This window comes from Streptomyces sp. ATCC 21386 (genome assembly GCF_018728545.1).
GTDB lineage: Bacteria > Actinomycetota > Actinomycetes > Streptomycetales > Streptomycetaceae > Streptomyces.
The window spans coordinates 5,603,614-5,659,097 of record NZ_JAAVVL010000001.1; the positions used below are offsets into that span (position 1 = coordinate 5,603,614).

Annotated in this window: 56 protein-coding genes and 2 pseudogenes (2 of these 58 only partly in view); 24 read left to right on the top strand and 34 right to left on the bottom strand. The window is 70.0% G+C overall.

What is annotated here, in order from left to right:
• On the bottom strand, nt 1–989 hold the 5' end (the start) of the coding sequence (locus GWK25_RS23945; RefSeq protein ID WP_215452834.1) for a HAMP domain-containing sensor histidine kinase. The gene continues 1,471 nt to the left of window position 1, outside the view; only the first 989 of its 2,460 coding nucleotides appear in the window; its start codon is at nt 987–989; the stop codon falls past the left edge of the window.
• A 368-nt stretch (nt 990–1,357) separates the two neighbouring features.
• Here GWK25_RS23945 and GWK25_RS23950 point away from each other — a divergent pair, with 368 nt between their 5' ends.
• The 3 genes from GWK25_RS23950 to pntB all read left to right on the top strand — a co-directional run bounded on the left by GWK25_RS23950 (nt 1,358) and on the right by pntB (nt 5,632).
• Nucleotides 1,358–2,497, top strand: a complete 1,140-nt coding sequence (locus GWK25_RS23950; RefSeq protein ID WP_215452835.1) for a substrate-binding domain-containing protein — start codon at nt 1,358–1,360, stop codon at nt 2,495–2,497.
• Nucleotides 2,498–2,644: 147 nt separating this feature from the next.
• The gene (locus tag GWK25_RS23955; protein WP_215452838.1) at nt 2,645–4,195 is read left to right on the top strand and encodes a Re/Si-specific NAD(P)(+) transhydrogenase subunit alpha; all 1,551 of its coding nucleotides are present in this window, start codon (nt 2,645–2,647) and stop codon (nt 4,193–4,195) included.
• 6 nt (nt 4,196–4,201) lie between these two features.
• Entirely contained in the window at nt 4,202–5,632 is a 1,431-nt protein-coding gene (gene pntB, locus GWK25_RS23960) for a Re/Si-specific NAD(P)(+) transhydrogenase subunit beta (RefSeq protein ID WP_215452840.1), read from the top strand.
• Between the two features lie 68 nt (nt 5,633–5,700).
• On the opposite strand, the gene GWK25_RS23965 is transcribed toward pntB, so the two are convergent.
• Nucleotides 5,701–6,573: a hypothetical protein gene (locus tag GWK25_RS23965; RefSeq protein WP_215452842.1), complete on the bottom strand. Its 873-nt coding sequence runs from the start codon at nt 6,571–6,573 to the stop codon at nt 5,701–5,703.
• A 251-nt stretch (nt 6,574–6,824) separates the two neighbouring features.
• Here GWK25_RS23965 and GWK25_RS23970 point away from each other — a divergent pair, with 251 nt between their 5' ends.
• The gene (locus tag GWK25_RS23970) at nt 6,825–7,217 is read left to right on the top strand and encodes a VOC family protein (protein WP_215452845.1); all 393 of its coding nucleotides are present in this window, start codon (nt 6,825–6,827) and stop codon (nt 7,215–7,217) included.
• A gap of 79 nt (nt 7,218–7,296) precedes the next feature.
• Here GWK25_RS23970 and katG read toward each other — a convergent pair whose 3' ends face one another.
• From katG to GWK25_RS24000, 6 genes are all read right to left on the bottom strand, one after another.
• Nucleotides 7,297–9,486, bottom strand: coding sequence for a catalase/peroxidase HPI (gene katG / locus GWK25_RS23975; RefSeq protein WP_215452847.1), 2,190 nt, complete (start codon nt 9,484–9,486; stop codon nt 7,297–7,299).
• Between the two features lie 185 nt (nt 9,487–9,671).
• On the bottom strand, nt 9,672–10,316 hold the full coding sequence (locus tag GWK25_RS23980; RefSeq protein ID WP_215452849.1) for a CoA transferase subunit B: 645 nt from the start codon (nt 10,314–10,316) through the stop codon (nt 9,672–9,674).
• A complete protein-coding gene (locus GWK25_RS23985; RefSeq protein ID WP_215452851.1) occupies nt 10,313–11,068 on the bottom strand; it encodes a CoA transferase subunit A in 756 nt (251 codons plus the stop codon). The genes GWK25_RS23980 and GWK25_RS23985 overlap by 4 nt, the downstream gene beginning before the upstream one ends.
• Nucleotides 11,068–12,264 (bottom strand): fumarylacetoacetase, encoded by a 1,197-nt coding sequence (gene fahA, locus GWK25_RS23990; protein WP_215452852.1) that lies wholly within the window; start codon nt 12,262–12,264, stop codon nt 11,068–11,070. The genes GWK25_RS23985 and fahA overlap by 1 nt, the downstream gene beginning before the upstream one ends.
• Nucleotides 12,261–13,139: a hypothetical protein gene (locus GWK25_RS23995; RefSeq protein ID WP_215452854.1), complete on the bottom strand. Its 879-nt coding sequence runs from the start codon at nt 13,137–13,139 to the stop codon at nt 12,261–12,263. Before GWK25_RS23995 ends, fahA begins: the two co-directional genes overlap by 4 nt.
• Nucleotides 13,136–14,317, bottom strand: coding sequence for a homogentisate 1,2-dioxygenase (locus GWK25_RS24000; RefSeq protein ID WP_215452856.1), 1,182 nt, complete (start codon nt 14,315–14,317; stop codon nt 13,136–13,138). Before GWK25_RS24000 ends, GWK25_RS23995 begins: the two co-directional genes overlap by 4 nt.
• Nucleotides 14,318–14,494: 177 nt before the next feature.
• Between GWK25_RS24000 and GWK25_RS24005 the strand changes: the two genes are divergently transcribed.
• From GWK25_RS24005 to GWK25_RS24015, 3 genes are all read left to right on the top strand, one after another.
• Nucleotides 14,495–15,166: an IclR family transcriptional regulator gene (locus GWK25_RS24005; protein ID WP_215452858.1), complete on the top strand. Its 672-nt coding sequence runs from the start codon at nt 14,495–14,497 to the stop codon at nt 15,164–15,166.
• A gap of 165 nt (nt 15,167–15,331) precedes the next feature.
• Nucleotides 15,332–16,537, top strand: a complete 1,206-nt coding sequence (hppD, locus tag GWK25_RS24010) for a 4-hydroxyphenylpyruvate dioxygenase (protein ID WP_251829008.1) — start codon at nt 15,332–15,334, stop codon at nt 16,535–16,537.
• A gap of 116 nt (nt 16,538–16,653) precedes the next feature.
• Complete coding sequence (locus GWK25_RS24015; RefSeq protein ID WP_215452860.1) at nt 16,654–17,121, top strand: MarR family winged helix-turn-helix transcriptional regulator; 468 nt, start codon at nt 16,654–16,656, stop codon at nt 17,119–17,121.
• Nucleotides 17,122–17,205: 84 nt separating this feature from the next.
• Here the strand turns inward: GWK25_RS24015 and GWK25_RS24020 are convergent, their stop codons facing one another.
• Nucleotides 17,206–17,706: a carboxymuconolactone decarboxylase family protein gene (locus tag GWK25_RS24020; RefSeq protein WP_308404299.1), complete on the bottom strand. Its 501-nt coding sequence runs from the start codon at nt 17,704–17,706 to the stop codon at nt 17,206–17,208.
• A 116-nt stretch (nt 17,707–17,822) separates the two neighbouring features.
• Here GWK25_RS24020 and GWK25_RS24025 point away from each other — a divergent pair, with 116 nt between their 5' ends.
• The 5 genes from GWK25_RS24025 (at nt 17,823) to GWK25_RS24045 (ending at nt 22,773) form a co-directional block, all read left to right on the top strand.
• Nucleotides 17,823–18,809 carry a pirin family protein gene (locus tag GWK25_RS24025; protein WP_215452862.1) on the top strand — a complete coding sequence of 329 codons (987 nt, stop codon included), beginning with the start codon at nt 17,823–17,825 and terminating at the stop codon, nt 18,807–18,809.
• 312 nt (nt 18,810–19,121) lie between these two features.
• The gene (locus tag GWK25_RS24030; RefSeq protein WP_215452863.1) at nt 19,122–19,553 is read left to right on the top strand and encodes a M48 family metallopeptidase; all 432 of its coding nucleotides are present in this window, start codon (nt 19,122–19,124) and stop codon (nt 19,551–19,553) included.
• A gap of 495 nt (nt 19,554–20,048) precedes the next feature.
• On the top strand, nt 20,049–21,035 hold the full coding sequence (locus GWK25_RS24035; RefSeq protein WP_215452864.1) for a peptidase: 987 nt from the start codon (nt 20,049–20,051) through the stop codon (nt 21,033–21,035).
• Between the two features lie 465 nt (nt 21,036–21,500).
• On the top strand, nt 21,501–22,106 hold the full coding sequence (locus GWK25_RS24040; protein WP_215457541.1) for a lytic polysaccharide monooxygenase: 606 nt from the start codon (nt 21,501–21,503) through the stop codon (nt 22,104–22,106).
• 301 nt (nt 22,107–22,407) lie between these two features.
• Nucleotides 22,408–22,773, top strand: coding sequence for a hypothetical protein (locus GWK25_RS24045; RefSeq protein ID WP_215452865.1), 366 nt, complete (start codon nt 22,408–22,410; stop codon nt 22,771–22,773).
• A 203-nt stretch (nt 22,774–22,976) separates the two neighbouring features.
• On the opposite strand, the gene GWK25_RS24050 is transcribed toward GWK25_RS24045, so the two are convergent.
• A complete protein-coding gene (locus tag GWK25_RS24050) occupies nt 22,977–23,657 on the bottom strand; it encodes a bifunctional 2-polyprenyl-6-hydroxyphenol methylase/3-demethylubiquinol 3-O-methyltransferase UbiG (protein ID WP_215452866.1) in 681 nt (226 codons plus the stop codon).
• Nucleotides 23,658–24,193: 536 nt separating this feature from the next.
• On the opposite strand from GWK25_RS24050, the gene GWK25_RS24055 reads away from it, so the two are divergent.
• Nucleotides 24,194–24,682: an N-acetyltransferase gene (locus tag GWK25_RS24055; RefSeq protein WP_215452867.1), complete on the top strand. Its 489-nt coding sequence runs from the start codon at nt 24,194–24,196 to the stop codon at nt 24,680–24,682.
• On the opposite strand, the gene GWK25_RS24060 is transcribed toward GWK25_RS24055, so the two are convergent.
• A complete protein-coding gene (locus GWK25_RS24060) occupies nt 24,640–24,894 on the bottom strand; it encodes a hypothetical protein (RefSeq protein WP_215452869.1) in 255 nt (84 codons plus the stop codon). The two genes, GWK25_RS24055 and GWK25_RS24060, sit on opposite strands and share 43 nt — an antisense overlap.
• Before the next feature lie 177 nt (nt 24,895–25,071).
• Between GWK25_RS24060 and GWK25_RS24065 the strand changes: the two genes are divergently transcribed.
• Complete coding sequence (locus tag GWK25_RS24065) at nt 25,072–26,532, top strand: RICIN domain-containing protein (RefSeq protein WP_215452871.1); 1,461 nt, start codon at nt 25,072–25,074, stop codon at nt 26,530–26,532.
• 109 nt (nt 26,533–26,641) lie between these two features.
• On the top strand, nt 26,642–27,397 hold the full coding sequence (locus GWK25_RS24070; RefSeq protein WP_215452873.1) for a class I SAM-dependent methyltransferase: 756 nt from the start codon (nt 26,642–26,644) through the stop codon (nt 27,395–27,397).
• Here the strand turns inward: GWK25_RS24070 and GWK25_RS24075 are convergent.
• The 12 genes from GWK25_RS24075 to GWK25_RS24130 form a co-directional block, all read right to left on the bottom strand.
• Nucleotides 27,387–28,436 carry a sugar kinase gene (locus tag GWK25_RS24075; RefSeq protein ID WP_308404300.1) on the bottom strand — a complete coding sequence of 350 codons (1,050 nt, stop codon included), beginning with the start codon at nt 28,434–28,436 and terminating at the stop codon, nt 27,387–27,389. The genes GWK25_RS24070 and GWK25_RS24075 overlap by 11 nt on opposite strands.
• Nucleotides 28,433–29,062: a bifunctional 4-hydroxy-2-oxoglutarate aldolase/2-dehydro-3-deoxy-phosphogluconate aldolase gene (gene eda, locus GWK25_RS24080; RefSeq protein ID WP_308404301.1), complete on the bottom strand. Its 630-nt coding sequence runs from the start codon at nt 29,060–29,062 to the stop codon at nt 28,433–28,435. The genes GWK25_RS24075 and eda overlap by 4 nt, the downstream gene beginning before the upstream one ends.
• Nucleotides 29,059–29,820, bottom strand: a complete 762-nt coding sequence (locus tag GWK25_RS24085; protein WP_215452878.1) for an SDR family oxidoreductase — start codon at nt 29,818–29,820, stop codon at nt 29,059–29,061. The genes eda and GWK25_RS24085 overlap by 4 nt, the downstream gene beginning before the upstream one ends.
• On the bottom strand, nt 29,817–30,869 hold the full coding sequence (locus GWK25_RS24090; RefSeq protein ID WP_215452880.1) for a zinc-binding dehydrogenase: 1,053 nt from the start codon (nt 30,867–30,869) through the stop codon (nt 29,817–29,819). Before GWK25_RS24090 ends, GWK25_RS24085 begins: the two co-directional genes overlap by 4 nt.
• Complete coding sequence (locus GWK25_RS24095; protein ID WP_215452882.1) at nt 30,866–31,303, bottom strand: RbsD/FucU family protein; 438 nt, start codon at nt 31,301–31,303, stop codon at nt 30,866–30,868. Before GWK25_RS24095 ends, GWK25_RS24090 begins: the two co-directional genes overlap by 4 nt.
• On the bottom strand, nt 31,294–32,196 hold the full coding sequence (locus tag GWK25_RS24100) for an amidohydrolase (protein ID WP_215452883.1): 903 nt from the start codon (nt 32,194–32,196) through the stop codon (nt 31,294–31,296). Before GWK25_RS24100 ends, GWK25_RS24095 begins: the two co-directional genes overlap by 10 nt.
• Nucleotides 32,189–33,514 (bottom strand): L-fuconate dehydratase, encoded by a 1,326-nt coding sequence (locus tag GWK25_RS24105; protein ID WP_215452884.1) that lies wholly within the window; start codon nt 33,512–33,514, stop codon nt 32,189–32,191. Before GWK25_RS24105 ends, GWK25_RS24100 begins: the two co-directional genes overlap by 8 nt.
• A 107-nt stretch (nt 33,515–33,621) precedes the next feature.
• Complete coding sequence (locus tag GWK25_RS24110; RefSeq protein WP_215452885.1) at nt 33,622–34,665, bottom strand: ABC transporter permease; 1,044 nt, start codon at nt 34,663–34,665, stop codon at nt 33,622–33,624.
• Nucleotides 34,658–36,223 (bottom strand): sugar ABC transporter ATP-binding protein, encoded by a 1,566-nt coding sequence (locus GWK25_RS24115; RefSeq protein ID WP_215452886.1) that lies wholly within the window; start codon nt 36,221–36,223, stop codon nt 34,658–34,660. The genes GWK25_RS24110 and GWK25_RS24115 overlap by 8 nt, the downstream gene beginning before the upstream one ends.
• Before the next feature lie 46 nt (nt 36,224–36,269).
• On the bottom strand, nt 36,270–37,334 hold the full coding sequence (locus GWK25_RS24120) for a sugar ABC transporter substrate-binding protein (protein ID WP_215452887.1): 1,065 nt from the start codon (nt 37,332–37,334) through the stop codon (nt 36,270–36,272).
• Between the two features lie 613 nt (nt 37,335–37,947).
• The gene (locus tag GWK25_RS24125; RefSeq protein ID WP_215452889.1) at nt 37,948–38,319 is read right to left on the bottom strand and encodes a hypothetical protein; all 372 of its coding nucleotides are present in this window, start codon (nt 38,317–38,319) and stop codon (nt 37,948–37,950) included.
• 320 nt (nt 38,320–38,639) lie between these two features.
• Entirely contained in the window at nt 38,640–39,020 is a 381-nt protein-coding gene (locus tag GWK25_RS24130; protein WP_251829009.1) for a hypothetical protein, read from the bottom strand.
• A gap of 118 nt (nt 39,021–39,138) precedes the next feature.
• Between GWK25_RS24130 and GWK25_RS24135 the strand changes: the two genes are divergently transcribed.
• Together GWK25_RS24135 and GWK25_RS24140 are read left to right on the top strand one after the other, a co-directional pair.
• The gene (locus GWK25_RS24135) at nt 39,139–39,534 is read left to right on the top strand and encodes a GNAT family N-acetyltransferase (RefSeq protein ID WP_215452890.1); all 396 of its coding nucleotides are present in this window, start codon (nt 39,139–39,141) and stop codon (nt 39,532–39,534) included.
• A gap of 562 nt (nt 39,535–40,096) precedes the next feature.
• Nucleotides 40,097–41,134, top strand: a complete 1,038-nt coding sequence (locus tag GWK25_RS24140) for a LacI family DNA-binding transcriptional regulator (RefSeq protein ID WP_374200636.1) — start codon at nt 40,097–40,099, stop codon at nt 41,132–41,134.
• Nucleotides 41,135–41,149: 15 nt separating this feature from the next.
• Here the strand turns inward: GWK25_RS24140 and GWK25_RS24145 are convergent, their stop codons facing one another.
• Nucleotides 41,150–41,578: a hypothetical protein gene (locus tag GWK25_RS24145; protein ID WP_308010737.1), complete on the bottom strand. Its 429-nt coding sequence runs from the start codon at nt 41,576–41,578 to the stop codon at nt 41,150–41,152.
• A gap of 287 nt (nt 41,579–41,865) precedes the next feature.
• On the opposite strand from GWK25_RS24145, the gene GWK25_RS24150 reads away from it, so the two are divergent.
• Nucleotides 41,866–43,065, top strand: a complete 1,200-nt coding sequence (locus GWK25_RS24150) for a serine hydrolase domain-containing protein (protein WP_308404302.1) — start codon at nt 41,866–41,868, stop codon at nt 43,063–43,065.
• Nucleotides 43,066–43,197: 132 nt separating this feature from the next.
• Here the strand turns inward: GWK25_RS24150 and GWK25_RS24155 are convergent, their stop codons facing one another.
• From GWK25_RS24155 to GWK25_RS24165, 4 genes are read right to left on the bottom strand one after another with little or no spacing between them, the layout of a single operon-like run.
• Nucleotides 43,198–43,995: an FAD-binding oxidoreductase gene (locus tag GWK25_RS24155; RefSeq protein ID WP_251830139.1), complete on the bottom strand. Its 798-nt coding sequence runs from the start codon at nt 43,993–43,995 to the stop codon at nt 43,198–43,200.
• Between the two features lie 5 nt (nt 43,996–44,000).
• Nucleotides 44,001–44,237 (bottom strand): hypothetical protein, encoded by a 237-nt coding sequence (locus GWK25_RS43655; RefSeq protein WP_251829010.1) that lies wholly within the window; start codon nt 44,235–44,237, stop codon nt 44,001–44,003.
• A 60-nt stretch (nt 44,238–44,297) separates the two neighbouring features.
• A complete protein-coding gene (locus GWK25_RS24160; protein WP_215452892.1) occupies nt 44,298–45,152 on the bottom strand; it encodes an alpha/beta hydrolase in 855 nt (284 codons plus the stop codon).
• Nucleotides 45,149–46,375: an amidohydrolase family protein gene (locus GWK25_RS24165; RefSeq protein ID WP_215452893.1), complete on the bottom strand. Its 1,227-nt coding sequence runs from the start codon at nt 46,373–46,375 to the stop codon at nt 45,149–45,151. Before GWK25_RS24165 ends, GWK25_RS24160 begins: the two co-directional genes overlap by 4 nt.
• A 51-nt stretch (nt 46,376–46,426) precedes the next feature.
• Between GWK25_RS24165 and GWK25_RS24170 the strand changes: the two genes are divergently transcribed.
• Together GWK25_RS24170 and GWK25_RS24175 are read left to right on the top strand one after the other, a co-directional pair.
• On the top strand, nt 46,427–47,023 hold the full coding sequence (locus GWK25_RS24170) for a TetR/AcrR family transcriptional regulator (protein ID WP_215452894.1): 597 nt from the start codon (nt 46,427–46,429) through the stop codon (nt 47,021–47,023).
• Between the two features lie 194 nt (nt 47,024–47,217).
• The gene (locus GWK25_RS24175; protein WP_215452895.1) at nt 47,218–48,528 is read left to right on the top strand and encodes an FAD-binding oxidoreductase; all 1,311 of its coding nucleotides are present in this window, start codon (nt 47,218–47,220) and stop codon (nt 48,526–48,528) included.
• 130 nt (nt 48,529–48,658) lie between these two features.
• On the opposite strand, the gene GWK25_RS24180 is transcribed toward GWK25_RS24175, so the two are convergent.
• Nucleotides 48,659–49,210: a GNAT family N-acetyltransferase gene (locus GWK25_RS24180; RefSeq protein WP_215452896.1), complete on the bottom strand. Its 552-nt coding sequence runs from the start codon at nt 49,208–49,210 to the stop codon at nt 48,659–48,661.
• Nucleotides 49,211–49,349: 139 nt separating this feature from the next.
• On the opposite strand from GWK25_RS24180, the gene GWK25_RS24185 reads away from it, so the two are divergent.
• Both GWK25_RS24185 and GWK25_RS24190 read left to right on the top strand, forming a co-directional pair.
• The gene (locus GWK25_RS24185) at nt 49,350–49,541 is read left to right on the top strand and encodes a hypothetical protein (protein ID WP_215452897.1); all 192 of its coding nucleotides are present in this window, start codon (nt 49,350–49,352) and stop codon (nt 49,539–49,541) included.
• Between the two features lie 369 nt (nt 49,542–49,910).
• Entirely contained in the window at nt 49,911–50,555 is a 645-nt protein-coding gene (locus GWK25_RS24190; protein ID WP_215452899.1) for a dihydrofolate reductase family protein, read from the top strand.
• Between the two features lie 78 nt (nt 50,556–50,633).
• On the opposite strand, the gene GWK25_RS24195 is transcribed toward GWK25_RS24190, so the two are convergent.
• From GWK25_RS24195 to GWK25_RS43665, 3 genes and pseudogenes are all read right to left on the bottom strand, one after another.
• Nucleotides 50,634–51,680 carry a PP2C family protein-serine/threonine phosphatase gene (locus tag GWK25_RS24195; protein ID WP_215452901.1) on the bottom strand — a complete coding sequence of 349 codons (1,047 nt, stop codon included), beginning with the start codon at nt 51,678–51,680 and terminating at the stop codon, nt 50,634–50,636.
• Between the two features lie 275 nt (nt 51,681–51,955).
• A pseudogene (locus tag GWK25_RS43660) lies at nt 51,956–52,258 on the bottom strand (fic family toxin-antitoxin system, toxin component); the annotation flags it as partial.
• Between the two features lie 25 nt (nt 52,259–52,283).
• Nucleotides 52,284–52,411, bottom strand: a pseudogene (locus tag GWK25_RS43665) (DUF1778 domain-containing protein); the annotation flags it as partial.
• 169 nt (nt 52,412–52,580) lie between these two features.
• Here GWK25_RS43665 and GWK25_RS44805 point away from each other — a divergent pair.
• On the top strand, nt 52,581–52,850 hold the full coding sequence (locus tag GWK25_RS44805; RefSeq protein WP_374200637.1) for a hypothetical protein: 270 nt from the start codon (nt 52,581–52,583) through the stop codon (nt 52,848–52,850).
• Nucleotides 52,851–53,094: 244 nt separating this feature from the next.
• Entirely contained in the window at nt 53,095–54,060 is a 966-nt protein-coding gene (locus GWK25_RS24200) for an ankyrin repeat domain-containing protein (RefSeq protein ID WP_308404303.1), read from the top strand.
• 81 nt (nt 54,061–54,141) lie between these two features.
• On the opposite strand, the gene GWK25_RS24205 is transcribed toward GWK25_RS24200, so the two are convergent.
• Nucleotides 54,142–54,807, bottom strand: coding sequence for a response regulator transcription factor (locus GWK25_RS24205; protein ID WP_215452904.1), 666 nt, complete (start codon nt 54,805–54,807; stop codon nt 54,142–54,144).
• A protein-coding gene (locus GWK25_RS24210; RefSeq protein WP_215452906.1) for a sensor histidine kinase crosses the window boundary here: on the bottom strand, nt 54,804–55,484 show its 3' portion. 447 nt of this gene lie beyond the right edge of the window; the window shows 681 of its 1,128 coding nt (coding positions 448–1,128); the start codon falls outside the window, past its right edge; the stop codon is at nt 54,804–54,806. Before GWK25_RS24210 ends, GWK25_RS24205 begins: the two co-directional genes overlap by 4 nt.

Genomic DNA, 55,484 nt, shown 5'->3' on the forward strand with positions numbered 1-55,484 from the left:
CGGGCGCTCGCCGCGGCGGAGTCGGCCCGTGCGGCGGTCTGCTCGATCAGCGTCCGGGTGATGCCGAGGCGGGTTGCGGCCTGCCGTTCGCCGGTGGTGATCTTCTCGCGCAGTTCCCGCGTGGTCTGCGTCTGCAGCGCGCTCGGTTCGATCTGGAGTTCCGCGAACTGGGAGGTGATGTTGTTCTGTTCGGCGCTGCGTTCGATGCCGGCCATGCTCAGGACCTGCGACGGCGCGGCGATCCGGCTGAAGCGGTCCGCCTGGTGGGTGTACAGCTCGTGGGCGCCGGCCGCGCGGGTGTACTCGGTGAGGGCGTTCGCGTCGGGTGTCTGGGCGGAGAACACCGCGCTCTCGAACGCCGCGTGGGCGGCGTCGGCGCGCAGGATCGCGTCCAGCAGATTGGTGACCGGGGACGTAGAGGTCGTGGAGAAGCGGTCGAGCCCGATGCCGTCGATCAGGTAGCCGACGGCTGCCGCGTAGGCGGGGTCGATGTTGGCGGCGGGCACGTAGTCCCGCCCCAGCTTCTCGCGCAGGACGTCCAGACCGGTGATGTATTCGAGCGCCTGCTTCTCCTCGTCCGGCAGGCTCGTCCCGAACGCGGTCCGTACGGAGGCGACTTGGGCGTCCGTGGCCTGCTGCGCCTCGCGGTAGGCGGTGGTGGACGGCCGGGCGGCCCCGGGGCCGGTCGCCTCGTACTGCACGGACAGCAGCAGTGCCAGCCGGTGTTCGGCCTGTACGTCGTTGATGAGCGTGGCGACCTGTTCGCTGTCGCGGACGAGTTCGGCGACCCGGTCGGCGTCGCGGGCCTGCTCGACCTGGTCGGCGACGCCGACGGCGAGCAGCGCGCCGACGACGGCGATGGGCGCGACGACGAGGACGTTGAGTTTCCGCCGAAACGGCCACCGGACGAGAAACGCTCCCGCCTTCCTGCGCGACGGAGGAGTCGGGTCCCGGCGGCCGGGCGGCGGCTCCACTGCGTTCGCGGGCACGCTGGCCTCCTTCGGTGTTCGGGTGGGTGACGTCCGCGGTGTGCTGCCGGAGGCCGGCGACACCGGGCGGGAGCCCGACGCTCGCACGGTGTCGCCGGGCTCGAGCGATCAGGCAGGTGGCATGAACGACGGGATCACGTCATGTGTCCGGATCAGGTCGGTCGGAGACTATCGTCTGCGTGATCGCTGTGAGCCTGTGTGTAATCAAGAATTGATTACGAATTGTTCGCTCGCGCCTACTGAGCGGTATCGCCGCCATGGAAGGCTCGGTGGGGAGGCCTGCTACATTCCCACCGCGCCGGCCGTCTGCCGGATCGTTCTCCTCCCCCCACGCCACCCTTGCCCTCATGCCCAGTTGAGGAGACCCCGTGCTTTCCACCCGCAAAGCGACTGTCGCAGTCGTGACGTTCCTGGTCGCGGCCGCTGCCGCCGGCTGTACCAGCGGCTCGGCCACCGAAGCGTCCACCGTCGGTGCGCGGGAGCCTGGTTGCCCGGCCGTCCTCGCCGAGGCACAGCAGGCCGTCAAGGCCGCCGAGGACATCAACGCCCCCTGGAGCGGCCCCACCAGAGGACCCGACGCCGTCCCCGGCAAGACCATCGCCTATGTCGCCCAGACCATGACCAACCCCGGTGTCTCCGGCGTCGCCAAGGGCGTCCAGGAAGCGGCCGAGGTCATCGGCTGGGACGTCCGCACCTTCGACGGGGAGGGCACACCCGCGGGGATCAGGAGCGCCTTCGCCGAGGCGCTCGCTCTCAAGCCCTCCGGCATCGTCATCGGCGGATTCGACCCCGCCGCGGCGGCCGGTCAGGCGGAACGGGCGGGCGCGGCGGGCATCCCCCTCATCGGCTGGCACGCCACGCCGGCCCCCGGCCCCAGCACGGACCCGGAGCTCTTCACCAACGTCACCACCAGGGTCGAGGAGGTCGCGGAGATCAGCGCCGACTGGATCATCGCCCGCTCGGAAGGCCACGCCGGCGTGGTGCTGTTCACCGACGCGTCCATACCGTTCGCGAAGCGAAAGTCCGATCTGATCAGGAAGAGACTCGCCGCCTGCTCCGATGTGGAACTGCTGAGTCTCCAGGACATCCCCATCCCGGAGGCCAACACCCGCACCGTCGACGAGGTCACCTCCCTGCAGTCCCGCCTCGGCGACAGATGGACCTACTCCGCCGCCATCAACGACCTCTACTTCGGCCACGCGGCACCGGCCCTGCGCGCCGCCGGTCACAAGGGAGACGGCGCCCCGTTCAACATCGGTGCCGGAGACGGTGACCCGTCGGCCTTCGAGCGGATCAACGGCAAGCGGTACCAGGCCGCCACCGTCCCTGAACCCCTGTCCGAACAGGGCTGGCAGATCGTCGACGAGTTCAACCGAGCCTTCGCGGGCGAGCCGGCCAGCGGCTATGTCGCCCCCGTCCACATCACCACCGCGGACAACAGCGGCGGCGCCCTGTCCTGGGACTCGGAGGGCTACCGCCAGGCCTATCGCAAGATCTGGGACAGATGAGCCGACGGCGCGGCCCGACCGGCGGCAACCTCGGCCACTCGTCCGGCGATTGAGTGCACCGTCCCCGTATCCACCTCGTACTCATGGGGCATGGGTCAACAAGCGGGTCAACCAGGGAACAGGCAGCACACGGAGGAGAGACAGAGGATGGTCCAAGCGGAACCCGAACCCCAGAGCATCGGCGTCCCGGCCGAGTCCACCGCGGGAGAGACCAGGGTGGCGGCCACGCCGGTCACCGTGGGCAGACTCGTCGCGCTCGGGTACGACGTGGTGGTCGAACCGGGGGCGGGGGCGCCGTCCCGCTTCTCCGACGCGGCCTACGAGGAGGCCGGCGCCCGGCTCGGTGACCCGTGGGCGGCGCAGATCGTGTTCAAGGTGAACGGCCCCTCGACCGAGGAGATCGGCCGGCTGCGCGACGGGGCGACACTGATCGCGCTCATCGGCCCGGCGCACAACCCGGACCTGGTCGACGAACTGGCCCGGCGACCCGTCACCGTCCTCGCCATGGACGCCGTGCCCCGCATCTCCAGGGCCCAGTCGCTGGACGTCCTCAGCTCGATGGCGAACATCGCCGGATACCGCGCCGTCGTCGAGGCCGCGCACGCCTTCGGTCGCTTCTTCACCGGTCAGGTGACCGCCGCCGGCAAGGTGCCACCCGCGAAGGTCCTGGTGGCCGGCGCCGGGGTCGCCGGACTCGCGGCGATCGGCGCGGCGCGCAGCCTCGGCGCCGTCGTCCGCGCCACCGACCCCCGGCCCGAGGTCGCCGAGCAGGTCCGCTCCCTGGGCGGCGAGTTCCTCACCGTCGCCGCCGCGCAGGACGTCAGCACCGACGGCTACGCCAAGGCGACCTCGGACGACTACAACCGGCTCGCCGAGCGGCTGTACGCCGAGCAGACGGCCGACGTGGACATCATCATCACCACCGCGCTCATCCCCGGCCGTCCGGCACCGAGGCTCATCAGCGCCGCCGACGTCGCGCGCATGAAGCCCGGCAGCGTCATCGTCGACATGGCCGCCGCCCAGGGCGGCAACGTCGAGGGCACGGTCGCCGGCAAGGCCGTCGTCACCGACAACGACGTCACGATCATCGGCTACACCGACCTGCCCGGCCGACTCCCCGCCCAGGCCTCACAGCTCTACGGCACCAACCTCGTCAACCTGATGAAGCTGCTCACCCCCGGCAAGGACGGCCGGCTCGTCCTCGACCTCGACGACGTCGTGCAGCGCTCCATGACCGTGGTCCGCGACGGAGAGAAGACCTGGCCCCCGCCCCCGGTGCAGGTGTCCGCCACGCCGGCCCCGGAACCCGCGACTCCGGCCGCCACAGGCACAGCGGCGAAGCCCGCACGCCCGGCGGCCCGCTCCGCCTACGCCCTCGTCGGCGCCGGAGCACTCGCCCTGTTCCTGGTGACCGCCTTCTCGCCGAGCGAACTCATCGGCCACTTCACGGTGTTCGTGCTGGCCATCGTCATCGGCTTCTACGTCATCGGCCAGGTGCACCACGCGCTGCACACCCCGCTGATGTCGGTCACCAACGCCATCTCCGGGATCGTCGTGGTCGGCGCGCTGCTGCAGATCGGGCAGGGGAACACCGCCGTCACCGTGCTGTCGTTCGCCGCGATCCTGCTGGCGAGCATCAACATCTTCGGCGGATTCGCCGTCACCCGCCGCATGCTCGGCATGTTCTCGAAGGGCTGATCAGGGATGACCACCGTCACGGCCGCAGAGGCCGCCTACGTCGTCGCCGCGCTGCTGTTCATCCTCAGCCTCGCGGGGCTCTCCCAGCACCGGACGTCCCGCTCGGGAGTCGTCTGGGGCATCGCGGGCATGGTCATCGCCCTGGCAGCCACCGTGGGGCTCGCCTCCCGCAGCATCACGGCCACCGGTCTCGTACTGATCGCCGTCGCCACGGCCCTCGGCGCCGGCATCGGTCTGTGGCGCGCCCGGGTCGTCGAGATGACCGGCATGCCCGAACTGATCGCCATCATGCACAGCCTCGTCGGTCTCGCCGCCGCGTTCGTCGGCTGGAACGGCTACCTCGACGTCGACGCCGAACTCACCGGTTCGCTGCTCGGCATCCACCACGCCGAGGTGTTCATCGGCGTGTTCATCGGCGCCGTCACCTTCACCGGCTCCGTCGTCGCGTACCTGAAGCTCTCGGCACGCATCGACTCCCGCCCCCTCACACTGCCCGGCAAGCACATCCTCAACGTCAGCGCCCTCGTCGCCTTCGTCGTGCTCACCGTCGCCTTCGTGGCGCGCCCCGGCATGGGACTGCTCATCGCCGTCACCGTGATCGCGCTCGCCCTCGGCGCGCACCTGGTCGCCTCCATCGGCGGCGGAGACATGCCGGTGGTCGTCTCCATGCTCAACAGCTACTCCGGCTGGGCCGCGGCGGCCTCCGGCTTCCTCCTCGCCAACAACCTGCTCATCGTCACCGGCGCGCTCGTCGGCTCCTCCGGCGCCTACCTCTCGTACATCATGTGCAAGGCGATGAACCGCTCCTTCCTCTCCGTGATCGCGGGCGGCTTCGGCACCCCGGCGGCGGACGACGACGGCGAGCAGGGCGAACACCGGGAGATCGACGCCGAGGAGACCGCACAACTGCTGCGCGACGCGTCCTCGGTGATCATCGCGCCCGGCTACGGCATGGCCGTCGCCCAGGCCCAGTACCCGGTGGCCGAACTGGCGCGCAAGCTGCGCGAGCGGGGCGTGGAGGTGCGCTTCGGCATCCACCCCGTCGCCGGGCGGCTGCCCGGACACATGAACGTGCTGCTCGCCGAGGCCAACGTCCCCTACGACATCGTCCTGGAGATGGACGAGATCAACGACGACTTCCCCGCGACCTCGGTCGTCCTCGTCATCGGCGCCAACGACACCGTCAACCCGGCCGCCATCGACAACCCGGCCAGCCCCATCGCCGGGATGCCCGTGCTGCACGTGTGGGAGGCGGCCCATGTGGTGGTCTTCAAGCGGTCCATGGCCGTCGGCTACGCGGGCGTGCAGAACCCGCTGTTCTTCCGCGAGAACACCCAGATGCTCTTCGGGGACGCCAAGCAGCGGGTGGAGGACATCCTGCGCGGCCTCGACGCCCTCGACGCGCCGGTCCCGGAGATGGCCGGCACGTCACGCTGAACCCACGGAGTGCGACACGTGTCCCGGACGGTACGCCGTCCGGGACACGGCCGGGTCCACCGCACCACTCAGTCGTCCCGGCCCGCCGACTTGCTCGGCAGGCAGACCTGGCGGGCCCAGAGACCGAGGAGTGCCATCCCGCCGACCCACAGCGGCACCGGGTCGACGGCCGCCGGCGCCAGGGCGTAACCCAGCGCCGAGACCGTGCAGACGGTCAGGGGGATGAACGCCGCGGCTCCCTCCATCCCCGATCGGAGCATCGGCCGACCGGCGCCCAGGACGCTGGCCCCGCCGGGCACCCAGGGGCCGACGGCGACGATCAGCAGCCCCACGGTTCCGCAGACGTCTGCCACGTGCGAGGACATCGCCTCGTGGCCCGCCGCGCCCACCCGCGACAGCCGCAGGGTGTCGCCGACCAGCATGAGGAAGACCCCGACGATCGCCGTCCACAAGGTGGCCTGCCGGTCGCCCTGTACGAGGCGTCGCAGGGCGAGCAGAAAACCGAAGAACACCACTTCCGACGTCCACAGGACGCCGAGCATCCCCGTCTCCGGCCGCCAGCCGTCACCGGTCCTGCCCAGGAGCACCCATCCCGCCATGAAGACGGCCCCGGCCATGACCGCCCCGTCGAGCAGGCGCCGCAGCCACGCCCGCCACCCCGTACCGGCGTCGGCCGCGACCACCAGACCGGCCAGCCCCAGCCCGACCGTGACCGTCACTCCGGCGACCACCGCCAGACCGGCCCACCCCGCCGCATCCGGTGCCGGCCGCGGGTCACTCGACAGCGCGACGAGGGAGGCCCGATAGACGGCGCCCGCGGTGGCGGACCCCGCCACCAGGAGCAACCGGGTACGCACCCGTCCCCGTGTGCCCCCCGCACGGAGCAGGAGCGAGAGCGTCAGCACCAAGCAGCCGACGGCCGGTCCGAGGGACAGCGTCATCCACCCTCCCCACAGCCGCCGGATCCCGACACAGACCGTACGGAACGCACTGCGGCACCGAGCGGTGAAGTCGGCTGATTCACTCGTGTTGCGTAAGCGGAGCCGGTGGCCTTGTGCGGTCGGCCGTCGCGTCGTGCGGGTGAAGGCAGGCGACCATCCGGACGTCGACCGCGTGGCGTGCCGTCGGCCGTGGCGCGCGTGGTGTGCCCTGACGGTCTCGGGACGACCTACGCGTGAAGGAGACAGACGGCATGTTCGGACAGTCACAGGCGTTCAGCGGCTTCGCGGTGGACGACCTCGGCGAGGCCCGCCGGTTCTACGGCGAGACCCTCGGGCTGCGGGTGGAGGAGTCCGGGCAGGGGGACATGCGGATGCTGACCCTCACACTCGGCAGCGGCGCGCGGGTCTTCGTCTACCCGAAGGAGACGCACACCCCCGCGACGTTCACGCTGCTCAACTTCCCCGTGGACGACATCGAGGCCGCCGTCGACGAACTGGGGCGGCGCGGCGTGACGTTCGAGCGCTATCCCGAGTTCGACCACGACGACAAGGGCATCGTCCGGACCGGCGACGGCGGCCCCGCGGCGATCGCCTGGTTCACCGACCCCGCCGGGAACGTCCTCTCCGTCCTCCAGGAGAACTGACGACGGCTCCGGTCGGGGCGGGTCTGTGCTTCCCGGCGGGCCCGCGTGCCGTGTCCACGGCACGCGGGCCCGCCGCCGTTCAGACCAGGTCGAACCGGTCGAGGTTCATCACCTTGTCCCACGCGGCCACGAAGTCACGCACGAACTTGTGCCCCGCGTCCCGCGCCGCGTAGACCTCCGACACGGCTCGGAGCTGGGAGTGCGACCCGAAGACCAGGTCGACCGCGGTGGCGGTCCACTTGAGCTCGCCCGTGGCGCTGTCCCGGCCCTCGAACACGTTCTCGTCCGAGGCCGAGGCCTTCCACTCCGTGCCCATGTCCAGCAGGTTGACGAAGAAGTCGTTGGTCAGTGCCTCCGGCCGGTCCGTGAAGGCCCCGTGCCGGGAGCCCCCGAAGCCGGTGTCGAGCATCCGCATACCGCCGACGAGCACCGTCATCTCGGGAGCCGTGAGCGTGAGCAGGTTTGCGCGGTCCAGCAGCAGGGTCTCCGGCGACAGCTTCTCTCCCGCCCGGAGGTAGTTCCGGAAGCCGTCGGCCCGGGGTTCGAGCACGGCGAACGGCTCCACGTCGGTCTGTTCCTGCGAGGCGTCCGTGCGCCCCGGTGCGAACGGGACGGTGATGTCGTGACCGGCGTTCCTCGCGGCCTGCTCGACGGCCGCGCAGCCGCCGAGGACGATCAGGTCCGCGAGCGAGATCCTGGTGCCGTCGGACCGTGAGCCGGCGAAGTCCTCGCGGACCCGCTCCAGCCGTTGCAGCGTCTCGGCCACCTCGGGCAGTCGGTTGACCTCCCAGTCCCGTTGCGGCGCGAGCCGGATCCGCGCTCCGTTGGCCCCGCCCCGCTTGTCGGTGCCGCGGAAGCTCGCCGCGGACGCCCAGGCGGTGGTGACGAGCTGGGAGAGGGACAGTCCCGAGGCGAGGATCGTGCTCTTCAGAGCGGCGATGTCCGCGTCCGCGACCAGTGCGTGGTCGACCTCGGGGACGGGGTCCTGCCACAGCTGCGGTTCGGGGACCCACGGGCCGAGGTAGCGCGTCGCGGGCCCCATGTCACGGTGCAGCAGCTTGTACCACGCCCTGGCGAAGGCGTCGGCGAGCCTGTCCGGGTTCTCGTGGAAGCCCTTCGCGATCGGGCCGTAGACCGGATCAAGCCGCAGCGCGAGGTCCGTCGTCAGCATCATGGGGGCGTGACTCCTCGACGGATCATGGGCGTCGGGGACCGTGCCCCGGGCCGCGGGATCCGTGGGTGTCCACTGCTTGGCGCCGGCCGGGCTCGTCGTCAGCTCCCATTCGTAGCCGAACAGGTTGTCCAGGTACCCGTTGTCCCACCGGGTCGGCGCGGAGGTCCAGGCGCCTTCGAGTCCACTGGTGAGCGCGTCGGCGCCCTTGCCGCTGCCGTACCGGTTGTGCCAGCCGAGTCCCTGCTGCTCGACGGGTGCCGCCTCGGGCTCGGGGCCGATGTGCTCGGGATCGACAGCGCCATGACACTTGCCGAACGTGTGGCCGCCGACGATGAGCGCGACCGTCTCCTCGTCGTTCATCGCCATGCGCCCGAACGTCTCGCGAATGTCCCGGGCGGCGGCCAGCGGATCCGGATTGCCGTTCGGCCCCTCCGGATTGACGTAGATCAAGCCCATCTGCACGGCGCCGAAGGGAGCGGCGAGTTCCCGGTCGCCGCTGTAGCGCTCGTCCCCGAGCCAGATGTCCTCGGGTCCCCAGAAAATCTCCTCGGGTTCCCAGATGTCCTCTCGCCCGAATCCGAATCCGAACGTCTTGAATCCCATCGATTCCATGGCACAGTTACCGGCGAAAACCAGAAGGTCGGCCCAGGAGATTTTCTGTCCGTACTTCTGCTTCACCGGCCACAACAGTCGGCGCGCCTTGTCGAGACTCGCGTTGTCCGGCCAGCTGTTGAGGGGAGCGAAGCGCTGGGCGCCGCTGCCGCCGCCGCCCCGGCCGTCGGCGATCCGGTACGTGCCCGCCGCGTGCCAGCTCATCCGGATGAAGAGCGGCCCGTAGTGGCCGTAGTCGGCGGGCCACCAGTCCTGCGAGGCCGTCATCACGTCGAAGACGTCCCGCTTCAGCGCGTCGACGTCGAGGGTCGCGAACTCGGCCGCGTAGTCGAAGTCCTCGTCCAGGGGGTTCGAGCGGGGCGAGTGCTGGTGGAGGACTTGAAGGTCCAGCTGATTCGGCCACCAGTCCCGGTTCGTCCTGGGCCGAGTCGGCGTGGGGGTGGGGGAGGCGATTGCCGGGTTTTCGCTTTCGCTGCCGGACACGTCGTCCTTCTTTCTGTCTCGGTGTTTCCGCGCGCCATGCCGAGGAATGTGATGTCGGCGTCCGTATGGTCGCGCACCGCAGACGGCACCGCCACGAAACACGCAGGGCGCACTCGCCTGACAAACGTGCGACGAATTCCCCCGTTTTCGCGCACGCTCGCGAGAAGGTCGTGCCGTGATCCGAGTCAGCTCCTGACCGGAGTTCCTGTCTTCTCGCGCACCTCCTCGAAGGTGACACCGGGGGCGAGTTCGACGAGCCGGCACCCCTCGTCCGTGATGTCCAGCACGGCGAGGTCGGTGATGATCCGCTGGACCACTCCCTGCCCGGTGAGCGGCAGGGTGCACTCCGCGACGATCTTGTGGGCGCCGTCCTTGGCGACGTGCTCCATGAGGACGATCACCCGCTTGGCGCCGTGGACCAGGTCCATCGCGCCGCCCATGCCCTTGACCATCTTGCCGGGCACCATCCAGTTGGCCAGGTCGCCCGAGGCGGAGACCTGCATGCCCCCGAGCACGGCGGTGTCGATGTGGCCGCCGCGAATCATCCCGAAGCTCTGGGCGGAATCGAAGAACGACGCCCCCGCGCCAACCGTGACGGTCTCCTTGCCGGCGTTGATCAGGTCGGCGTCGACCTCGGTCTCGGCCGGGTACGGGCCCGTCCCGAGGATGCCGTTCTCGCTGTGCAGCGTGACCCGGACGCCCTCCGGGAGGAAGTTCGGGATGAGCGTCGGCAGGCCGATGCCGAGGTTGACGTACTCGCCGTCACGAAGCTCGCGTGCGGCGCGCGCCGCCATCTCCGGCCGGGTCCAGCCGGTCCGCTGCCCGCTCATGCCGCGCCCTCCCGGACGGTCCGCTTCTCGATGTGCTTGGTCTGCGGGCCGGTGTGGACGATCCGCTGGACGTAGATGCCGGGCAGGTGCACCTCGGCGGGGTCGATCGCGCCGGGCTCCACGAGTTCCTCGACCTGGGCGACGCACGTCCCTCCCGCCATCGCGGCGAGCGGGTTGAAGTTCATCGTCGCCTTGTTGAAGACGAGGTTGCCGTCGGTGTCGCCGAGCCTCGCGTGGACGAGCGAGAAGTCGGCCACGATGCCCTCCTCCAGGACGTACCGGCGGCCACGGAACTCGCGGACCTCCTTGGGAGGGGAGGCGACCAGGACGTCCCCCGCCCGGCCGTACCTCCAGGGCAGACCGCCCCGGGCGACCGGCGTACCCACGCCCGCCGGGGTGTAGAACGCGGGGATGCCGCAGCCGCCCGCCCGCAGCCGTTCGGCCAGCGTGCCCTGCGGGGTGAGTTCCACCTCCAGTTCTCCGGCGAGGTACTGGCGGGCGAACTCCTTGTTCTCCCCGACGTAGGACGCCGTGACCCGGCGGATCCGGCCGAGGTCGAGGAGGATGCCGAGTCCGATGCCGTCCACGCCGCAGTTGTTGGAGAAGACCTCCAGGTCGTCGGCCCCCTGCTCGGCCAGTGCCTGGATCAGCCGGTCCGGTATCCCGGAGAGCCCGAACCCGCCCACGGCCAGCGAGCTGCCCGAGGAGATGTCGGCGACCGCCTCGGCGGCCGACGCGACGGTCTTGCCCATCACGCCTCCCGTCGCTTGCCGGCGGTGATCCGGCCGCGGGCCTCACCGAAGCCGATCCGGGTCCCGTCGGCGCCCGGCGCCGTGGCGGTGAGGACGACCTCGTCGCCGTCCTCCAGGAACGTGCGCGGTCGGCCGTTGACCGTGACGGGCTCCTTGCCGCCCCAGGTCAGCTCGATGAAGGCACCCCGCTGCTCCTTCTCCGGGCCCGATACCGTGCCGGACGCGAACAGGTCACCGGTGCGCGAGGGAGCGCCGTTGACGGTCTGGTGCGCCAGCATCTGGGCGGGCGACCAGTACATCGCGGAGTACGGCGGCCGGGAGACGACCTGACCGTTCCAGGCGACCGTCAGGTCGACGTCCAGGCCCCACGGCCGGGCCATCCGCAGATACGGCAGTACGGCCGGCTCCTGCGGCGGGACCGGGACCCGGGCGGCGTCCAGGGCCGGCAGCGGCACCACCCAGGGCGAGATCGTCGAGGCGAACGACTTGCCCAGGTTGGGGCCGAGGGGGACGTACTCCCAGGCCTGGATGTCGCGCGCGGACCAGTCGTTGAAGAGCACCACCCCGAAGATGTGCCGCTCGGCGTCCTCGGCGGCGATGGAATCGCCCATGGCGCTGCCGGTCCCGACGACGAAGCCGAGCTCGGCCTCGATGTCGAGTCGCGTCGAGGGCCCGAAGACGGGCGCCGGGTCCTGGGGACCTTTGCGCTGCCCGGAGGGCCGGACGATGTCGGTGCCCGAGACGACGACGGACCCCGCCCGGCCGTGGTACCCGACGGGCAGGTGTTTCCAGTTCGGCAGCAGCGGGTCCGGGTTGTCGGGCCGGAAGAGCCGACCCAGATTCGCGGCGTGGTGCTCGGAGGCGTAGAAGTCGACGTAGTCGGCGACCTCGAACGGCAGGTGCAGGGTGACCGTGCCCAGGTCGTGGACCGCCTCCTCGGGGACGGCACCACGGAGCCGCTCGGTGATCCCGGCCCGGACCTCGACCCAGCGGTCGTGGCCCTGCGCCATGAAGGCGTTGAGGCTCGGCCGGGCGAAGACGTCGTCGTCGAGCAGCACGGCCAGATCGATGACGTGGTCGCCGTAGCGGGTCGCCACGCGCGGTGCCCGGCCGGGCACCGAGTAGACGCCGTACGGCAGGTTGGTCAGGCCGAACAGCGAGTCGGCCGGGACGGTCGACAGGGTCGTGCCGGTCATGGGGACACCTCGGTCAGGTCGGCGACGGTCGTGGCGGGCAGCAGCCCCAACCCGGCCGTCTCGAGGGCGGGTTCGGCTACGGAGCAGGTGCCGAACGAGCGGAACAGGTCACGGACCTGGGGCGACAGGACGCGCACCCGCTCGGCGACCCGGCCGCCGTCGCGGTCGGCCAGCAGCTCGACCAGCGTCGCCTCCTCGGCGCCCCGCAGAGCGGCGTCGGTCGCCAGGAGCAGGTTGAGGAACCCGTGCTGCTCGAATCCGGTCTCCGGGTCGGTGTTGCGCAGCGCGTGGTGCAGCCCCGCGGTCGCCTTGAACGCCACCCCGGCCCGCGCCGCGGCCAGGACGGCAGCCGCGAGTTCGCGCTCGTCGGGGTAGAGGTCGGCGCGTACGCCTCCGGTCCGGAACTTGGCCAGGCAGGGCGTGCCGGCGAGGGCGGCGAGCAGTGCCTCGCGCCGGGCGTCGCGCGGCACCTCGACGTAGACGGTGGGAGTCGTGTCGTCGTCGATCGCCTCGGTCAGGGCGGGAACGACCCGGTCGGCGGCTACTCCGTCCGGGACGGCGACCTCCAGCCCGACCAGCCGGACGGCCGGGATCCGGTGCGCGGCGGCGAGCGCCTCGCGGACACCCGGCAGGGGCACGGTCACCGACAGGTCGAACGACCCCGCGGCGAGTTCCCGGGTCGGCTCGGCGAGCCTGTCGATGTCCTTGGCGGCCAGCACGAACGCCCCGACCAGTCCCGCGTGGGCGCCACGGGTGTGCGCCACGTGGGCGGGCACGGCCTCCTCGACGGGCAGGCCGCCGGGCGGGAAGACCGCCGCGTCGTCGAACAGACCGGCGAGCACCGGGGGGATCCCCGGTGCCGGCGAGGCGCTCATCGGTTCTGCTCCCAGGAGTAGACGTAGGTCCCGTCGTCCGTCGCGCGGGCGGCCTCACCGAGCTGAAGGGGACGGAAGGTGTCGACCATGACGGCGAGCTCGTCGAAGAACTCCGCCCCGATCGACCGTTCCGTCGCGCCCGGCTGGGGGCCGTGGGGATGGCCGCCGGGATGCAGGGAGATCGAGCCCTGTCCGATCCCGGAGCCCTTGCGGGCCTCGTAGTCCCCGCCGCAGTAGAACATCACCTCGTCGGAGTCGACGTTGGAGTGGTAGTACGGCACCGGGACGGACAGCGGGTGGTAGTCCACCTTGCGCGGTACGAAGTTGCAGATCACGAAGTTGTGGCCCTCGAAGACCTGGTGGGCCGGCGGCGGTTGGTGAACCCGTCCGGTGAGGGGCTCGAAGTCACGGATGTTGAACACGTACGGGTAGAGACAGCCGTCCCAGCCGACGACGTCGAAGGGGTGGTTCGGCAGCGTGTGGACGGTCCCCACGACTCCGCCCGGCCCCCGGTGCTTGATGTACACCTCGACGTTCTCGCCCTCGACGGACTTCGGGCCGTCCGGGAGACGGAAGTCCCGCTCGCAGTAGGGCGCGTGTTCGAGGAGCTGGCCGTGCTTGGACAGATAACGCCGGGCCGGTCCCAGGTGCGAGTTGGCCTCGATCACGTAGATCCGTACGACCCCGTCCGGGACGATCCGGTACGTCGTCGCCCGCGGGACGATCACATAGTCCCCGTCGCCGACCTCCAGGTCACCGAAGACCGTCTCCACGCGTGCGCGCCCGTCCTCGACGTAGAGGCACTCGTCGCCGATCGCGTTGCGGTAGTACGGGCTGACCGTGTCGGCCACGACGTACGCCAGCCGCACGTCCTCGTTGCCCAGCAGCAGTCTGCGGCCGGTCACCGCGTCGACGGCGGGTCCGCCGTCGGTGAACAGCTTGTGCGTGGAGAGATGGCGGGGCACCAGGGGGTGGTTGGGGGTCAGGGACTGGTCGCCGAGGTCCCACACCCGGAACTCCCGCACTGCCGACGGGATGTGCCGGTGGTAGAGCAGCGAGGAGTCCGAGGAGAACCCCTCCTCGCCCATCAGCTCCTCGTAGTAGAGGTTCCCGTCCGGGTCCCGGTGCTGGGTGTGACGCTTCGGCGGAACCGCGCCCGCCCGGTGGTAGTACGGCACGTCTCTCTCCCTTGCGCGCTCAGCGCACATTTTTGTGCGTTGGAAGCGACGAGCCGACGTTAGGTCTGGGGTGACGGCCCAGTCAAGGTGCCGCTCGGAGCCTGGGCACCGCTCGTCCGACTGGCGTGCCCTAACGTGGCGCCCGAACAAGCGCTGTCGGTTTTCTCGGAGGTGTTGATGGCCACCCTGCAAGGTCTGGACCGTGGGCTTCGGGCTCTGGAGCTGGTCTCCCTGACGTCCGAGGGTCTGACCGTGGCGGACCTGGCGGCGCGGCTGGAGATCGACCGGGCCATCGCGTACCGGATCGTGCGGACGCTGGAGGAGCACGGCCTGGTCTCCCGGCAGGGCAAGCGGGTGCGGCTCGGGGCAGGTGCGGCGACGCTGGCGGGACGGTTCCAGCATCAGCTGGTCCTGGCGGCCCAGCCCGTGCTGCAGCAACTCGCCGACGTCACCGGGACCTCCGCCTTCCTGACGGTGGCGCACGGCGCGCGGGAATGCGTTCCGGTCGCGGGTGCGCAGCCGACCGTCCAGCACGGTCCCGTCCAGGTGGGCTACCGCATCGGCGTGCGGCATCCGCTGGAGAGGGGGGCGAACGGTGTCGCCATCCTCGCGCTCCAGCCGCCTGCGCCGGGCGAGCCCGAGGAGGTCGCGCTGGCCCGGGAGCAGGGCTACAGCGTCACCTCGGGGCAGCTTCAGCAGGGTGCCACCGGGATCGCGGCGGGCTTCGAGGTCGCGGGTGCGGCGGGTGCCTCGGTCGGGGTCGTGGCCATGCACGCGTTCGACATCGAACCGGTCGCCGCATGGGTGAAGGAGGCGGCCTCCCGGCTGGCGTCACTCGGCAACGCCTGAGTCCCGCACCCTCTCTCGACTGGGCAGATTGTATAGGTGAAGCCCGGAGCGGGGAGGCAAACTGAGCAGCTTGAGCAGCCGGAAAGGTGACTCTTGTGCAGGCACGAGGGGTGGGTGTGTTCTACCGCCACGCGCCGGAAGCAGGCACACCGAAAGGGATGACGCATGAGCATCGAACAGACCCTCACGAGCCAGGAGCGGTTGGCGGAGCTCGACCTCCAGCAGCTCAAGCAGCTGGTCGGGCTCGTGGAGTACGACGCACAGGGCGACCCCTTCCCGGTGACCGGATGGGACGCGGTGGTCTGGGCGGTGGGCAACGCCACGCAGGCGGCGTCGTTCTTCCAGACGGTCTTCGGGATGGAGCTGGTCGCCTACTCCGGCCCGGAGACCGGCAACCGCGACCACCACGCGTTCGTGCTCCGCTCCGGAGCGATCCGGTTCGTGCTCAAGGGCGGTGTCGACCCGGACAGCCCCCTGCTGGACCACCACCGCCGCCACGGTGACGGCGTGATCGACATCGCGCTCGAAGTGCCCGACGTCGACAAGTGCGTCGAGCACGCCCGCGCGCAGGGCGCGACCGTGCTGGAGGAGCCGCACGACAGCACCGACGAGCACGGCACCGTCCGTACGGCGGCCATCGCCACCTACGGCGAGACCCGCCACACCCTGGTGGACCGCTCCCGCTACACCGGTCCCTACCTGCCCGGATACGTGGCCCGGACCTCGGGCTACGTGAAGCCCGACAACGAGCCCAAGCGCATTTTCCAGGCACTCGACCACGTGGTGGGCAACGTCGAACTCGGGCACATGGACGAGTGGGTCGACTTCTACAACCGCGTCATGGGCTTCACCAACATGGCCGAGTTCATCGGCGACGACATCGCCACCGAGTACTCGGCGCTGATGAGCAAGGTCGTCGCCAGCGGCAACCACCGGGTGAAGTTCCCGCTCAACGAGCCGGCGATCGCGAAGAAGCGCTCGCAGATCGACGAGTACCTCGACTTCTACCGGGGCCCGGGCGCCCAGCACCTCGCCCTCGCCACCAACGACATCCTCAGGACCGTCGACGTACTGCGGGCCAAGGGCATCGAGTTCCTCGCCACGCCGGAGAGCTACTACACCGACCCGGAACTGCGCGCCCGGATCGGCAAGGTCCGCGTGCCCATCGAGGAACTCGCCTCGCGCGGCATCCTCGTCGATCGTGACGAGGACGGCTACCTGCTGCAGATCTTCACCAAGCCGATCGGTGACCGGCCCACCGTGTTCTTCGAGTTCATCGAACGCCACGGCTCGCTGGGCTTCGGCAAGGGCAACTTCCAGGCCCTGTTCGAGGCGATCGAACGTGAGCAGGAGAAGCGCGGCAACTTCTAGCGACCGGGATCCCCGGAGCACCACCACAGGCCACCGCCGAGCCCGGCGGTGGCCTGGCCCGCTCACCCATCGACAGGAACATTTGGTGACCTGTCACCTATGTTTACACTTTGTTCATGGGAGAGACAGTGCGATGGCTGACGCCAGAGGAGCAGCGCGCGTGGCGCGGCTTCGTCCGCTTGCACGAGCGGCTCGGCGGGCGCCTGGCACGCACGCTGCAGTCGGAGTCCCAGGTGTCGGCCGCGGACTTCGCGGTGCTCGTCCATCTGACGGACTCACCGGACGGGCGGCAGCGGTACCAGGACCTGGCGCGGGCACTGGAGTGGGAGAAGAGCCGGATGTCCCACCACATCGCCCGGATGGCCGGCCGGGGCATGGTGGTGCGGAAGGAGTGCGCCGAGGACGGGCGCGGGGCGTACGTGGTCATCACGGACGCCGGCCGGGCGGCCATCGAAGCAGCCGCCCCACGTCATGTCGAGGCGGTACGTGAGCTGTTCATGGACCATGTGACGCCGGCCGAGCTGCGGGTCCTGGCCGAGATCTCCGAGCGCGTCATCCGCAAGCTGGACGAAGACCAGGTCTGACGCGGCGACACCGGCCGCCCCGGGCGGGGGAGCTGTGGCACCGGCTCGGCGGATCGCCCCCTGCGTGGTCACATGGCTCGTCAATCACATGGCCGCGGGAGTTCGGCGGGGCGCTTCCACGGGATGTCTGCTCATGACGGACACACGATTGAAAGCGCCGATGGTGATGGCCACCCAGATGACTGCCGAGATCTGGTCCTCGGTGAGCACCCGGCGGGCGGTCTCGTACGCCGCCTCCTGGGCGGCGGAGTCGGTGACGTCGGTCGTCGCCTCCGCCAGTGCCAGCGCCGCCCGCTCCGAGGGGGTGAACAGACCGGTGTCCCGCCAAGCCGTCAGGACCGCCAGTCGCTGCGCCGACTCGCCCGCGCGCAGCGCCCTCCGGGTGTGCAGGTCGAGGCAGAAGGCGCAGCCGTTCAACTGCGACACGCGGAGGTTGATCAGCTCCACGGTCGTACGGTCGACGCCCGCCTCCGTGGCGGTCGCGCTCACCGCCTCCGATGCCTTCACCATGGCCTGGAAGGCCTGTGGGCTCTGTTTGTCGACGAAGATCCTGCGTGGTGCGGATCCGTCGATGTGCTCACTCACTTCGCGCCTCCCCGGGGTGGGGCCGGGGCCGCGCGCCGACGCGCGCGGTAGCCGTCGGCCCGCTCTCGTGACATGCTAGTTGATGTGACAACTAGAGCATTTGGGAGGGGTGCCCGGTGAGCAACGCGGAAGTGGCCCCCGCGGCACTGGCATGCGGCTCGGCCGCTGACGGCGACCGCTCGGCCGGTGAGCCCCGGGTCGAGGTGTTGTCGGCGCGGGACGTACCCCTGGGCGGGCCGCGCGCCCTGCTGGTGCGCCGGACGCTGCCGCAGCGCGCCCGAACGCTGATCGGGGCCTGGTGCTTCGCCGATCACTACGGCCCTGCCGACGCCGGCGCGACGGGCATGGACGTACCCCCACATCCGCACACCGGTCTGCAGACGGTGAGCTGGCTGTTCAGCGGCGAGATCGAACACCGCGACACCCTCGGCACGCATGCCCTGGTCCGGCCCGGTGAGCTGAACCTCATGACCGGCGGGCACGGCATCGCCCACTCCGAGGTCTCCACCCCGGACACCGAGATCCTGCACGGAGTCCAGCTGTGGGTGGCGTTGCCCGAGGAGCACCGCAACGCCCCTCGCGACTTCCAGCACCACGCGCCCGCCCCCGTACGGATCGACGGGGCCGAGCTCAAGGTCTTCCTCGGCTCGCTCGCCGGCAGTACGTCTCCGGTGCGGACCTTCACGCCGCTGCTCGGCGCCGAGATCACACTCGAACCACGCGTGACGGTCACCCTCTCGGTGGACCCCGCCTTCGAGCACGGGCTCCTCGTGGACAGCGGGGACGTCCACCTGATCGGCACCGCGCTGCGCCCCGCCGAACTCGGTTACGTCCCCAGCGGCGCGGACACCCTGACCCTCGTCAACGACTCGGACGCCCCCGCACGCACGATTCTGCTCGGCGGCCCCCCTTTCGAGGAGGAGATCGTCATGTGGTGGAACTTCATCGGCCGCAGCCACGAGGACGTCGTCCGGGCCCGGGAGGAGTGGCAGGCGGGCTCCGACCGCTTCGGCGAGGTCGAGGGCCGTCCAGGACTCCGGCTTCCGGCACCCGCCCTGCCGAACGCCGTCATCGCGCCGCGTGGAAATCCCCGGCGCCGCTGACTGCGCCGACCGGTGACGGAGCTCGTCCGGGGTCAGGAGATCGATACCAGCTCAGAGCAGCGCAGTCGGCCGCCGCGCGCGTCCACGAGGTGGATGACACCCGGTAGTCGGCGGCGAACAGGCAGAAGTGCGACCGGCGCGTGGCGGGTGGCGGCCGACGCGGGCGGAATAACCGGGCGTGAGGGCTTGCTGCAAGGGCGTCCCCGGCACTCGCCGGCGGTCACGAAGCGTCCGTCGTACCGCTCGAGCATCGGTCGGCCGCGATCCGGACCGTAGGGAGAAGAAGTGTCCGGGAGAGGGAGGAAGGGAACCATGACCGACGACTTCAACGCCTACCCGGCCACCGGCGGGGTGGCGCCGGACCGCTGGGCCAGTGCGCTGCACCTGTTCGACAACGGCGTCGGAGTGCCGCACGAGGAGACCACGGCCGAGCGGTGGGAGCGGGCCCAACTGCTGTTCGACGCACGCGATTACATCGGGGCCGCGAAGCTGCTCGCCGACGTGGTCGAGGAGGTTCCCGAGCAGACCGGCCCCCGTCTGCTGCTGGCCCGCGCCTACTACCACTCCGCGCAACTGCGGCGGGCGGAGGACCAGTTGCGGGTGATCGTCGAGCGCGATCCGGTGGAGCACTACGCCCACCTGATGCTCGGACGCACCCTGCAGCGCCAGGGACGCCGGGGCGAGGCGGAGCCCTGGCTGCGGATGGCCGGCGCGTTCGCGGGCGAGTTCCCCGACGGCGAGTGAGCGGCGCGGGAGGGACCACTGAGGGGCGGACACCGGGCAACCGGTGGCCGCCCCTCACCTGTGTGGCGCGCCCTGGCCTGACCCACGGGCCGCCCATGACCGGTCAGTAGACGTCGGTCCGTGCGTACGTCTGCGAGCTGCCGTACCGCACCCTGAGGCCGGTCCGGACCGACATCGTGAGGCACGGCGATCTTGGCTTCCGAGAACTTGGACATACGGATGTCTCCTTCGGTGTGCCAGCTTGAGGCCGCTGGTCACGAGCACCGCGAGGATGGGCGATGTCGCGGACGCGTGCGGGGCGTCGGAGCGGTGGACGACGAGGGGAGGCGCGCAGAACGTTGGCGAGGAGCGGTACGACCGGGGTGGGACTCTCGTCCGAACCGGCCCAGGGTTGATTTTGCGCCCCGTTGTGACGTGTACCTGTCCAAACTGCGGGCGGGGTGGCACTCTGCGTTGCGCGAGTTCGTCCTCGTCCCCACCGCACAAGGAGTACGCGTGAGAGACATACGCCGCTCGTCCCGCCCCTCCCGCTCCCCGCGCAGGTCCCGCCCCGTCTTCGCGGCACTGCTCGGTGCCGCCGCGCTGCTCGGCACCGGTGTCTTCGCTTCGCCGGCCGGGGCGGCCACGGCCACGGCCGACCCCGCCTCGTTCTGGACCGCCGAACGGATGCGCCAGGCCACGCCGTTGGACCTGCCGACCGTGGACCGGACCCAGGTGAAGGCCCCCTCCCTCGCCAAGGGCAAGGAGAAGACGGTCGCCCCGACCCTCCCGGGCGCCCTGAACGAGGTCGGAGTGCGGGCCTTCCCCAACGGCGGTGGTGCCTGGAGCGGGGGCGGGGCCGTGGTGTCCACGGCCGGACGGGTGTTCTTCACCTACCAGGGGCGCACGGCCTCGTGTTCCGGCAACGCCGTCACCAGCACCAACAAGAGCACCGTCATCACCGCCGGGCACTGCGTGAAGCTGGAGGGCGCCTGGCACACCAACTGGGTCTTCGTGCCCGGCTACCACGACGGGCAGGCGCCGTACGGCAGGTGGAGTGCGACGAAGACGCTGGCCACCCCGCAGTGGACCGCGAGCGAGGACATCAACTACGACATCGGCGCGGCCGTCGTCGCCCCGCTGGACGGGAAGCTGCTGACGGACGTCGTCGGCGGACAGGGGCTGGCCTTCAACACCGGCTACAACCGGGCGATGTACGCCTTCGGCTTCCCCGCCGCCTCCCCGTACGACGGGGAGAAGTTCATCTACTGCAGCGGCACCACCAACCGTGACTTCCTGCTCTCCAACGACCACGGCATGAACTGCAACATGACCGGCGGCTCCAGCGGAGGCCCCTGGTTCACCCAGTTCAACGAGGCCACGGGCACCGGCCTGCTGTCGTCGGTGAACAGCTTCAAGTACAACTTCCTGCCCAACCGCATGTACGGGCCGTACTTCGGCACCGACGCGCAGAACCTCTACCAGACCGCCCAGTCCTCCTGACCCGGGGTCGGGCCACCGGGAAGCCGGCCTGAAACTACCGGGAAGCCGGTCTGAGGCTGAAAGATGACGTGCTTGCGCGGCACCCGCAACCGCGCAAGCACGGCGGACCGTGTTCGAAACGCTCCTGGGCCCTGGGTCCTGGACTTATGGCCCTGGGCTTATGGCTCAGGGCTTCTGACTCCCGGCCAATGGCTCAGAGGTCGTCTTCTCCTGCAACTTCCTCTCGCGCGCATCCTCGCCATCCGGTCCCGCGGGCAATCCCGGCTCCCGGCAGAATCGCTGCTCGCCGCCCGCCCCTGCAAATCAACTCCGTCCGATTCATTGACATCTCGCTCAGAAGTCCTAGCTTTGGGAGCGCTCCCATAACAGCCTTGCAACTGGAAGGAGTCCCCCCACATGCGCAACAGTCGTCCGTTGACCGGGCGTTCGCAGGCGTCCCTCCGCCGGTCTCTCCAGGCGCTCGTCATGCTGTTCGCCGTGACCGTCGGCGCCCTCGCCTGGTCGACCCCCGCCCAGGCTCACGGCACCGTCGTCGGCCCCGCCACCCGCGCGTACCAGTGCTGGAAGACGTGGGGCAACAACCACACGAACCCGGCCATGCAGACCCAGGATCCCATGTGTTGGCAGGCCTTCCAGGCCAACTCCGACACCATGTGGAACTGGATGAGCGCGCTCCGCGACGGCCTCGGAGGCCAGTTCCAGGCACGGACCCCCGACGGGACGCTCTGCAGCAACAACCTTTCGAGGAACGCCAGCCTGGACAAGCCCGGAGCGTGGAAGACCACCACCATCGGCAACAACTTCTCGGTCCAGCTGTACGACCAGGCGTCCCACGGTGCCGACTACTTCAAGGTCTACGTGAGCAAGCAGGGCTTCAACCCCAAGACCCAGACCCTGGGCTGGGGCAACCTCGACTTCATCACGCAGACCGGCCGCTTCGCCCCGGCACAGAACATCACGTTCCCCGTCCGGACCTCCGGCTACACCGGACACCACATCGTGTTCGTGATCTGGCAGGCCTCGCACCTCGACCAGGCCTACATGTGGTGCAGTGACGTGAACTTCGGATGAGCCGTAACGCTCTGCACGCGGGACCGGTTTCTGCCGGGCGCCGGTAACCCACCGCCCGGCCGACCGTGCCCCGTCGGGGCAGGGGCCCCCTTGTGGTCACCCTGCCCCGACGGCTTCGTGTTCCGGCCCTCCTGCTGACGTACGAGCTCCCACGACAGACATACGAGTGGGCGGGCGCGGGCGGCAGCTGATCGATTCGATCGTCACGGGGGCAGCCGCGGCAGCATCTCGGTCCACTCAGGGTCCACTCAGATGGAGAGGACACTTATCTTCAGAGCTGAGGACGAGGGAGGGCGGGCCGGTGGGCACCTACGTGTCGATCAGAGGATGGCTGCAGTGCGACGAGAGACAACTCGCCGCCGTGCGGGAGATCATCGCCGGGCACGGCGACGACCGCTACACCAACGGATGGGGCGCTCCCCGTCGGCACATGAACTGGACCCACTACATCTTCTACGGGGCAGACATCCGTGACTCGGCGCTGGACTGGTTCGGCGACCAGGTCAGGGAGATCGCTCGGGTACCCGCCTCCGACGCGGACGGAGATCTCGTCCAGGGACTGTTCCTGGTCAGCCACGAGGTCGAGGGGGCGACCGAATGGCAGGTCCGCGGCGGCCAACTCTTCATCGCACCGGCCGACATCAGACACCGGTACCTCGACGAATAGTCCCCGCACGGAGGTGCACGCGCGCAGGCTGCGGCCCGGGGCCGCCGATCCCCGGGCATGCCTGCGGCGGCCCACGACACCTCTGCGCCGCTTGCCGCTCCACCGAATGCCAGTCGGGGGGTGGCGTCGTCGAGCAGAAAGCGGCGGGCTGGGGTCGACCCGTCGACGAACTGCTCAGGGGCGCCGGTGTGTACGTAGGTGTGTCAGCGAAGCCGGCGTACGCGCAGCACGAGGTCGTCCGTGTGGTGTGCGCCGGCGCCGCCGTCAGGAGCGAGGCGGGGGCGTTGCTCGTCGACCTCCACTTCCCAGTCGTCGTCGAGGAGTTCGGTGACCATCGAGGGCCAGACGTAGTCGGCCGGATCGAAGCCGCTCTCGTGCGCCTGACGGGTCTCCATGCCGGCGTGGTGGACGAGGAGCAGTACGCCGCCGGGTGCGACGGCGGCGAGGAAAGCTCGCTCGGCGGCGGCATCGGGGGTGCGCAGGAGGGCCGGGTACTGCGCCGAGACGAGGTCGAAGGAGGCCGGCGCGAGTGAGGCCCGGGTGAGCTCGGCGTGTATCCAGTGGATGGTGAGGCCGGCGTCACGGGCGTGTCCGGCCGCGCGTTCCAGGGCCACGCCCGAGACTTCGAGCGCGGTGACGTCCCAGCCGCGACGGGCGAGCCAGAGGGCATCGGCGCCCTCGCCGCAGCCGACGTCCAGGACGCGTCCGGGTGTGAGCGAGGCGGTCTCGGCCACGAGCGCTCCGTTGGGCTGCCCGCTCCACAGCTGTTGCCGGTCGGCGTAGCGGCTGTCCCACTCCGCTCGTACCGCCGGATCGCCGGTGTATTCGCCTGCGGGCGACGGGGCGTCGAACAGGCTTGGTCCTGCTGCGGTGTTGTCGGTCATGTGCCCCACGGTCGCTCAACCGTCGCCGGCCGACAAATGCTGTTGCCGGTTCGGCAAAAGGGGGGGACGGCCAGTAGGGCGGGAGAGCGGCCGTACCTTGAGTGCCGTGACCCTCCCCGTCGCGGCGGGCATCGACGTCGTGCTGTCCAACACCCGCGGCCCGGAGCCCCTGGCCGATCTTGTGGGTCCTGTCCTCCTGCTGCCCGGATGCGGGTATTGACGATTTTCAGCCGTGGACTGTTGCTGTGGCCGATTTAGGTGCATGGTGTGGGTGCGGGAACCGAGCCACCCCCGGGTGAGGTTCCCTCTGCCGGGTCCTGCCGTCGGCGACGGCAGGACCCGCCGCGCCTCCCGGCTCCCCACGGGAGGCATGCGGTTGCCCGCGCTCTGGTCCGGAGGCTCCCTGGCGCGGGCACAATCGCTCGAAGGTACGTCCCTCAGGCCCGGCTCACTGTCCAGAGCCAGGAGGGCTCTTCCCGAACGGCGTTGCGCCACCGGTGACCGGCATGGATGCTGGCTCGTCGGAGGTATGGCAGATGATCGACGTGGTGTTGCAGCTGTCGGTGCGTGACTTGGTGCACGCGGACCTGGCGTCGTGCGGGTGGGCGGGGTCCGACCACCACCTGGCCGACGTCGCCGAACAGTTGGAACGTGTCCGGACCGGCGAGGTCGACTACCTCGCGGTCTGCCCGGCGACGGACATCCCCGTCGCGAAGGGCGGTGTCGACTACCAGGTCAAGGAAGGGGTCGGCACCCTGTGGCAGCTGGCGGTCCACCCCGCGTTGCGGTCGTGCGGGATCGGTGCGTTCCTCATCGCAGCCGGTGAACGGCGGATCAGGGACCGCGGTCTGCGGCGGGCCGAGCTCGGTGTGGAGGAAAGCAACCCCCGGGCTCGCGCGCTGTACGAAAGGCTGGGTTACATCGCGTACGACCGCCGGCCGGACTCGTGGATCGAGCAAGCCCCTGATGGGTCGTTGCGCCTCTACGAGACGACCTGCACGCTGATGCGGAAGGACCTCACGTAGGTTGCGGCGTCGGCGTCGGCGTCGGCGTCGGCGTCGACGTCGACGTCGGCTTCGGTGGCGGAGTCGGCTTCGGTGGTGGCGGCGTCGGCGTCGGCTTCGGTGGCGGAACGGCGGGCGGCCGCCACCGGAGGTCTTTCCACGGACGGCGTCACCTCGGTCCACCTGCGAGGGCCGATCCGTTCCGCTTCGTTCCGGCGCCCCTTGTTGGACATCTGCCCAGTGTGACAGGGTGGTTCAACTCAGTACGATCCGTGACCGGGCCTATCGGATTGGACGGGTCGTGGCGTTGCCCGCTACCCCCACAAGGCGGTCGAGAAGGAAAGCCCCCTGTGTCATTCGCTCATCCGCTTCCCCCCAACTCGGCCCCCGACCCCGAGTCCGCCCCAGGGATGTCCGACGACGCACTCGTCGCCGCGCTGAGAATGTCCCGCACCATCGAGGGCACGACGCCCGTCGCCGCGCTGATCGCACGACATGGGCCGGCGGTCTCCGACTACGCGGAGATCTGCGCCTCGGGTTCCCCCGCCCTCTCGCGGGCGATCGCCTCCGCCGCGTTCCGCCAGGTGGTGCGGGAGCTCCAGAGGGCCGGGTCCACCAGCGCCCTGCGCCCTCGCCTTCTCGTCACCGTGCGGGAGGCCGCGCGTGCGCGCTCGCAGACGGGCTCCGTTCCCGGGGCGTCGTTCGACCAGGCAGGGACCGCCGACAGCGACAGGTCACCTCATCCGGTCGCCGAGAACCGGCTCCTGAGCCGCACCGCCTTTTTCCGGCTGCCGAGGACCACGCAGTACGTCCTGTGGCACATGGACGTGGAAGCCGAACCGTCGGCCGTTCCCGCGGCCCTGCTCGGCATCGAAGGGGACATACCGCCCTTCGAGTTGGACCGGGCGCGGGAGCAATGGAGATCGGCGCTGCTGCGCACGCATGTCGAGAACTCGGCCGGGAGAGAGTGCCGGGACTACAGTCGCCTCCTCGACGCACCCTCCCGCAGTGCCGGCTCCACGCTGCCCGAGGTGCAGATGCACCTGGACCAGTGTTCTTACTGCCGACACACAGCCGAGCAGCTGAGACTCTGCGCCGGTGAACCGGGCGTTCTCCTGGCGGAAGCGCTCCTCGGCGAAAGCGCGCACGCCTACCTGACCGCGTGCCGGGGACGCCCTGCGCGGACGGCGCCCGTCGCCCCGGGCACCGCCGGAGCCGGCACCTCTCCGTCGGACAAGGGGCGCACGACACCGAGGGCGACGAGGAAGAGAAGGCCTCGCGCCGGCCGTCGAGGCCCGAAGCTCGTCATCGCCGGGATCGCCGCCGGGGCGGCAGCCGTCGCGGCGGTCCTCATCGTGACCGGAACCTCGTCCGACGAAGCCGCACCCACCCCGGGGGAGCAGGTGCCCACGCCCACGCCCACGCCGTCCTCCTCGCCGCCCGCGGCCGCCACCGGCCTCCCCGTCTCCCCGGAGAGCGGCAGACTGCGCAACGCCGGCGCCGACCTGTGCATGGACGTACCCGGATCGCCGCCCGAGCGGGGCGCGGAGGTCACTCTGTCCCCCTGCTCGACCTCCAGTACACAGCGGTGGACCTATCTCCGGAGCGGGCTCCTGCGCAACGTGGCCGAACCGGATCTGTGCCTCGACGCCGGAGGGGACGACGAGGTGCTGGACCTGGAGCGCTGCGACTCCTCGGGCGACGTCTCGTTCGGTCTCCGCTTCGAGTTGAGTCCCGAAGGGCAACTCTTCACACGGGACGAGGGGAACCTCGTGATCGCCCCGGCCTCGCCCGAGGCCGGCACCATTCTGGTGCCGAGCCCTCGGAACGGGGAGGCGGAACAGCGATGGCTGGTCGAGCCGCTCTCTTGAGCGACCACGCCTCCCGTGCCCGTACTTGTCGTCGGCGCACGCACCGGGTGCGGGCCGTGGCTCGATATTCGAGTGAACGTACGGGATGTGTGTGCGTAGGGTGACGGCCGTGGACCCAGCTGACTTCTATACCGGCATCGTCGCAGAGATCTATGGACCGTTGAAGTCCTTCTCTCAGGACCCGGAGCCCTACGCGGCATTCGTCGAACACGTCGGCGGGCCGGCGTTGGAGTTGGGGTGCGGGGACGGTGATCCCTTGCTGGAGCTGCGGCGGCGTGGTCTGGAGGTCGAGGGCGTCGACTCCTCAGGGGACATGCTGGAGCGGCTCCGCGAGCGGGCGGACGAGCAGGGCGTGTCCGTGACCGTGTTTCACCAGCGGATGGAGACCCTGGAGTTGACTCGCCGCTACCCGGCGATCTTCCTGGCCGGGCCCACGTTCACCTTGCTGCCCGACGACGCGACCGCACTGGCCGCTCTGCGTCGAATCCGCGCCCATCTCACCGACGACGGCACCGCGTTGGTGCCCCTGTTCGTTCCCGAACCGACCCCCGCCGAACAGATCGGCCACGTGCGCACGGCCACCTCGCCCGACGGCGCCGAACTCCGGGTGTCCGTCGTCGCGGAGGAACGCGACGAGCGGGCCCGGACGCAGACGGCACTGCTGCGCTACGAACGCCACGACGCCTCCGGGAGCAGTGTGGAGGAGCGCCCGTGGGTCTTGCACTGGTATCCCCGAGATGTGTTTGAGCACCTGGCCGCGGCTGCCGGCCTGACCGTGACCGCGATCACCGACCAGCAGGGCCTGCCCGCATCCGCGGAAGCCACCCACGTGCACTTCCGACTTCAGCCCGCGGTCAGCGTCTGACGTGGGCGGAGTCGCCGGCCATGAGTGCCTCGACCTCGGCCAGGGAGGCCATGGACACGTCGCCGGGGGTGGTCATGGTGAGCGCGCCGTGTGCGGTGCCGTAGGCGAGCGCACGCTCCAGGTCGGCGCCGGACAGCAGGCCGTGGATCAGCCCGGCGGCGAACGCGTCGCCTGAGCCGATCCGGTCCAGGACGTGCAGTCCCGGCATACGCGGTCCCGCGACGAAGCCGCTCTCCCGCGACCACGCGGCCGAGGACCAGTCGTTCACGCCGGCCGACGGCAGGTTCCGCAGGGTCGTCGCCAGCACCCTCGCCTCCGGTACCCGGCCCGCCACCTCGGACAACGCCTCCGCCACCCCGTCGGCCTCGATCCGCACCGCGCCGGGGTGCTTCCCTGCCAGGCCCAGAGCCCCCACCACGACGTCGGCATACGGGGCGAGCCGCAGGTCGACCTCGCGCGCCCCGCCGGGGCCGCCCCGGCCGGCCCAGAGACTGGGGCGGTAGTTGGGGTCGTAGGAGACGGTGACGCCGTGGCGGCGGGCAGCGGCCATCGCCTCCTCCGCCACCTCCGCCGTGGTGTCCGAGAGACCGGCGAAGACACCGCCGGTGTGGAACCAGCGCACGCCCGGGGCGAAGACCGCGTCCCAGTCGACGACGCCAGCCCGCAGCTGGGAGATCGCGGTGTGGGCGCGGTCGCTGACACCCACCGCCCCACGGATGCCGAAACCCCGCTCGACGAAGTTCAGCCCATTGCGGGCGGTGCGGCCGATCCCGTCGTCAGGCACCCAGCGGATCAGTGAGGTGTCGACCCCACCCTGGAGGACGAGATCCTCGGTGAGGCGTCCCACCGCATTGTCCACCAGCACCGTCACCACGGCTGTGCGCAGGCCGAAGCAACGGCGCAGACCGCGTACGACGTTGTACTCGCCGCCGCCCTCCCACACCTGGAACGTCCGGGCGGTGCGGATCCGGCCCTCGCCGGGGTCGAAGCGGAGCATCACCTCGCCCAGGGCCACCACGTCCGGCGCGAGCCCGCTCACGCCGGACTCCCGATCACGGCCTCGGCCGTCAACCGCCGGATCTCCGCGTAGTCGCCACGCTCCAGGTGGTCGGCGGTGGCCATCCAGGTACCGCCGACCGCGACGACCGCCGGGTGGGAGAGATAGCCGGACAGCTGGGCCGGGCGGATGCCGCCGGTCGGCACGAACCGCGCCTGCGGGAAGGGCGCCGCCAGAGCCCGGAGCATCGACGTGCCTCCGAGCGGCTCGGCGGGAAAGAGCTTCACGGTGTCGAGGCCGGCCCTCAGCGCGCGCATCAGCTCGGAGGCGGTGGCCACGCCCGGCACGGCTGGTACCTCCAACTCGCGGCATTTCTCCAGTACTTCGTGGTCCAAACCGGGTGACACGACGAAGCGGGCCCCGGCCTCGACGGCTCGCTCCGCCTGCTCGGCACTGAGGACGGTGCCGGCTCCGACGGTCAGTTCACCGTGGGCCGTCATCGCTTTCACGACCTGCACGGCGTCCGGGGTGCGGAAGGCGACCTCGGCGCACCGCGCCCCGCCCGCCGCCAGGGATGCGGCGAGCGGAGCGGCCATCGCGGCGGATGGCACGGTCAGCACCGGCAGGATGCGGGCGCCGGCGAGCACGGAGGACAGATCGGCGGTCACCGGCCCAGCCATCCGCCGTCGACGGGCAGCACGGTGCCGTGGACGTAGGCGGCGGCGTCCGAGGCGAGGAAGACGGTGGCCCCCGCCAGGTCGTCGGCCGTGCCCCAGCGTCCGGCCGGGATGCGGTCGAGGATGGCCCGGCTGCGGGTGGGATCGTCCCGCAACGCCTGGGTGTTGTCGGTGGCGATGTAGCCGGGGGCGATGGCGTTGACGTTGACGCCGTGTGGGGCCCACTCGTTGGCCAGGGCCTTGGTCAGACCGGCGATACCGTGCTTGGCGGCGGTGTAGCCGGGCACGGTGATGCCGCCCTGGAAGCTGAGCAGGGACGCCGTGAAGATGATGCTTCCCCGGTTCCGGGCCACCATGGCCGCGCCCACGGCCCTCGTCAGCGCGAACTGCGCGGTGAGGTTGACCTGAAGGACCAAGTCCCAGTCCTCGTCGCTGTGTTGGTCTGCCGGAGCTCTGCGGATGGTGCCGGCGTTGTTGACCAGGATGTCCACCGGGCGTTCACGTCCGGCGAGGTCGGCGCCGAGGGCGCGGACGGCGTCGGGGTCGGCGAAGTCGGTGCGGATGGCCTCGAAGGTCCGTCCGGCGGCGGTGACCTCCTTCTCCACCGCGCTGCCGGACTCCTCCAGCGAGGCGCTCACCCCGATGACGTCCGCGCCGGCTTCCGCGAGGGCGCGGGCCATGGCCCGGCCGATACCGCGCCGGGCTCCGGTGACCACGGCGAGCCTTCCGGTGAGGTCGAAGGTGTTCATACGGTGGCCCCCTGGGTGCCGCCGGTGTTCTCGGCGCAGTCCACGAGGATCTTCATCACATCGCCGCCGCCCTCCAGGGCCTCGAACGCGGCGGGCGCCTGGGTGAGCGGTACGACCTTGCTGATCAGCCGCTCGGCCGGGATCGTACCGTCGGTGACCAGGGTGACCGCCTTCTCGAAGTCTGCGCGGTCGTACAACCGGGCGCCGACGAGGGTGAGTTCGCGCCAGAAGAAGCGGTGCAGATCGATCTCGCGGGGGCGGGGGTGGATGGCGACGAGACACAACCGGCCGCGCACGCCGAGGACTTCGACCGCCGTCTGCACGCCGCCCGCCGCGCCGGACACCTCGAAAGCGACGTCCGCGCCCGCGTCCCCGGTCCACTTCCGGACCAGCGTCGGTATCTCGTCCTCGGACGGGTTCCAGACCGTCAGCTCCAATTCCTCGGCGAGCCGCCGCCGGTGGGCGCTCGGCTCCACGACCCGGACCTCGGCGCCCGTCGCCCGGGCGACCAGCGCGATCAGGACGCCGACGGGACCGCCGCCGACGACGACGGCCTTCTCGCCCGCGCCGACCTTCGCCCGGCCCACGTCGTGCACGGCGACGGCCGTCGGTTCGACGAGTGCGGCCCGGTCCAGTGGCAGGGAGTCGGGCAAACGGACGAGGGTGGAGGCCGGCACGGTCCAGCGCTGTTGCATCGCGCCGGGGGAGTCGATGCCGATGAAGTCCAGGTGCTGGCACACGTGCCGGTGGCCGGCGCGGCAGGCGGGGCAGGTGTCGTCCCAGCGCAGCGGCATCACGGTCACCGCGTCACCGGGCCGCCAGCCCTCCACGCCCGGCCCGACCCGGACGACTCGTCCGGACATCTCGTGCCCGAGGACGGCGGGCGTACGCACCCGGCCGTCCATGTCTCCGTGGAAGATGTGCAGGTCGGTGCCGCAGATGCCGACGTAGGCGGGGGCCAGCTCGACCTCGCCGGGGCCCGGTGGCGCGTCGAGCGCGGGGGCGGTGTCCAGGGTGCGGGCGGCGGTGTAGCGGACGGCGAGTGTCATCGTGTTCCCAGGGTCCCTTCAGCGCGGACGCCGATGGTCAGCAGCAGGTTGGCGTAGGTGCGGATGTCGGCGGTGACGATCGCCAGGGCCAGGTCGGGGGAGCGGGCGGCGTCGTAGAACTCGAAGCGGCCGAGGGGCCGGACCGGGGCCGGTGCGAGCAGAGAGCGGTACTCGGTGACGGCCGGCGGTTCCGGTTCGTCCTCCGGTGGCACCATCACCTGGGCCGACTCGACGGGCACGGCGCGCAGCAGGACCTGGAGCACGGTGGTGACGTCGAGCAGACCGGGGGCCAGGTTGAGGTGGACGGTCCGGGCGTGCTCGCCGACGGCGGTGCTCGCGGGGTAGTGGCCGTCGGCGAGCAGCACGCGGGCGCCGTGGCCGGCTCCGGCCAGGGACCGCAGGATCTCGGGGTGCAGAAGATCGGTCAGGAGCACGCCGGTGTCCTTTCGGCAGGGGTGAGGCGGTAGAAGTCCAGGGCGGTCCCGGCGAGGATCGCTTCGGTCTCGTCCGCTGAGCAGCCGGTGAGGAGTTCTGCGACGGTGGCGGCCCACCGGTTCCAGCCGCCGGCGAGGACGCAGACCGGCCAGTCGGAGCCGAACATGAGCCGGTACGGGCCGAAGGCCGAGAGCAGCACGTCCCACACCGGGCGGATGTCGGCGAGGGTCCACTGCTCGTGGTCGGCCTCGGTGATCAGGCCCGACAGCTTGCAGCGCACCTGCGGGTGCCCGGCGAGTCGGCGTACGTCCCGCTCCCAGCCGGTCAGATCCCCGCCGGCGATCGGGGGTTTGCCCGCGTGGTCGAGAACCAGGGGCAGTTCGGGCAGGCGCTCCGCCAGGCCGACGGCCTGGGGGACCTGGTGGTCGCGGATCAGCACGTCGTAGCCCAGGCCGCGCTCACCGACCGTCCTCAGTGCCCGTTCCACGGCCGGCCGTCGCAGCCACCGCGGGTCCTGCTCGTCCTGGACGAGGTGCCGTACGGCGCGCAGGTACGAGCCGCCCGGGCCGGCGCACAGTTCGTCGAGGACGTCGCCGATGGCGGGGCCGGTCAGGTCGACCCAGCCGACGACCGCGCCGATCAGCGGGTCCTCGTCGGCGAGGGCGAGCAGGTCGCGTGTCTCGGACGAGGACGGCACGCACTGGACGACCACAGAGCTCTCCAGCCGTCGGCCGGCGATCGGCCGGGTCGCGGCCGAACGCAGGTCGTCGGTGTCGAAGGAGCGGCGGAGGGGCTCGTGGCCGGGCGCGTCCAGCCACGGCTGCGGCCGGTCGTCCGGGTTCCACACATGGTGGTGGGCGTCGACGAGTCCCGGGTGCGAGGTGTCAGACACGGGCCGCCCAGACGGGGCCGTCGGGGTAGGCGTAATCCTTGAGCGAGTCGGGGTGCATCTGGGCGCTCAGGCCCGGCAGGGTGGGCGCGAGATAGTTGCCGTCGGCCACGCGTACCGGGTCGACGAAGTGCTCGTGCAGGTGGTCGACGTACTCGATGACCCGGTCCTCGGTGGTGCCGGAGACGGCCACGTAGTCGAACATCGACAGGTGCTGCACCATCTCGCACAGGCCGACCCCGCCGGCGTGCGGGCAGACCGGGACGCCGAACTTCGCGGCGAGCAGCAGGATCGCGAGGTTCTCGTTGACGCCGCCGACGCGGGCGGAGTCGATCTGCACGATGTCGACGGCGCCCGCCTGGAGCAGTTGCTTGAAGACGACCCGGTTGGCGATGTGCTCCCCGGTGGCGACCTTGATGGGCCCGACGGCCCTGCGGACGGCGGCGTGGCCGAGGATGTCGTCGGGGGAGGTGGGCTCCTCGATCCAGTACGGGTCGTAGGGGGCCAGCGCCCGCATCCAGTCGATGGCGGGCTGGACGTCCCATCTCTGGTTGGCGTCGACGGCGATGCGGACGGAGTCGCCGACCGTCTCGCGGGCGGTGCGCATCCGCCGTACGTCGTCCTCCAGGGATGCCCCCACCTTCAGCTTGATCTGGGTGAAGCCGTCGGCGACCGCCTCCCGGGCGAGGCGGGCCAGCTTCTCGTCGGAGTAGCCGAGCCAGCCGGGCGTGGTCGTGTAGGCGGGGTAGCCGCGCTCCAGCAAGTGGTCGGTACGCTCCTGCCGGCCCGGCTGCGCGCGCTGGAGGATCTCCAGTGCCTGCTCGGGGGTGAGGGCGTCGCTGAGCCAGCGGAAGTCGACCTGCGCGACCAGTTCCTCGGGGGACATCTCGCCGAGGAAGCGCCACACGGGCTTGCCCGCCCGCTTGGCCGCGAGGTCCCAGGCGGCGTTGACGACCGCGCCGGTCGCCATGTGGATGGCGCCCTTCTCCGGCCCCAGCCAGCGCAGTTGGGGGTCGTGGACCAGCGAGCGGGAGAACCCGCCGAGGTCACCGCAGATGTCGTCGACGGACAGGCCCACCACATGGGGGCCGAGGGCCGCGATGGCGGCGGCCTGGACGTCGTTGCCCCGGCCGGTGGTGAAGGCCAGGGCGTGGCCCTCCAGCCCGTCGCCGGCGTCGGTGCGCAGGACGACATAGGCGGCCGAGTAGTCGGGCTCGGGGTTCATCGCGTCCGAGCCGTCGAGGTGCTCGGACGTGGGGAAGCGTACGTCGAGGACGTCCAGGGCGGTGATACGGGCGGAGGGGGACTCGGGGGAGGACATGGCAACTCCTGTGCGAGCGGGGACGGACGGCCCCTGCGACGAGATGGGTGACGGCGGGAGTCCGGCGGCCTTGCGGGCGGTGTGCATCCCGCGACGGCCGCCCGGAGTCACTCCTGGACCTTGCCGCCCGTGATGCGCGAGATCATCAGCGCGACGAGGATGATCAGGCCGTTGAGGGCGCCGATCCACTGGGCGGGGACGCCGGCCAGGGTGAGCACGTTCTGGATCATGAAGAGCAGCAGGATGCCGCTGAAGGCGCCGAACATGGTGCCCTTGCCGCCGTTGAGGCTGATGCCCCCGATGACGGCGGCTGCGAAGACGGTGAAGATGTAGCCGTTGCCCTGGGCCGAGGCCACCGAGGCGAGCCGGCCGGACAGCAGCAGCCCGGCGAGTGCGGCGAGCAGACTGCCGGTGACGATGACGATCCACAGCACCCGGTCGGTACGGATACCGGCTGCCTTCGCGGCGTCGACGTTGCCGCCGATGGCGTACAGCGACCGCCCGAAGCTGGTCCAGCCGAGGACCACGACGGCCACGGCGAACAGCACCAGACAGAGCCAGATGGAGGCGGGCATCCCGAACCATTCGGCCGTGCCCAGGTAGAGCATCGACTCGGGCAGCTGGAAGAACGTCTGTCCGCCCGAGATACCGGTCAGGACACCCCGCAGCACGATCAGCATGCCGAGGGTGACGATGAAGCCGTTGAGGCCGAAGCGGATGATCAGCAGGGCGTTGATCACGCCCACGAGCACGCCCACGGCGAGGGTGACCGGGATCGACCAGGCTCCGGGCAGGAGCCCGAGGCCGTGTCCGGCGCCCGTGGGGACCACCAGCCAGGCCGCGACACCGGGTGCCAGGCCCATCGTGGACTCCAGCGACAGGTCCATCTTCTTGACGATCAGGACCATCGTCTGCGCCAGGACCAGCAGCGCGATCTCCGACATGGTCTGCAGGACGTTGACGAGGTTGTCCGCCTGCAGGAAGACCGGATTGACGATCTGGCCCACGATCGCGATGACGACGATGGCGGGGACCAGGGCGAGGTCGCGCATCCGGGCCAGCGGGATCCGGCCGCCGAACAGGCCGGTCCGCCCGGTCCGCGGCTCGCCGGCCTCGGGGGCGGGCGCGTCCGCGAGGACGGTGTCAGGCATCGAGGTCCACTCCTTCCATCGCGGCGACGAGGTCGTGGTCGTGCCAGCCGCGGGCCATCTCTGAGGTGACACGGCCCTGGAACATCACCAGGATCCGGTCGCACATGCGCAGGTCGTCGAGTTCGTCGGAGGCGATGAGTACTCCGGTGCCGGTGCCCGCGGTCTCCTCGACCTTGCCGAGGAGGAACTCCTTGGAGCGCACGTCGACGCCCGCGGTCGGGTTGATCAGGACCAGCAGCCTGGGGTCGTCGGCCAGGGCGCGGGCCATGACGACCTTCTGCTGGTTGCCGCCGGACAGGGCGGAGACGGGCAGTTCGGGGCCGGGCGTCTTGATCGCGAGGTTCTCGATCAGGCCCTGGGCGAGCGCGTCCCGTCGGCCGCGGTTGAGGAAGCCGTTGGCACCGAGCCGGTGGGGGACGGACAGCGTGGCGTTGTCCGCGATCGACATGTCGGGGACCAAGCCCTGATGGTGCCGGTCCTGGGGGACGAACCCGGCGCCCGCGGCGAGCGCGGCGGGGACGCTGCCCGGCCGGGTGGGCGTGCCGGCGATCTCGACCCGGCCGCCGTCGGCGGCCCGCAGCCCCACGACGGTCTCGGCGACCTCGGTACGGCCGCTGCCGGCCGCCCCCGCGAGCCCGACGATCTCCCCGGCGCCCACCCGGAAGGTGACGCCGCAGTAGGCGTCGCCGTTCAGGCCGCTGACGCTCAGGGCCGCGGTCGCGTCGCCGTCCAGGGTGCCGGCTCGTTCCTGACGCCGGTCGGCCGCCGCCTCGCCGGTCATGGCGGCGACGAGGTCGGTACGGGGAAGCTCCGCGACCGGGGCGGTCACGATGTGCCGGGCGTCCCGGAACACCGTCACCATGTCGCAGATCTCGTACACCTCCTGGAGGTGGTGACTGATGAACAGGAAGGTGACGCCCTGGCGTTGCAGGTCGCGGATCCGGTCGAAGAGCCGGTTGATCGCCGCGCCGTCGAGCTGGGCCGTCGGCTCGTCGAGGATGACGAACCTGGCGCCGAACGACAGGGCGCGGGCGATCTCGACGAACTGCCGCTGCTCCACGCCGAGCTCGCCGGCCGGTGTCTGCGGATCGACGTCCACCGACCACGCCGACAGTAGTTCCTCGGCCCGGCCGCGCACGCCCTGCCAGCTGATCAGCCGGTGCCGTCCGTGGTCGTGCCGGTTCAGGAAGAGGTTCTCCGCGACGGTCAGCGTGGGGATGATCGTCGACTTCTGGTAGACGCAGGCCACGCGGCGCCGCCAGGCGTCCCGGTCGCTGAGCCGGGGAGCCGGCTCGCCGCCGAAGGTCACCGTCCCCTCGTCGGGGGCCTGGAGTCCGGTCAGGACGGAGACCAGGGTCGACTTGCCGGCGCCGTTGCGGCCGACGAGCGCGTGTGTCTCGCCGGGCCTGATGGTGATCCGGGCGCCGTTCAGGGCCACCGTCGGACCGAATCGTTTGACTATGCCCGTCGCCTCGACGACGGCCGGGCCCGTCGGGGCCCGTCCGTCGTCCGCCGGGACGGACGCGGGGGTGACTGCCGCTCGCTCCCCGTCGCTCATCTCAACCACCTTGTGTCCATGGGATGTCGGACCGCCTGGCGAACCGTCAGCCGAGGTTGTTGCCCCACAGGGAGGTGCTGTCGCTCTTCACACTGGCCACACCGCCGTAGGTGCCGCCGTCGGCGGTGACGAGCGGGGCGGAGAGCTGGTCCTCCAGCACTCCGTCGCGGACTTCGATGATGGTGCTGTCGTGGTCGGTCCTGCCGGGCGCGAACGTCTTCCCGTCGATCGCGGCCTTGAGGTAGTACAGGGCGTACTTGGCGTACTGGTCGGCCGGCTGCGAGACGGTGGCGTCGATCTTCCCCTCGGCTATGGACTTGAGCTCCTCGGGGATGCCGTCGTTGGAGACGACGAAGACGTGCTTCTTGTCCTTGGGGCCGACCAGCAGGTCCTTCTGCTTGAGCACCTGGAGGGTGCCGGACAGGGCGAAGCTGGACTGCATGTAGACGCCCTTGATGTCCGGGTGCTGGGTCAGACGCGTCTGGAGCTTCTGCGCGGCGACCGCGCCGTCCCAGTTGGTGGCCTCACCGAACACGGTGACATCCGGGTAGTTCTTCTTCATGCACTCGTTGAACGCCTCGGTGCGGTCACGACCGTTGATGGAGTCCAGGCCGCCCTGCAGCATGACGACCTTGCCCTTGCCGCCGAGCTTGGTACCGAGGTACTGGCACGCCTTCTCGCCGTACGCGCGGTTGTCGGCCCGCACGACCATGTACACCTTGCCGGTGTCGGGACGGGTGTCCACCGTGACGACCGGGATCTTCTTGGCCTCCAGCTGCGACAGGGTCGGCGCGACGGCGGCCGTGTCCTGCGGGGCCATCGCCACGCCCTTGACGCCCTGGCTGATGAACGTCTGCGCGTTCGCGGTCAGCTTGGCGACGTCGTTCTGCGAGTTGGTGGTCTTCAGGGAGAGGCCCAGCTCCTTGGCGGCCTCCGGCGTGTACTTGATGTACGAGTTCCAGAAGTCGGTGTCGGAACGCGGGTAGTCGACGCCGACCAGCGGCTTGCCGCTCGTCGTGGACGTGGTCTGCGCGTCCCCGCCACAGGCCGTGAGTAACGCCAGTGCGGACAGGGCGGCAACAGCTGAGCAGAAGGTGGTTCTGAGTCTCATCGGGTGTCCTCGCGCTGAGCGGATGGATGACGGGCGTGTTTGGCGCCGTGAGGCGGAGAGCAGCCTGGATCGAGAGATGGGATGTTTGTAAGTGACGGCGAGGGGGTGTGTCTAGTGGTCGGAAGGAGGTGATTGCGAAATGCCAGCCCAATGGGCGGTCTTCGCTTTCCTCGCGTGATCCCTGGCGGACGACCCATCCCATCAATGCTTGCCGGGGCTGATGTCCATGGAGGCCGTGGGTGCCGACGGCGCCGCGTCTGGAGAGCGAGGGGTGTCCGCGGCACATGTACCAGAACAGCCGAAGTCGGCCGGTGGGAACTTCGATCCCGACGAGCGGGAGAACCGCGCCAACGGCATGGTCGCCGACGGCTGGAGCGCGACCCGGCAACGTCGCCGCGTGCCGACAGCAGGAGTGGAACAGTCACGCCGACCAGCGGCGGCAACGTGACCTCGGGCTCGGTCACCGAGCAGTGGACAGGGAACAAGGCCCCCTACCTGCTGTGGACTTTCACCGCTCTGCGAGAAGGCGTTCCGTGGGGCTGTGGATCACCGGGCTCCGGGCTGCGGGGCTGCAGCGAGGCGGGAGGACGGGCGCCTGGCAGGGGGGCGTGGCTCAGTGCGGGGCGGGCGGGGTGGGGCGCTCCGGGGGTTCCAGGGTGGCGGGCTTCGAGGGCAGGGGCACCCCGCACGCCGTCCCACTGGAGTCGAAGACGATCCCGGCTCCCTCGGGCGCCTCGCCCACGGCCAGGAACACCTCCCAGCGGTTCTTCTCCAGGATCCAGCCGAAGGAGCCGCGCTCCTCGACCGGGAGGGTGTTTCTCACCCGCCAGCCCCGTTGCTTCAGCACAGTGAGCAACGGCGCGACGGCTTTACGCTCCAGCATGCCGTCGGTCCGCGAGATGCCCCACACGCGGCAGGGATGAGCCGACTCGCCCAGGTCGAGGAACCGAAGCGGCCCCGCCCCAGCGGCCGAGGAGGCAGCCATGCGGAAATCGCTACGCACGGTAGCGGCGGTCAACTCATCCTCGACCTTCTCCCCGCCCCTCTTCCCGGCCTCGCGAGCGCTCGCCGTGGCCGACCCGGCCGTGGTGCCGCTCCTGTCGTCACCAGCACCGCAGCCGGTCAGCACCGCCGCCAACGCCAACGCGGCCACTGCCACTCCCGCCCCATGCATACGCCTGGCCTCCGCCCTCACTCATGTGACGCGGAGAGTCGCACACGACCTCTTCCTGGGCCGCACCGGCGCCACACGCTGCAACGGGCCGACCTCATGCGGCCCGGACGCCCGCGAGGCGCACCGGCTGCTCACTTCCCGGAGTCGGACCAAGCCGCCACGAGTGCTCGTCGATCTGGGAAGCGGGGGCTTGAGACCTGCTCCTGAACAGGTTCACGGTTGAGCCAGCACACTTGCTCGGGGGCGCCGTCACCGGTGTCGAACAGGCAGCACACCCCTCCGCTGTCGGCGGTGAGGTCGGTGAACACCTTCCTGACGCCGGCCGACCTGGCGAACAAGCGACTCATCGCCGACGTCGCAGCCCAGCATTCCACCGAGGTGTAGTCGGGGTGCAGACGGGACTCGAAACGAATCGTCGCGTAGATGTACCCGATCTCGATACGCCCGTCAGTTGTGGGCCCGGAGCCGTGCGTCTCCGCGTACTCGCCGAGTGCCTGGTCGAGGTCGAACATGAGGGACGTGTCGAGTTCGAGATCGAAGCGAACCGCACCCTCTCAGGGTCGACCCCGGCGCGCTCTCCTCATTCCGCTATGTGCCCTGCCGGCCCTGAGCGGACTCTACGATCGGCACATGGCGATCGAGTACGAGTGGCGCGGCGAATTCGACAACACCGCCCTCGACGCACTGCATGCCGAGGGCTTCGGACACCCGATCGCTCGGACCGACTGGCGGGGACGACTTGAGCGCCACAGCCTCGGCTGGGTCTGCGCCTGGGAAGACGGCTCACTGATCGGCTTCGTGAACGTGGCCTGGGACGGCGGGGTTCACGCCTTCCTGCTGGACACGGTGGTCGCCCCGCACCGCGGGCGGAGCGGTGTGGGCGGTGCTCTGGTCGCCGCTGCCGCGCACGAGGCTCGTGTCGCGAAGTGCGAGTGGCTCCACGTCGACTTCGAGGAGCACCTTCGTGCGTTCTACGTCGACGCCTGCGGCTTCAAGGAGACGGCTGCCGGACTGATTGCCCTGTGACACGGTGGGCCGAACTCTGACCCGGGCCGCACCGGGTCAGTCCACCGCGCCGCGTGCATACCTCGGCTCCCGACCGGCGCACTTCCTTTCAACCGCGGCCCTCCCCACGGGTAGCGGCACAGCCCAGCGGACGCGCCGCTGAGCGGTGGAGCGGAGTTCCGCCGCCGCTCGGCCTCTGCCGTCGCACCCGCAACCGGCGCCACCACGGCAGCGGATCATCCGGCTGCACTGGTGCGTCCGGCAGCGCCGAGAAGACGTCTGCCTCTGCGTGCCAGCCGCGGAACACGCTTCGGAACATCTGGTGCGGCTCGTGCGGTAAAGGCCCCCTCGAAGAAGCCACGGTGCTACCCCTTTCTGCTCCGTTACCGTTAACGTGACCGTTAACGGGATTCTGGAGCAGGGGAGCGGATTCCGTCAACCACTGCCGCCGGACGGCTCGCCGTCCGCACGGGTCCAGCGCACGGGTCCAGTTGGGCAAGTGGCGCGTGGCAGTCCGGCGATGGCGCGGCGTGTCGGGGGACCTGATTGACTTGGACGCAGGGCGGCACAGGAACTGAAGTGAGTGGGCGGCGTGGCCGGACAGCGGGAAACGGAAGAGCAGCGGGCGCGGGGCGCGAGAACGGGCAAGCGTGTCACGCTTCGTGACGTCGCTCAGGCGGCGGGCGTGTCCCATCAGACCGTCTCCCGGGCGATCAACGGCAAGGGGGAGATCGATCCGGCGACTCAACAACGCGTGCTCGATGTCGCGAGGCAGTTGCGGTACCGGCCCAGCCGGTTCGGCCGAGGGCTGGTCCGCCCCGACGTCGTATCTGTCGGGCTCATCGTCCCCGACGTGGTCAACCCCTTCTTCCCGGAGTTCGTGGCAGGAGTGATCGCGGCCGCCGACGAACGCGACTGGCAGGTGCTCGTGGCCAGCACCGAGAACGACCGGTCCCGGGAGCTGTCCCTGGTCCGCTCACTGGGCCAACAGGTCGACGCCGTTGTCGGCTACATCAGTCACTCCGACGCACAACTCGAGCCCTACATCGGCAACGTGCCGCTGGTCGTGGTCGATCGTGGGCCCGACTCGTCGGCCCACGCGTTGGTCCACATCGACACCGCCGCCGGCATCCGGGCCGGGATGCGGCACCTCATCGACCTCGGGCACCGCCGGATCGGCATGATCGACTGCGAGTGCGTGACCGCCCCCTTGGTCCGGCGCCGCACCTTCCTCGAAGTCGCCGACGAACATGCGCTGCCCGTCGACGAGGGCTGGATCGTCATGGGGGAGCAGTCCCCGGCCGGAGGTGCCGACGCGTTCGAGGCGCTGTACGCCGCGCGGCCGGACCTCACCGCCGTGGTCGCCTTCAACGACCTGGTGGCGATCGGCGTGCTCCGGGCCGCCCGTCGGCTCGGCGTCCACGTGCCGGACGACTGCGCATTGGTCGGCTACGACGGGCTGAGTGTCGTCGATCTGGTCGACCCGCCCCTGACCACCCTCCATCTCGACAAGCGACGGCTGGGCGAACTGGCCATCCACCAGGTCGAGCGGCTCCTCGCGGGGGAGCAGCCGCCCCCGATCGTCCTGACGCCGAACTTGAACGTCCGCGGCACGACGTGAGCCGCCCCGGACGTCCTACCAGTAGGTGGACGGCCCCGTGACGACCCAGCCGGCGTCCGTGGGCCTGACCCAGAAGCCCAATGACACCTCGATGATCCGCGCGCGGTAGGCGATCTCGACGTAGACGTGGCTGCCGGTGTCACCCCAGTGGAAGTCCGCGAGATCCAGTTCGCCGAGCCAGGACAGATCCCGATCGGGGTCCAGATCCGGGTCCGGGTCCACCTCACGTTCGTCATCGTCGGCGGCAGGGCTTCCGCTCGGCTCGTCCCCGTCGGCACTCGCTCCGACAGAACCGGTCCACAGCGCCTTGAGCACGTGACGGACCGGATGGTGATCGATGAGCTGTTCGGCCTCAGGGATTCTCCCGGCTCGGAGCAGGCTGAAGTAGCAGCGAACGACCGCCTCGACGTCGGTCCTGCCAGGGCGTTCCATCCAGATCCTCACCGCGAAATCATACGGACCGAGGTCCCCGCGCCTCACTGCTTGGCAACGGAATAGGCCGCACAACCAGCCGCGTCTGCGGCTTGACAATCGCAAAGGGAGGTTCCTGAAACGTAATTGGCCTCACTTCGGGGGTCAGCACCACTACCAAGCGGGGGTTGCCCCTATTACCTGCCGTGCCTCCACTGCGTAGCGTGATCGTCGTTCCCGGTTCTGTTCAATTCGATGGAGGAATGGCGAAAATGAGGTACAGGCTTCGTCGTCGGGGTGGTCAACAAGGGAAGCGTCTCGTGGCCCTGGCGACGGTCACCCCGGCGAGTGTGTCGGGGATGATGGTGTCGGTAAGTGGGCCGGCCGTCGCGCACGCAGCGGTGGAGCCATCCGTTCGCAGTGCCACCGCGTCACTGCGAAGTGACCTTGAGGAATACCTGGACGCTCAGGGCACCAAGGATCATTTCTCGGCGGTCTCCCTTCGGGTGACCTATGCCGATCAGCGACCTGATATCTCGGTCGATGCGGGAACGTCCCGCTACGGCGGTGGTCGACCGGTGAACAGCAAGGCGCTGTGGCAGATAGGCAGCAACACCAAGGCGTTCACGTCCGTGCTGCTGCTTCAACTGGAGGCCGAAGGAAAGCTGTCCATACGGGACAAGCTGGGAAAGTGGCTTCCCCAGTATCCGGCCTGGCGCGATGTCACCATCCGGCAACTGCTGTCGATGACCAGCGGCATCCCCAGCTACACCGAGCAGAATGCGTTCCTGGAGGATTTCGACGCCGATCCCTCCACGGGCTTCACGCTGGAGCGCCTGATGTCCTATGTGGAGGGCCTGCCACTGGGTCCCGCGAAGTACGAGTACTCGAATACGAACTACCTCCTCGCGCAGATGATTGTCGAAGAAGCATCGCAGGATACTTACCATGAGCGGCTCGCCGAGCACATCATCGAACCTTTCGGAATGAACGACACCTGCCTCCCCCCGGACTGTCCTCCGGACACGGCCTCGCGCATGCCGACGCCGTACTCCACCCATTCCGTCCTGCCGAAGCATCTCAACAAGTCACTTCCTCGGCTCCGCCTGTCCTGGGCGCAGGGGGCGGGTGGCCTGGTGAGTTCACTGAGAGACATGACGGCTTGGGACAGGGCGCTGTACAGCGGTCGCCTGCTGCCCTCAGCGCAGCAGCGCGAGCTGGAGTCCCTGGTCTCGGCGAAGACGAGTAAGCCCATCAAGAGCGTCACGGCCGACGATCCCATGGGTTTCGGGCTCGGTGTCGTGAAGTTCGTCCATCCTGTGGCCGGGACGGTCTGGGCCTATGAGGGGGCCACATTTGGAAACCGGGTGCTGCACATGTACTTCCCGAAGACTGGCATGATCATCGCCATTGCTGTCAACAGCGCCGTTGGCGAAGGGGACACGCTGCCCGACCTCGCCGGTACCGTCTACAAGACTCTTTCGGGGCAGAAGGCACAGGCACTCCCACGGCACCAGTAGCCTCGGAGCCAGCCGCGTGACTTCCAGGTAGCGGCTCTGCGAGGTCCGAGCTCCCTTCTTCCTGAGTCTGGCCTTCACGAGCCATCTCCCATGTGATGCCCCTGAAGCAGGAGCCCGTACGTGGCCAAGGGATCATGCGGGACCGAAAATTTTGCCGGGGTTGAGAATCCCGGCCGGGTCGAGAGCGTGCTTCACCGCGCGATGCATCTGCAGGACGGCTGGGCCGAGTTCCAGGGCGAGACCTGGCCGTTTGAGCAGTCCCACACCGTGCTCACCCGTCACCGTGCCGCCCAGTTCAAGTGCGTCTGCGATGATGTCGTCGAACGCCGCACGGGCCCGGACCTGAGCCGCCGCGTCACCGTGTTCCGTCACAAGCAGCGGATGCAAGTTGCCGTCGCCGACGTGCGCGATGTTGGCGATGGTGATCCGGTGCCTCTCAGCGGTCCGGTCGATGCGGGCCAGCATCTCAGCCACCGCCCCGATGGGCACACAGACGTCCTCCGTGAGGACCGGCCCCAGCCGCTCGAGCGCGGGGAAGGCCAGCCGGCGGGCCGCGAAGAGCATCTCGGCCTCTTCCTCCGTCTCCGACCGGTCCGCCCAGGTCGAGCCGGCGGCGCGGAAGCAGTCGGCCATCTTGCGGGCGCCTTCCTCGGCGGCGCGGCCGTCATCGTCGAAACGGGCCAGGAGCACCACGTCTGCCTCGGCGGAGAGTCCCATGTTCTTCCAGGCGTCGACCGTGCGCAGGCAGTGCCGGTCGACGAGTTCCAGCGCGGCCGGCCGCAACCCTGCGGCAGTCGTCGCCCGCACCGCGTCACCGGCTTGCCCGACGTTGTCGAAGTAGCCGACGGCGGTCACGCCGACAGGAGGCAGGCGTCGCAGCCGGACCGTGATCTCGGTGATGACACCCAGAGTGCCCTCGGCACCCACCATGAGGCTCACAAGGTCATAGCCGGCAACCCCCTTTGACGCACCACGGTCTGGACCTCGTCGGTGCTCTTGGCGCGCACGACCGCCACCGCTCGGCCCACAGGCGCCCACACCGCCTGGTCGTGCGAGAGGCCGGCGACGATGTCCGGATCGGTCACCACCCGGCCGGCGGGCAGCCGTCGCCTGAGCGCTTCGGCGATACCCACGGCACGGGGCGTCGTGCTGACGGTGTCACGCTCGGCCACCCGCACACCTCCAGAGAAGTCGACTCACATGGGACGGAAGGAGAGCCACGGCGTCCGGGCTCACTGGGCGCGGCAGGTCCTGAGGTAGCTGAGGAACGATGCCTGCAGCCCGGTCACATGCGTCTCGTGCATGAGTGCGCTGGTGACGGATCCGCCGCGTGAAATGAGGCGGTGAAGGAACGTGGCCGTGTTCTTCGCGAGATTCTGGTAGACCGCCAGGTCTCCGAGCATCTCCTGCTCGTTGAAGGTCACGTGCAGCTTGGTGTCGGGCAGGGTGTCACCCATGGCTTCAAGCCGAGCGAAGACCTGACTGTCCGCATTCACGATGCCCGGGCTGCCCGCGCCGATGCTCTCGAAGAAGGTGCTCTTGGTGAGCCAGGCGTAGAGGCTGAAGAGTCCGCCGTAGGAGTAGCCGAAGAGGCCGTGACCGCTCGGGGCTGTGCCGTAGTCGCGTTCGATTCGCGGGTGCAGGTCGTCGGTAAGGAAGTTCAGGAACATGTCCCCGCGGCTGTCGCTCAACTCAGCGAGGTAGGCGTCGGCTTGCTCGCGAGTCGTCACACCCCTTTCGACCCCCATTTCCACCGCATCGATGTACTCCTTCGCGATGGGTTCCCCGGGCGGCACGAGGTCGCGGTTGCGCAACCGCTCCCAGAGCTCGGCTTCCTCGCCCGCGTAGCCCACGCTGACCTGGACGTAGGGCTGCATCGCCTGCATGGGGTCCAGCTGCGTGACGATGAGTGGGGCGGTCAGACCCACGGCCCAGTTGCCGTCGAGCACGTACACGACAGGCGCCGGCTCCGTGGCAGGGTCGTAGTGCGGTGGCGTGGTGACCCAGACGCCGTAGTCGTGCCCACCGCTGGAGCGCATCTCGAAGTAGTCGGTGTGGGGGAGGCAGCCCTGCCACATGGTGCTCATCTGCGGTCCTTTACGATCTTGCCGGCCTGGATGACGAGGACGGCGTTGGTGGGGTCGGAGAACAGTTCCGGGTCTTCGAGCGGATTGCCGTCCCAGAGAACGAGGTCTGCATGCGCGCCGGGAGTGATGACACCCACCTGGCCGGACAGGCCGAGGATCTCCGCGTTGGTCCGGGTCGCTGCCACGAGCGCTTCCATCGGCGTCCCGAGGGCTGCGCGAAGGCTGAGTTCTCTGCCGCGCCGATGCTGGGCCGGACCGATGAGATCGGAACCCAGCCCGATCCGTACTCCCGCGTGCTTGGCGACAGCGAGCGCACGCGCCATCTGCTCGCGTACGCCCTTGGCCCGGTCGCGGGCCGACGCGGCGAGACCGGCCTCGGCGGTGTCGTGCAGCAGTTGCTCGACGACGGCGAACGTGGGCACGAGGGCAACCTCGCGACCGGCCATCAGAGCCGCCGTGGATTCGTCGAGGCTGGTGCCGTGCTCGACGCAGCGCGCCCCGGCCTCGACCGCATTGCGTATGCCCTGGTTGTTGTGGGCGTGGACGGTCACATAGGTGTTCCGCGCCGCAGCTTCCTGAACTGCGACAGCGATCTCTTCGACGGTGAACTGGGTGTCGGTCAGTCGATCATGTTCGCCCACCACTCCGCCTGTCACGCAGAGCTTCAGGAAGGAGGCTCCGCGACGGAAGGCTTCGCGGACGTTGTGCCGCAGCTCGTCCGCGTTGCCGGCCATCATCGACAGGGCGCACAGGCCCGGGATGTGGTGGCTGCTCCACAGCTCGGTGGGTTCCCATTCGGCGCCGTAGTAGCCGTGCCCACCGATCTGGCACTGAACAGGTCCGCACGACAGGACGCGCGGCCCTTTCACCTTGCCCTTCGCGATCGCGGTGACGACACCGCCGTCGATCCCGCCGGTGTCGCGAACGGTGGTGAAGCCGGCGTCGAGCGTCGCGCCGGCCGTGGCGAAGATGTCCGCCGCGATCTCGGCGGCGCTGATCCGGAACGAGAAGTGCGGCTGGATCGGGCTCGACAGGCCCAGGTGGACGTGAGCGTCGATCAGGCCGGGCGTCATCGTCAGTCCCTCGGCATCGAGACGCTCGCCGTGCGTGCTGGAGCCGCCGAGTCGGGTGATGCGGCCGTTCTCGATCGTGAGATCGAGGCTGCTGGGGTCACGTCCTGATCCGTCGATGACCGTCGCGCCGACCACATGAGCAGGTCCCATCGTCGATCCTCCGCCGTTGCATCCGTCTTTTCCAATGGATAAACTGCGGGAGTGATCCTGTCAACCTCGCAACGCAACGGCAGCGCGCGTGAGCGACTCCTGGTGCGGCTTCTCGACGCCTTCGGTGAGGCCCTTCCCCCGCCGGAGATGTCGCTCCGTGAGATCGCCGCCCGCATCGAGACCAGCCACGCCCTGTTGCGCTACCACTTCGGGTCGCTCCCGGGCGTCCTGGCCGCCATGCTCACGGCCCAGCGCTCCCGTGACAACGAGGCGCTTCTGGAGGCCGCCCAGCAGGGCACCTTCGACGATTTCGTCGTGGCGATCTGGCGTGCTTACACCCGGCCGGAGCAGCTGTCGCGTGTCCGCGGCTTCTTCTACGTCGTCGGACTGGCCGCGTACGCCCCCGAGGACTTCCGTGAGTTCGTGGAGTCGATCGACGACCTGACCGTGATGCTGTCCTCACTCGCGGAACGCGAAGGGCTCGACGCGGGGGAAGCGCGGGAGGCGGCCACCGTCACCATTGCCGCGATTCGGGGCCTCCTCCTGCAGGAGCTCCTCACTCCCGGGACCCGCTCGGAGGACGCGGTCACCTTGATCTTGCGCATGCGCGAGGGCCGACCCGCTCCACGATCACGTCCGGAATGTTGAGCGGCCGGCGGCCCTCACGGCTGAGTACCGGTGCACATGCGCGACAAAACGGTGCGGTATGGCAACGGAAAGTGACGACAACAGTCGCCGGACGTGGCCTCTTACCCGCGTACGGTGCGGACAGCGGCGGAGCGGCGACCCGCCGCTCCGCCGCAGAAACCGTCTGGTCCGGCGACAAGAAGGTGAGTTGAAACGTGGCTGAGAGCACAGATGTAGTCGTCGTCGGGGCCGGGGTCATCGGATCCTCCATCGCTCTCGAACTGGCGCGGAGCGGCCTGCGGGTGGTCGTCGTCGACAAGTTCGGCGGCGCAGGCAACGGCTCCACCAGCGCATCGAGCGCCGTGGTCCGCTTCACCTATCCCACGATCGCGGGCGTCAAGGCCGCGTGGGAGTCCCTTCACTGCTGGGAAGCATGGCGCGACCACCTCCAAGCACCCGCCGGTGAACCCCTCGCAGCGTTCAACCGCTGCGGCGTCACCATGCTGGACGTGGACTTCGCACCCCGCAGCCTGTTCACGCGCCACTTCGACAAGGTCGGTGTCCCGTACGAGGAATGGGATGCACAGGAGCTGTCCGAGCGCTTGCCCGCCGTGGACACCGGCCGGTACTTCCCGCCCCGCCCTGTGGATGACGACGAGTTCTTCGCCGACGCATCCGCTCGGCTCGGCGCTCTCCACACACCCGACGGAGGCTTCGTCGACGACCCGCAGCTCGCCGCGCGCAACCTTGCTGCGGCCGCCCAGCGGCACGGAGCCACCTTCCGCTGGAAGACCGAGGTCACCGCGGTGATGCGGCGCGGGGGACACGTGCGCGGGGTGCGCCTCGAGGAGGGAACCGAACTCTCCGCCGGGGTGGTCGTCAACTCGGCCGGCCCATGGTCGGGACAGCTGAACCGGCTCGCCGGAGTGGGCGGCGACTTCACGGTCGGCCTGCGGCCGCTTCGCCAGGAGGTGCACCATGTAGCGGCCCCCGCCGGCTACCACGACGTCGGCGGCGACCGTCAGGCACCGGTGCTCGCCGATATGGACCTCGGCACATATATACGGCCCGAGGGCAGGGAGTTCCTGCTCGTCGGCGGCACGGAACCCGAGTGCGACCCGCTGGAATGGCTCGATGATCCGGACGACGGGAGCCCCCTCCCGACCGTGTCGCAGTTCAGAACGCAGGTGACGCGGGCGGCTCGTCGGCTGCCCGGTCTGCGCGTTCCCAACAAGCCCAAAGGGGTGGCAGGCGTGTACGACGTGACCGACGACTGGACCCCTGTTTACGACCGCACCGATCTTGCCAGCTTCTACGTGGCCATTGGCACCAGCGGCAACCAGTTCAAGAACGCCCCTCTGGTGGGCCGCCTCATGACCACCCTGATCCACGGTGTCGAAGGCGGGCACGACCACGATCGCAGCGCGCTCACGCACACCTGCGAACACACCGGCCAGACCATCGACCTCGGTGCCTTCTCACGCCGACGTCGGCCAGCCGCATCCACGGGCACAGTCCTCGGCTGACGCCGGGCCGCGACCAGCCGGGCCGACTGATCTTGTCCGACCCTCCATCGCGGCAGCGTCGATCATGTCCCGTATGCGGGTAGCGGGTACCCGACGGCGTGGCGGGACAGCTGGACGATGCCGGGCTGGTCTACGCGTCCGGCGCGGTCCGCGGCGTGGCGGGATGCCACTCCTCAGCGAGGATGCTGAAGACCAAAGAGTCTCGCCAGCCGTCGCGGATCAAGTGTGTGTGACGCAGGCGTCCCTCGTGCGTCATACCGAGCTTGGCCAGCACCCGGGCCGAGGCGAGGTTCCGCGGGTCGCACGTGGCGTAGATCCGATGGAGCCCCAACTCGCCGAAGCCGCGGGCAAGGAGCTGCCGCCCGATCTCCGTCCCGATGCCCCGGCCCCAGACGCGCGGATGCACACTGTAGGAGATCTCCGCCTGACGCTGGACGGCACTCCGGACATGCAGTTCCCCCAGCCCCACCGCGTCTCGGCCGAGGCGGGCCACATAGGGAAAGCGGCGCTGGGGGGCGTCCGACCAGGCCTTGACCGCAGCCTCGACGAAGTCCCGGGTCTCGTCCTCCGTGTTCGGTCCCCACGCCTGATAGCGACAGGCCTCCGCCAGAGATGCCCATGAGTGTATGGCCGGCCCGTCCTGCGAAGTGATCCGGTCCAGGGTCACCGAGTGCTGATCCATGAAGCGATCATGTCCATCCCGCACCCGCCAGGGGCAAGCCCTCACCGGGTTCCGGCTCGTGCGGTGGCGCAAGCCTCTCGGCCAGGGGAGTTTCCGGTCCACCTTCCCTCATGTGCATGCCATTCGGGGAGTATGCGCGGTGGTCACCAGGACCCCGCTCCGGGAGGGCGCCGACGTCGAGGCGAGTACGTTCCACGAGTCCCCGTTCCAGGTCCTCACGCGGGACGGGTCCCGCGGCGCAGGCGTCACCGTCCGTGCCTTCTGGTGGGGCTTCCACGTCGAGCTCACCCCCCCCGGCGGGACGAACAGCGCGACGCGGTACGTGTCGTGACGCGTGAGTTCCGCTGGACGTCGATGCCGAGGCCGGTGGTGATGAGCACGAGGCGCCTGAGATGACCTCGGGCTCTCCGGGACGCGGCGCGACAGCCGGGGGTGGGGACGACGCGGACGGAGAGGGAGGACGCAGGCGCCCTGGCCGACGATGCCGACCAGGGCGCCTGCGGAGCGGACCGCACACTCGCCGGCACCATCCGTGACCCGGCGCCGACGAACCCGCCCGCAGTCGCGAACGGGGTCGTCGGCGCCCGCAGGGCGACCTGTCGGCGGGGGCCAGATCGGCATGGGCCCGCGCGGCGATGAGTTCGCCGGTTCCCACCGGTCTACCTTCTGACCGGGACGACCACCTCATCGGGAGCAAGCCATGGGCCTCATCCACATCGAACTGTTCGCGACTCTCGATCTCGTCGGGCAGGCGCCCGGCGGCCCCGACGAGGACCCGGCCGGGTTCCCGTTCGGCGCCTGGCAGGCGCCCCTGCTGGACGAGGTCGCCGGGGCGCAGATCGGCGCCGCGTACGAGGGCACGGACGCCCTTCTGCTCGGTCGGCGGACGTACGACATCTTCGCCGCCTACTGGCCGCACCAGAAGGGCGGCGAGGACGGCGAGATCGCCGACCTCTTCAACCGTGTCCCGAAGTACGTGGCCTCCCGTGGCAGGCCCGACCTGTCGTGGGCCGGCTCCACGCAGCTCGGCCCGGATCTGGCCGCCGCGGTACGCGAGATCCGTGACCGGCACGAGCACGTGAAGGTCGTCGGGAGCCTGGACCTGGTGCAGAGTCTGCTGCGGGAGAAGCTCTTCGACCGTCTCGACCTCTGGGTGCACCCGATCGTGCTCGGAGTGGGCAAGAAGGTGTTCGACGGCGGTGAGGTGCCCACGAACCTCACCCTCCTCGAACCGCCGGCGGCGGGTCCCAAGGGCGCCGTGTACCTGCGCTACGGACTCGCCGACGGCACGCCTGCCACGGGGGACATGAGCGCACCTGATCGCGGCCTCGGCCGCGCCGACTGAGGCCGGGCACCTGACCCGCGGACCGCCGACCGGCAGCACCTCGGAGGCGGACTCCCAAGGAGCCGGCCCGCTCATCGCCTACCTGTCGCTCGCGTCGAGGGGGCTGGACTTCGGGTACAGCACGGAGAGCGCCGCGATGTCGTCGTCGAGTCTTCCGTCGCTGAAGCGGAGCAGGTCCTCGTGGAGTCGGTCGAGGAGCTGGTGGGGTGAGACCGGGTTCTGCTGTCGCATCCAGTGATGCAGGGGGAAGAACTCGCCGTCGTGATCCCGGGTCTCCGTCACGCCGTCGGTGTAGAGCAGGAGGTGGTCGCCCGGGGTGAAGGGCACGATGTCGGCGTGATAGTTGTCCTTGACGAGTGCCGCGAGGTTGAGGGGCGGCGAGGGCTCGCTGGGCTCCAGGACGTACGTCTCGCCTCGGTGCACGAGCAGTGGCGGTGGGTGCCCGCAGTTGAGGAGTTTGACGTGGCCGCCGTCGCGTGGGATCTCCGCGAGCAGAGCGGTGGCGAAGCGCTCCGGGAGGTCCTGGGAGGGGTGGGCGGCGCTGTGGCGGCCGATGCTGGTCTCCAGGCGCCGGATGACGCCCGTCAGGTCGGGTTCGTCGTATGCGGCCTCTCGGAAGCAGCTGATCAGAGCGGAGGCGGCCCCCACCGCGGACAGGCCTTTGCCGCGCACGTCTCCCAGGAGGAGACGGACGCCGTGAGGTGTTTCCGCAGCCTCGTAGAAGTCGCCGCCGATCCGGGCCTGCGCCTGTGCCGCGACGTACAGCGATTCGATCTCGATGCCTCCGAGACGGCTCGGCAACGGTCGCAGCAGCACCTGCTGGGCGGCGTCGGCGACGAGCCGGATCTGGAGGAGGGCCTCCTCCCGCCGGATGCGGACGTGGCTCGCGTAGGCGGCGGCCAGGGTGACGGCCGCGATCGCGGCCGCCGTGTAAGGAGTCCCCAGATCGGTGTAGAAGAAATTCAGGCTGAGCATGATCAGCCCGCAGAACGCGCCCAGGAGGATCGTGGGGAGGACGGTCCACATCGAGGCGGCCAGAGCGGGTGCTGCGGGCAGGAGGCGGCTGACGGCGATGTCCCTCGGCGTCGCGAACGCCAGCGCGGCGATGAGGAGGGTGAGGATCACCGGTGACAGCCGGACAGCGTCCCATCGGTCACCGCGTGGGCGACGGTGTCGCTGTCGCCTCAAAGTAGGCACGAATGAATCGTAACTACAACAAAGCGGTCATCGGGTCAGGTGAAACGCATATTCACGTCGGCTCCGTGTACCAGGCGTCGTGGGGGTGCCCGGCAGGGGCGTGTCCGCTGAGAACACCCGCAAGGACCCGCATGGACGGTCACGTACCGTAATGACCCGCGATGCCGACAGCTTGCAAGGCCCGCAAGGCGCGAGGTGGGTCCCGCGGTGCGCCAGTCGCGCAGGTGTCGGGCGATCCGGGCTATGCCGAGTGTTCCGGCGGTCGCGTCGCGTACGAGGGCGACGGCCGCCTTCGGTGAGTAGTCGAGTGCGCGGGAGTTCAGCGTCAGGTAAGCCTCGGTCGCGTGCCAGGGACCCGTAGATGTCCCGCTCCAGTGCCCGCGCGTTGCCCCGGGCGACCGCGGCGCAGAGCGGTCCGTAGTCGTCGACCTGGGGGCGCCGGCGAGAAGCTCGGCGGTGTGCAGCAAGAAACCGACGTCGAGCGCCACCGGTTGCGGCTGGGTCACACTGCGTGACGTGAAGCTCCCGGGACCGGCGCTCCACGGCGGTCGCACGGTCGTAGGCCGCAGAGGGATGAACTCCTGCATGCTGACCCCCGCCTGCTTCGCGGCTGCGGCGATGGCGGCCCGCTGCTCAGGGCCGGGGAAGCGGAGGTTCATCGCTTTGGGGTGGGGCATATCGACGGTGCCGGCGAGACCACCTGGCTGTCCAAGGTCACCGGCACCGGAGCGACCACCGGCCGTGCATGGCCGTCGGTCACGAGAGGTGGACCGCCGCCCATCATGAGGGGTGGACCGCGATGTCAGCGCCGCACCGTAGGGTTTCGGCATGTCAACACAGCCAGTCATATCGCTGGAAACCCCGATTTACAGCCGCCTTGTCGCCGAGAGGGGCGACATCCCCGCCCGAGCGCGCGACGAAGCCGACCGTGTGCACCGCATGTTGGAACCGCACTTCCCCGGGAGGGCCGTACCCGAGCGCCCGCAGAATCAGGGACAACAGGGCTCCTACTTCGGCGCCGCGCCGTTGTCCCAGAGAGGCCTGCCCTCTCCCGACAGCAGGGGCGGCGCCCCCAACTGGCAGGCGCCCAGCCCCTGATCGGCTCCGCGGTAGCTGTCACACCGTCAAGCCGCTGCACGAGGTGGCTTGTTCGGCCGTCGAGCGCCAACCGGGCAGGCCCGGCGCCGTGCCCTCGGCGCTTTCGCCGACGGTAGAGTCCGGTCAGCGAGCCAGGACGGTGGGAGGGGCCTTGCGCGAACACGCGCCCGTGCCGTTCGCACTGCGCCTGCGGGAGAGTGTGGCGAAGCGGCGCCAAGGCGTGCGACGTGTTCGAGGGGGAGCGGTGGCAGCGGAAAGTGGGGGATGGGTCGGCATGGGCTGGGACTGGTCGGATGCCGACGACATTCGCCGACGTCTCGACGAAGGAGCCGACCCGGAGAGATGGAGCGGGGGTCTGCCCCTGCACCGGGCGGCGGTCTTCGGCTCCCCGGAGGCCGTGTCGGAACTGGCCCGCCGGGTCGCGGACGTCGACGCGCTGGAGGACGGGGTGACGGCTCTGTGGGAAGCGGTGCTGTCCAGGAAAGCGGACAACGCACGTGCGCTCGCCGCCGCCGGGGCCGATCCCTGGCGGCCGTCCCTCGGCGGCTGGTCGCCGGGGCGACTGAGCCTGGCCGGACCGACGCCCGAGTTGTTCCCCGTACCGGAAGGGACAGCTCTGACCGACACCGAGCGGGCGGCGGCGCAGGAGGCCGATCGGCTCACCAAGGCGCTGGGCGAGTTCTACTACGACGGCACGGGGCTGGCCTGCGTGGCCGGTATCGACGCGGACGAGGCGGTGCGCCGTCTTCAGGCGACGCCGGTGAACGGCGAACTCCTCGCTGTGATGGACGACTTCCTGGAGGATCCCTACGCCTACGACATGGACGAGAGCCTGCACATCGTCGGCGTGACGTCCGTGCCGGGCGGTTGCGTCGTCACCCAGCCCTGGGGCTACGCGCCGCAGATGCCCGGCGTGCTGGCCCGGTTGTCCGTCGGCACGGTCTGCTACGGCCTCTACGCCAATCCCAAGAGCGGCAACCAGGGCAGCGTCGCCCGGGACGGAACGATCGAGGGCTCTGACCTGCACCCCGGCGGAGGACCGGACGAGGGCGATTCCTCCGCGGAGGTGCTGGCCTCGTACCTCTACCAGCACAGCGCCGTCGCTTACGCCTGCGCCTTCGTGGGACTGCGCCTGACCGACCGGCGCGCCGTCGTCGGGCCACCCGATGTGTGGGTCGAACTGCCACGCCGCGACTACTGGAGCAGGTGACACGGCGTGCGACACCGTGAACCGAGAGGGCTCGGCGGGCACCGGAGCGGGTGATGTGCGGCCGGCCGCCGGTTGCGGGGGTCAGGCGCCGCGTGGAGTGACCAGGCCGGATTCGTAGGCGAGAACCACCAGTTGGGCGCGGTCGCGGGCGTGGAGTTTGGTCATGGCCCGGTTGATGTGGGTCTTGGCGGTCGCCGGACTGATGACCAGGCGGTCGGCGATCTCGTCGTTGGACAGGCCGTGTGCGGCCAGCGCGACCGCCTCGCGTTCACGGCTGGTCAGCGCCTCCAGCCCGCTGCCGCCGGCGCGGGCGGGCAGGGGCAGAGCGACGTAGCGGTCGATGAGTTTGCGGGTGATGGCGGGCGCCAGAAGGGCGTCGCCCCGGGCGGCGACCCGTACGGCGTGCAGGAAATCCTCGGGCAGGATGTCCTTGACCAGGAACCCGGCGGCTCCGGCGCGCAGCGCGTCGAAGACGTACTCGTCCATGCCGTAGTTGGTCAGCATCACCACGTGTACGTCGGCCAGGGCCGGGTCCGCGGCGATGCGTCGGGTCGCCTCGATGCCGTCCATGACGGGCATCTGGATGTCGATGAGCGCGACGTCGGGCCGCAGTCGCTCCATGAGCGCGAGACCCTCCCGACCGTCGGCGGCCTCGGCCACCACCTCGATGTCGTCCTCGAGGTCGAGCAGCGCGCGGAATCCGCTGCGGAGGAGCGGCTGGTCGTCGACCAGCAGGACCCGGATCACGACGCTCCGTCCGTGGGGAGTTCGGCCTGGACGGTGAAGCCGCCCGCGCTGCGCGGCTCGGCCCGCAGACGGCCGCCCAGCGCCGTGACGCGTTCACGCATCCCGAGCATGCCGAGTCCTGGCGTCGGGACGGGGTGCGACGTGGCCCTTCCGTTGTCGTCGACGCGGACGGTGAGGGCGTCCGGCCGGTAGTCGATGAGGACCGAGGCGGCGGTGGCGGCGGCGTGCCGGGTGACGTTGGTGAGCGATTCCTGAACGATCCGGTAGGCGGTGCGGCTCACCAGGGCCGGGACGGCGTGCGGACGTCCCCCGATCGTCAATGTCGTCTCCAGGCCGGTGCCCTGGAACTGTTTCACCAGGTGGGGAACATGGTCGAGTCCGGGCGGCGGGGTGGTGTCGTCGTCGCGCAGCGCCTCCAGGGTCGCGCGCAGCTCCCGGGTCGCCTCCCGGCCGGCCTCCTGGATCGCGAGGAGGGCCTGGGGCACCTGCTCACCGCGGCGCCGGGCCACGTGGACGGCGACCTCGGACTGCACCTTGATGACCGAGATCTGGTGCGTGAGCGAGTCGTGCAGCTCCCGCGCGATGCGCAGCCGCTCCTCGTCCGCCCGGCGGCGCGCGGTCTCCTCGCGGGTGCGCTCGGCTTCGTCCGCCCGCCGTTCGGCCTGCCGTACCGCCTC

Coding starts and splice junctions, on each gene's coding strand:
- GWK25_RS23955 (WP_215452838.1), top strand. CDS start 2,645: ATGGTCCAAGCGGAACCCGAACCCCAGAGCATCGGCGTCCCGGCCGAG.
- pntB (WP_215452840.1), top strand. CDS start 4,202: ATGACCACCGTCACGGCCGCAGAGGCCGCCTACGTCGTCGCCGCGCTG.
- GWK25_RS23965 (WP_215452842.1), bottom strand. CDS start 6,573: ATGACGCTGTCCCTCGGACCGGCCGTCGGCTGCTTGGTGCTGACGCTC.
- GWK25_RS23970 (WP_215452845.1), top strand. CDS start 6,825: ATGTTCGGACAGTCACAGGCGTTCAGCGGCTTCGCGGTGGACGACCTC.
- GWK25_RS23980 (WP_215452849.1), bottom strand. CDS start 10,316: ATGAGCGGGCAGCGGACCGGCTGGACCCGGCCGGAGATGGCGGCGCGC.
- GWK25_RS23985 (WP_215452851.1), bottom strand. CDS start 11,068: ATGGGCAAGACCGTCGCGTCGGCCGCCGAGGCGGTCGCCGACATCTCC.
- fahA (WP_215452852.1), bottom strand. CDS start 12,264: ATGACCGGCACGACCCTGTCGACCGTCCCGGCCGACTCGCTGTTCGGC.
- GWK25_RS23995 (WP_215452854.1), bottom strand. CDS start 13,139: ATGAGCGCCTCGCCGGCACCGGGGATCCCCCCGGTGCTCGCCGGTCTG.
- GWK25_RS24005 (WP_215452858.1), top strand. CDS start 14,495: ATGGCCACCCTGCAAGGTCTGGACCGTGGGCTTCGGGCTCTGGAGCTG.
- hppD (WP_251829008.1), top strand. CDS start 15,332: ATGAGCATCGAACAGACCCTCACGAGCCAGGAGCGGTTGGCGGAGCTC.
- GWK25_RS24015 (WP_215452860.1), top strand. CDS start 16,654: ATGGGAGAGACAGTGCGATGGCTGACGCCAGAGGAGCAGCGCGCGTGG.
- GWK25_RS24030 (WP_215452863.1), top strand. CDS start 19,122: ATGACCGACGACTTCAACGCCTACCCGGCCACCGGCGGGGTGGCGCCG.
- GWK25_RS24040 (WP_215457541.1), top strand. CDS start 21,501: ATGCTGTTCGCCGTGACCGTCGGCGCCCTCGCCTGGTCGACCCCCGCC.
- GWK25_RS24050 (WP_215452866.1), bottom strand. CDS start 23,657: ATGACCGACAACACCGCAGCAGGACCAAGCCTGTTCGACGCCCCGTCG.
- GWK25_RS24055 (WP_215452867.1), top strand. CDS start 24,194: ATGATCGACGTGGTGTTGCAGCTGTCGGTGCGTGACTTGGTGCACGCG.
- GWK25_RS24060 (WP_215452869.1), bottom strand. CDS start 24,894: ATGTCCAACAAGGGGCGCCGGAACGAAGCGGAACGGATCGGCCCTCGC.
- GWK25_RS24065 (WP_215452871.1), top strand. CDS start 25,072: ATGTCCGACGACGCACTCGTCGCCGCGCTGAGAATGTCCCGCACCATC.
- GWK25_RS24085 (WP_215452878.1), bottom strand. CDS start 29,820: ATGAACACCTTCGACCTCACCGGAAGGCTCGCCGTGGTCACCGGAGCC.
- GWK25_RS24090 (WP_215452880.1), bottom strand. CDS start 30,869: ATGACACTCGCCGTCCGCTACACCGCCGCCCGCACCCTGGACACCGCC.
- GWK25_RS24105 (WP_215452884.1), bottom strand. CDS start 33,514: ATGTCCTCCCCCGAGTCCCCCTCCGCCCGTATCACCGCCCTGGACGTC.
- GWK25_RS24110 (WP_215452885.1), bottom strand. CDS start 34,665: ATGCCTGACACCGTCCTCGCGGACGCGCCCGCCCCCGAGGCCGGCGAG.
- GWK25_RS24115 (WP_215452886.1), bottom strand. CDS start 36,223: ATGAGCGACGGGGAGCGAGCGGCAGTCACCCCCGCGTCCGTCCCGGCG.
- GWK25_RS24120 (WP_215452887.1), bottom strand. CDS start 37,334: ATGAGACTCAGAACCACCTTCTGCTCAGCTGTTGCCGCCCTGTCCGCA.
- GWK25_RS24125 (WP_215452889.1), bottom strand. CDS start 38,319: ATGGCTGCCTCCTCGGCCGCTGGGGCGGGGCCGCTTCGGTTCCTCGAC.
- GWK25_RS24130 (WP_251829009.1), bottom strand. CDS start 39,020: ATGTTCGACCTCGACCAGGCACTCGGCGAGTACGCGGAGACGCACGGC.
- GWK25_RS24135 (WP_215452890.1), top strand. CDS start 39,139: ATGGCGATCGAGTACGAGTGGCGCGGCGAATTCGACAACACCGCCCTC.
- GWK25_RS24155 (WP_251830139.1), bottom strand. CDS start 43,995: ATGGTGGGTGCCGAGGGCACTCTGGGTGTCATCACCGAGATCACGGTC.
- GWK25_RS24160 (WP_215452892.1), bottom strand. CDS start 45,152: ATGAGCACCATGTGGCAGGGCTGCCTCCCCCACACCGACTACTTCGAG.
- GWK25_RS24165 (WP_215452893.1), bottom strand. CDS start 46,375: ATGGGACCTGCTCATGTGGTCGGCGCGACGGTCATCGACGGATCAGGA.
- GWK25_RS24180 (WP_215452896.1), bottom strand. CDS start 49,210: ATGGATCAGCACTCGGTGACCCTGGACCGGATCACTTCGCAGGACGGG.
- GWK25_RS24190 (WP_215452899.1), top strand. CDS start 49,911: ATGGGCCTCATCCACATCGAACTGTTCGCGACTCTCGATCTCGTCGGG.
- GWK25_RS44805 (WP_374200637.1), top strand. CDS start 52,581: ATGTCAACACAGCCAGTCATATCGCTGGAAACCCCGATTTACAGCCGC.